61 protein-coding genes and 1 riboswitch (2 of these 62 only partly in view) are annotated in these 57022 nt (G+C 39.4%); of the genes, 30 read left to right on the top strand and 31 right to left on the bottom strand.

What is annotated here, in order from left to right; all coding sequences use genetic code 11:
• Positions 1-3279, bottom strand: partial view of a DNA polymerase III subunit alpha gene (gene dnaE, locus CH377_RS02015; protein WP_208859766.1) — the 5' portion only. The gene continues 243 nt to the left of window position 1, outside the view; the window shows 3279 of its 3522 coding nt (coding positions 1-3279); it begins with the start codon at positions 3277-3279; its stop codon lies beyond the left edge, outside the window.
• Positions 3280-3651: 372 nt separating this feature from the next.
• Here dnaE and CH377_RS02010 point away from each other — a divergent pair, with 372 nt between their 5' ends.
• Positions 3652-4122 (top strand): GNAT family N-acetyltransferase, encoded by a 471-nt coding sequence (locus tag CH377_RS02010; RefSeq protein ID WP_100722158.1) that lies wholly within the window; start codon positions 3652-3654, stop codon positions 4120-4122.
• A gap of 28 nt (positions 4123-4150) precedes the next feature.
• On the opposite strand, the gene gatB is transcribed toward CH377_RS02010, so the two are convergent.
• Positions 4151-5608: an Asp-tRNA(Asn)/Glu-tRNA(Gln) amidotransferase subunit GatB gene (gene gatB, locus CH377_RS02005; protein WP_100722157.1), complete on the bottom strand. Its 1458-nt coding sequence runs from the start codon at positions 5606-5608 to the stop codon at positions 4151-4153.
• Between the two features lie 116 nt (positions 5609-5724).
• Here gatB and CH377_RS02000 point away from each other — a divergent pair, with 116 nt between their 5' ends.
• From CH377_RS02000 to CH377_RS01985, 4 genes are read left to right on the top strand one after another with little or no spacing between them, the layout of a single operon-like run.
• A complete protein-coding gene (locus CH377_RS02000) occupies positions 5725-6483 on the top strand; it encodes a ParA family protein (protein WP_100722156.1) in 759 nt (252 codons plus the stop codon).
• Positions 6458-7078, top strand: a complete 621-nt coding sequence (locus CH377_RS01995) for a hypothetical protein (RefSeq protein WP_165780441.1) — start codon at positions 6458-6460, stop codon at positions 7076-7078. The genes CH377_RS02000 and CH377_RS01995 overlap by 26 nt, the downstream gene beginning before the upstream one ends.
• A complete protein-coding gene (locus tag CH377_RS01990; RefSeq protein WP_100722155.1) occupies positions 7079-7765 on the top strand; it encodes a toxin-antitoxin system YwqK family antitoxin in 687 nt (228 codons plus the stop codon). It abuts the gene before it with no gap.
• 6 nt (positions 7766-7771) lie between these two features.
• On the top strand, positions 7772-8053 hold the full coding sequence (locus tag CH377_RS01985) for a hypothetical protein (protein WP_100722154.1): 282 nt from the start codon (positions 7772-7774) through the stop codon (positions 8051-8053).
• Here the strand turns inward: CH377_RS01985 and CH377_RS01980 are convergent.
• Together CH377_RS01980 and CH377_RS01975 are read right to left on the bottom strand one after the other, a co-directional pair.
• On the bottom strand, positions 8009-9055 hold the full coding sequence (locus CH377_RS01980; RefSeq protein ID WP_100722153.1) for an LIC_10230 family protein: 1047 nt from the start codon (positions 9053-9055) through the stop codon (positions 8009-8011). The genes CH377_RS01985 and CH377_RS01980 overlap by 45 nt on opposite strands.
• 80 nt (positions 9056-9135) lie before the next feature.
• On the bottom strand, positions 9136-10146 hold the full coding sequence (locus tag CH377_RS01975) for a hypothetical protein (protein ID WP_100722152.1): 1011 nt from the start codon (positions 10144-10146) through the stop codon (positions 9136-9138).
• 135 nt (positions 10147-10281) lie between these two features.
• Between CH377_RS01975 and CH377_RS01970 the strand changes: the two genes are divergently transcribed.
• From CH377_RS01970 to CH377_RS01930, 9 genes are all read left to right on the top strand, one after another.
• Positions 10282-11655: an ABC transporter permease gene (locus CH377_RS01970; RefSeq protein ID WP_100722151.1), complete on the top strand. Its 1374-nt coding sequence runs from the start codon at positions 10282-10284 to the stop codon at positions 11653-11655.
• A 1-nt stretch (position 11656) separates the two neighbouring features.
• Positions 11657-12349: an ABC transporter ATP-binding protein gene (locus CH377_RS01965; RefSeq protein WP_100722150.1), complete on the top strand. Its 693-nt coding sequence runs from the start codon at positions 11657-11659 to the stop codon at positions 12347-12349.
• Between the two features lie 6 nt (positions 12350-12355).
• Entirely contained in the window at positions 12356-13180 is an 825-nt protein-coding gene (locus CH377_RS01960) for an ATP--guanido phosphotransferase (RefSeq protein WP_207797569.1), read from the top strand.
• Positions 13181-13294: 114 nt separating this feature from the next.
• Positions 13295-15835: an ATP-dependent Clp protease ATP-binding subunit gene (locus CH377_RS01955; protein ID WP_100722149.1), complete on the top strand. Its 2541-nt coding sequence runs from the start codon at positions 13295-13297 to the stop codon at positions 15833-15835.
• Between the two features lie 74 nt (positions 15836-15909).
• On the top strand, positions 15910-16335 hold the full coding sequence (locus CH377_RS01950; RefSeq protein WP_020769211.1) for a hypothetical protein: 426 nt from the start codon (positions 15910-15912) through the stop codon (positions 16333-16335).
• 32 nt (positions 16336-16367) lie between these two features.
• The gene (locus CH377_RS01945; RefSeq protein ID WP_100722148.1) at positions 16368-17156 is read left to right on the top strand and encodes a tetratricopeptide repeat protein; all 789 of its coding nucleotides are present in this window, start codon (positions 16368-16370) and stop codon (positions 17154-17156) included.
• Positions 17137-18456: a tRNA (N(6)-L-threonylcarbamoyladenosine(37)-C(2))-methylthiotransferase MtaB gene (mtaB, locus tag CH377_RS01940; protein WP_100722147.1), complete on the top strand. Its 1320-nt coding sequence runs from the start codon at positions 17137-17139 to the stop codon at positions 18454-18456. The genes CH377_RS01945 and mtaB overlap by 20 nt, the downstream gene beginning before the upstream one ends.
• A gap of 181 nt (positions 18457-18637) precedes the next feature.
• Positions 18638-19270 carry a hypothetical protein gene (locus CH377_RS01935; protein ID WP_100722146.1) on the top strand — a complete coding sequence of 211 codons (633 nt, stop codon included), beginning with the start codon at positions 18638-18640 and terminating at the stop codon, positions 19268-19270.
• On the top strand, positions 19257-19862 hold the full coding sequence (locus CH377_RS01930; protein ID WP_100722145.1) for a hypothetical protein: 606 nt from the start codon (positions 19257-19259) through the stop codon (positions 19860-19862). The genes CH377_RS01935 and CH377_RS01930 overlap by 14 nt, the downstream gene beginning before the upstream one ends.
• Before the next feature lie 43 nt (positions 19863-19905).
• On the opposite strand, the gene CH377_RS01925 is transcribed toward CH377_RS01930, so the two are convergent.
• Positions 19906-20568, bottom strand: coding sequence for a class I SAM-dependent methyltransferase (locus CH377_RS01925; protein WP_100722144.1), 663 nt, complete (start codon positions 20566-20568; stop codon positions 19906-19908).
• A 177-nt stretch (positions 20569-20745) separates the two neighbouring features.
• Here CH377_RS01925 and CH377_RS01920 point away from each other — a divergent pair, with 177 nt between their 5' ends.
• Positions 20746-22392, top strand: a complete 1647-nt coding sequence (locus CH377_RS01920; RefSeq protein ID WP_100722143.1) for a hypothetical protein — start codon at positions 20746-20748, stop codon at positions 22390-22392.
• Complete coding sequence (locus tag CH377_RS01915) at positions 22389-23540, top strand: tetratricopeptide repeat protein (RefSeq protein ID WP_100722142.1); 1152 nt, start codon at positions 22389-22391, stop codon at positions 23538-23540. The genes CH377_RS01920 and CH377_RS01915 overlap by 4 nt, the downstream gene beginning before the upstream one ends.
• A 6-nt stretch (positions 23541-23546) precedes the next feature.
• On the opposite strand, the gene CH377_RS01910 is transcribed toward CH377_RS01915, so the two are convergent.
• A complete protein-coding gene (locus CH377_RS01910; protein WP_100722141.1) occupies positions 23547-24512 on the bottom strand; it encodes a metalloenzyme in 966 nt (321 codons plus the stop codon).
• A gap of 77 nt (positions 24513-24589) precedes the next feature.
• Between CH377_RS01910 and CH377_RS01905 the strand changes: the two genes are divergently transcribed.
• Genes CH377_RS01905 through CH377_RS01885 form a run of 5 tightly spaced genes read left to right on the top strand, consistent with a single transcriptional unit; the run spans position 24590 to position 29063 of the window.
• Positions 24590-25588, top strand: a complete 999-nt coding sequence (locus CH377_RS01905) for a hypothetical protein (protein ID WP_243401932.1) — start codon at positions 24590-24592, stop codon at positions 25586-25588.
• Positions 25585-27822 carry a hypothetical protein gene (locus tag CH377_RS01900; RefSeq protein ID WP_100722139.1) on the top strand — a complete coding sequence of 746 codons (2238 nt, stop codon included), beginning with the start codon at positions 25585-25587 and terminating at the stop codon, positions 27820-27822. The genes CH377_RS01905 and CH377_RS01900 overlap by 4 nt, the downstream gene beginning before the upstream one ends.
• Before the next feature lie 31 nt (positions 27823-27853).
• The gene (locus CH377_RS01895; protein WP_100722138.1) at positions 27854-28447 is read left to right on the top strand and encodes a tetratricopeptide repeat protein; all 594 of its coding nucleotides are present in this window, start codon (positions 27854-27856) and stop codon (positions 28445-28447) included.
• Positions 28447-28650, top strand: coding sequence for a hypothetical protein (locus CH377_RS01890; RefSeq protein ID WP_010513917.1), 204 nt, complete (start codon positions 28447-28449; stop codon positions 28648-28650). Before CH377_RS01895 ends, CH377_RS01890 begins: the two co-directional genes overlap by 1 nt.
• Complete coding sequence (locus tag CH377_RS01885) at positions 28647-29063, top strand: hypothetical protein (protein ID WP_100722137.1); 417 nt, start codon at positions 28647-28649, stop codon at positions 29061-29063. Before CH377_RS01890 ends, CH377_RS01885 begins: the two co-directional genes overlap by 4 nt.
• Here CH377_RS01885 and CH377_RS01880 read toward each other — a convergent pair.
• From CH377_RS01880 to serC, 4 genes are all read right to left on the bottom strand, one after another.
• Positions 29025-30905, bottom strand: coding sequence for a hypothetical protein (locus tag CH377_RS01880; protein ID WP_100722136.1), 1881 nt, complete (start codon positions 30903-30905; stop codon positions 29025-29027). The genes CH377_RS01885 and CH377_RS01880 overlap by 39 nt on opposite strands.
• 23 nt (positions 30906-30928) lie before the next feature.
• Positions 30929-31363 (bottom strand): ribose 5-phosphate isomerase B, encoded by a 435-nt coding sequence (rpiB, locus tag CH377_RS01875; protein WP_100722135.1) that lies wholly within the window; start codon positions 31361-31363, stop codon positions 30929-30931.
• A gap of 79 nt (positions 31364-31442) precedes the next feature.
• Positions 31443-32018 carry a hypothetical protein gene (locus CH377_RS01870; protein WP_100722134.1) on the bottom strand — a complete coding sequence of 192 codons (576 nt, stop codon included), beginning with the start codon at positions 32016-32018 and terminating at the stop codon, positions 31443-31445.
• Between the two features lie 18 nt (positions 32019-32036).
• The gene (gene serC, locus CH377_RS01865; RefSeq protein WP_100722133.1) at positions 32037-33128 is read right to left on the bottom strand and encodes a 3-phosphoserine/phosphohydroxythreonine transaminase; all 1092 of its coding nucleotides are present in this window, start codon (positions 33126-33128) and stop codon (positions 32037-32039) included.
• 159 nt (positions 33129-33287) lie between these two features.
• Here serC and CH377_RS01860 point away from each other — a divergent pair, with 159 nt between their 5' ends.
• Entirely contained in the window at positions 33288-34961 is a 1674-nt protein-coding gene (locus CH377_RS01860; RefSeq protein ID WP_100722132.1) for a P83/100 family protein, read from the top strand.
• A 75-nt stretch (positions 34962-35036) separates the two neighbouring features.
• Here the strand turns inward: CH377_RS01860 and CH377_RS01855 are convergent, their stop codons facing one another.
• From CH377_RS01855 to flgB, 5 genes are all read right to left on the bottom strand, one after another.
• Entirely contained in the window at positions 35037-35453 is a 417-nt protein-coding gene (locus CH377_RS01855; protein WP_100722131.1) for a DUF4345 domain-containing protein, read from the bottom strand.
• A 66-nt stretch (positions 35454-35519) separates the two neighbouring features.
• Positions 35520-36593 (bottom strand): helix-turn-helix domain-containing protein, encoded by a 1074-nt coding sequence (locus tag CH377_RS01850; RefSeq protein WP_100722130.1) that lies wholly within the window; start codon positions 36591-36593, stop codon positions 35520-35522.
• Positions 36594-36648: 55 nt separating this feature from the next.
• Positions 36649-37029 carry a flagellar hook-basal body complex protein FliE gene (gene fliE, locus CH377_RS01845; protein WP_100722129.1) on the bottom strand — a complete coding sequence of 127 codons (381 nt, stop codon included), beginning with the start codon at positions 37027-37029 and terminating at the stop codon, positions 36649-36651.
• A 12-nt stretch (positions 37030-37041) separates the two neighbouring features.
• The gene (flgC, locus tag CH377_RS01840; protein WP_008594730.1) at positions 37042-37503 is read right to left on the bottom strand and encodes a flagellar basal body rod protein FlgC; all 462 of its coding nucleotides are present in this window, start codon (positions 37501-37503) and stop codon (positions 37042-37044) included.
• A 37-nt stretch (positions 37504-37540) separates the two neighbouring features.
• Positions 37541-37972 (bottom strand): flagellar basal body rod protein FlgB, encoded by a 432-nt coding sequence (gene flgB / locus CH377_RS01835; protein ID WP_100722128.1) that lies wholly within the window; start codon positions 37970-37972, stop codon positions 37541-37543.
• A 109-nt stretch (positions 37973-38081) separates the two neighbouring features.
• Here flgB and CH377_RS01830 point away from each other — a divergent pair, with 109 nt between their 5' ends.
• The 3 genes from CH377_RS01830 to CH377_RS01820 all read left to right on the top strand — a co-directional run bounded on the left by CH377_RS01830 (position 38082) and on the right by CH377_RS01820 (position 39969).
• Positions 38082-38372, top strand: coding sequence for an STAS domain-containing protein (locus CH377_RS01830; RefSeq protein ID WP_036089317.1), 291 nt, complete (start codon positions 38082-38084; stop codon positions 38370-38372).
• 95 nt (positions 38373-38467) lie between these two features.
• Positions 38468-38872 carry an LIC10301 family lipoprotein gene (locus CH377_RS01825; protein ID WP_243401931.1) on the top strand — a complete coding sequence of 135 codons (405 nt, stop codon included), beginning with the start codon at positions 38468-38470 and terminating at the stop codon, positions 38870-38872.
• Positions 38869-39969 (top strand): tetratricopeptide repeat protein, encoded by a 1101-nt coding sequence (locus tag CH377_RS01820; protein WP_100722125.1) that lies wholly within the window; start codon positions 38869-38871, stop codon positions 39967-39969. Before CH377_RS01825 ends, CH377_RS01820 begins: the two co-directional genes overlap by 4 nt.
• On the opposite strand, the gene CH377_RS01815 is transcribed toward CH377_RS01820, so the two are convergent.
• The 7 genes from CH377_RS01815 to CH377_RS01790 form a co-directional block, all read right to left on the bottom strand.
• Positions 39970-40395 carry a YbaN family protein gene (locus CH377_RS01815; protein ID WP_100722784.1) on the bottom strand — a complete coding sequence of 142 codons (426 nt, stop codon included), beginning with the start codon at positions 40393-40395 and terminating at the stop codon, positions 39970-39972.
• Positions 40396-40515: 120 nt separating this feature from the next.
• Entirely contained in the window at positions 40516-41925 is a 1410-nt protein-coding gene (locus tag CH377_RS01810) for an NAD(P)(+) transhydrogenase (Re/Si-specific) subunit beta (RefSeq protein WP_100722124.1), read from the bottom strand.
• 7 nt (positions 41926-41932) lie between these two features.
• Complete coding sequence (locus CH377_RS01805; protein ID WP_008594681.1) at positions 41933-42214, bottom strand: NAD(P) transhydrogenase subunit alpha part 2; 282 nt, start codon at positions 42212-42214, stop codon at positions 41933-41935.
• Between the two features lie 65 nt (positions 42215-42279).
• Positions 42280-42987, bottom strand: coding sequence for a 7-cyano-7-deazaguanine synthase QueC (gene queC / locus CH377_RS01800; protein ID WP_100722123.1), 708 nt, complete (start codon positions 42985-42987; stop codon positions 42280-42282).
• Between the two features lie 3 nt (positions 42988-42990).
• Positions 42991-43368 (bottom strand): 6-carboxytetrahydropterin synthase QueD, encoded by a 378-nt coding sequence (queD, locus tag CH377_RS01795; RefSeq protein ID WP_100722122.1) that lies wholly within the window; start codon positions 43366-43368, stop codon positions 42991-42993.
• A gap of 114 nt (positions 43369-43482) precedes the next feature.
• Positions 43483-43632: a hypothetical protein gene (locus CH377_RS19625; protein ID WP_008594055.1), complete on the bottom strand. Its 150-nt coding sequence runs from the start codon at positions 43630-43632 to the stop codon at positions 43483-43485.
• Between the two features lie 122 nt (positions 43633-43754).
• The gene (locus tag CH377_RS01790) at positions 43755-44696 is read right to left on the bottom strand and encodes a cation diffusion facilitator family transporter (RefSeq protein WP_100722121.1); all 942 of its coding nucleotides are present in this window, start codon (positions 44694-44696) and stop codon (positions 43755-43757) included.
• Positions 44697-44790: 94 nt separating this feature from the next.
• Between CH377_RS01790 and CH377_RS01785 the strand changes: the two genes are divergently transcribed.
• The 3 genes from CH377_RS01785 (at position 44791) to CH377_RS01775 (ending at position 47696) form a co-directional block, all read left to right on the top strand.
• On the top strand, positions 44791-45402 hold the full coding sequence (locus CH377_RS01785; RefSeq protein WP_100722783.1) for a uracil-DNA glycosylase: 612 nt from the start codon (positions 44791-44793) through the stop codon (positions 45400-45402).
• A 149-nt stretch (positions 45403-45551) separates the two neighbouring features.
• Positions 45552-46508 carry a YjgN family protein gene (locus tag CH377_RS01780; RefSeq protein WP_100722120.1) on the top strand — a complete coding sequence of 319 codons (957 nt, stop codon included), beginning with the start codon at positions 45552-45554 and terminating at the stop codon, positions 46506-46508.
• An 18-nt stretch (positions 46509-46526) separates the two neighbouring features.
• Positions 46527-47696, top strand: a complete 1170-nt coding sequence (locus CH377_RS01775; RefSeq protein ID WP_100722119.1) for a M48 family metallopeptidase — start codon at positions 46527-46529, stop codon at positions 47694-47696.
• Positions 47697-47774: 78 nt separating this feature from the next.
• On the opposite strand, the gene CH377_RS01770 is transcribed toward CH377_RS01775, so the two are convergent.
• The 3 genes from CH377_RS01770 to CH377_RS01760 all read right to left on the bottom strand — a co-directional run bounded on the left by CH377_RS01770 (position 47775) and on the right by CH377_RS01760 (position 50572).
• On the bottom strand, positions 47775-48701 hold the full coding sequence (locus CH377_RS01770) for an alpha/beta hydrolase (RefSeq protein ID WP_100722118.1): 927 nt from the start codon (positions 48699-48701) through the stop codon (positions 47775-47777).
• Positions 48702-48715: 14 nt separating this feature from the next.
• Complete coding sequence (locus tag CH377_RS01765) at positions 48716-49780, bottom strand: alpha/beta hydrolase (RefSeq protein ID WP_100722117.1); 1065 nt, start codon at positions 49778-49780, stop codon at positions 48716-48718.
• A gap of 78 nt (positions 49781-49858) precedes the next feature.
• A complete protein-coding gene (locus tag CH377_RS01760) occupies positions 49859-50572 on the bottom strand; it encodes a fatty acid desaturase CarF family protein (protein WP_100722116.1) in 714 nt (237 codons plus the stop codon).
• A 153-nt stretch (positions 50573-50725) separates the two neighbouring features.
• Between CH377_RS01760 and CH377_RS01755 the strand changes: the two genes are divergently transcribed.
• On the top strand, positions 50726-53107 hold the full coding sequence (locus CH377_RS01755; RefSeq protein WP_100722115.1) for a PAS domain-containing sensor histidine kinase: 2382 nt from the start codon (positions 50726-50728) through the stop codon (positions 53105-53107).
• Here the strand turns inward: CH377_RS01755 and msrA are convergent.
• Positions 53101-53631 (bottom strand): peptide-methionine (S)-S-oxide reductase MsrA, encoded by a 531-nt coding sequence (gene msrA, locus CH377_RS01750; RefSeq protein WP_100722114.1) that lies wholly within the window; start codon positions 53629-53631, stop codon positions 53101-53103. The two genes, CH377_RS01755 and msrA, sit on opposite strands and share 7 nt — an antisense overlap.
• Positions 53632-53749: 118 nt before the next feature.
• On the opposite strand from msrA, the gene CH377_RS01745 reads away from it, so the two are divergent.
• Positions 53750-54187, top strand: coding sequence for a DUF1564 family protein (locus CH377_RS01745; protein ID WP_100722113.1), 438 nt, complete (start codon positions 53750-53752; stop codon positions 54185-54187).
• A gap of 7 nt (positions 54188-54194) precedes the next feature.
• Here the strand turns inward: CH377_RS01745 and CH377_RS01740 are convergent, their stop codons facing one another.
• The 5 genes from CH377_RS01740 to CH377_RS01720 all read right to left on the bottom strand — a co-directional run.
• On the bottom strand, positions 54195-54620 hold the full coding sequence (locus CH377_RS01740; protein WP_100722112.1) for a cyclic nucleotide-binding domain-containing protein: 426 nt from the start codon (positions 54618-54620) through the stop codon (positions 54195-54197).
• Position 54621: 1 nt separating this feature from the next.
• Positions 54622-55140, bottom strand: coding sequence for a Crp/Fnr family transcriptional regulator (locus CH377_RS01735; RefSeq protein WP_100722111.1), 519 nt, complete (start codon positions 55138-55140; stop codon positions 54622-54624).
• 100 nt (positions 55141-55240) lie between these two features.
• Complete coding sequence (locus tag CH377_RS01730) at positions 55241-55765, bottom strand: hypothetical protein (RefSeq protein WP_100722110.1); 525 nt, start codon at positions 55763-55765, stop codon at positions 55241-55243.
• Positions 55766-55959: 194 nt separating this feature from the next.
• A complete protein-coding gene (locus CH377_RS01725) occupies positions 55960-56667 on the bottom strand; it encodes a universal stress protein (RefSeq protein ID WP_100722109.1) in 708 nt (235 codons plus the stop codon).
• A gap of 91 nt (positions 56668-56758) precedes the next feature.
• A riboswitch (cyclic di-AMP (ydaO/yuaA leader) is annotated at positions 56759-56887 on the bottom strand.
• A 35-nt stretch (positions 56888-56922) separates the two neighbouring features.
• On the bottom strand, positions 56923-57022 hold the 3' end of the coding sequence (locus tag CH377_RS01720) for a TMEM175 family protein (protein WP_100722108.1). Its footprint extends 593 nt past the window's final position; the window shows 100 of its 693 coding nt (coding positions 594-693); its start codon lies beyond the right edge, outside the window — the gene reads right to left on this strand; its stop codon occupies positions 56923-56925.

The following is a 57022-nucleotide window of genomic DNA, read 5'->3' as shown; positions in this document are numbered from 1 at the left end:
GATATCCGGCATTTTTCTATGTCGGTCTCCGAGTTTGATATGAAGTGCCTTTTCCATTTTGTCTTCAATGGTGGCATCGTTCAAGATCTCGAAACTATTTACTTTGATCTGTCCCCTTAGTTCAGATTCTCCTGCTTCTATCCTATCCAGATCTCCTTTTAGGAATACTGCCTGGTCTTCTTTGATGATTTCTTTGAATTTTTGATACACTTTAGGGAAAGCCACACATTCGATTTCTCCTGTGCGATCTTCCAATTTGAAGTTTACGAATTCTTCTTTTTTCTTGGTGAACTTAATCTTTAAGGAAGTAAGGATTCCGACTACTTCTACCTTATTTCCTGCTTTAATATTATCTAATGTTTCAATTGGGACCGAGTTTAGACTTTTTAAGTGCCCCTTGTATTTATCCAATGGGTGGCCGGAAAGGAAAAGTCCTGTGACAGATTTTTCTCTCTTAAGTCTGTCTTCCATTTCCCATTCGTCTGCGTCTTTAGGCAGTTTTAATTCGTAACTGAGTCCGCTTTCACCGAAAAGTGAGAATTGGCCTTCTCTGGATCTTTCCTGCTCTTTTTGTGCGAAAGAAACCAAACTATCCATGGACTCAAATAAACATTTTCGAGTGTATCCGAAAGAATCTAAGGCACCACCTTGCACCAAAGCTTCCAGGATTTTTTTGTTCAATACTCGAGTGTCTATATTTGTCATGAACTCGGTGATTTCTTTAAAACCTCCGAGGTTCTTTCTGGCTTTGATGATATTTTCTGCAGCGCCTTCTCCCACACCTTTCATTGCGGAAATGCCGAATCGAATTGTTTGGTCATCAATTACGGAAAAGGATACGTCGGACTCGTTTACGTCGGGAGTCAAAACGTTGATCCCCATTTCACGAGCATTATTAATATATTTTGTAATGTCGGTAGTTTTAGAATGATCTCCCGCAAGTAATGCAGCCATATACTCTGTTGGGTAATTGGCCTTCATATAAGCGGTTTGATAGGTGACTAACGCGTAAGCCACGGAGTGGGATTTGTTGAATCCATAACCTCCGAATTTTTCCAATTGATCGAAAAGTTCTTCTGCGAATTTTTTAGCGTGGCCTTGTGCTTGTGCACCGTCGATGAACTTGACCCGAAGTGGATCCATAAGTTCTTTTTTCTTCTTGGCCATAGCTTTTCGGAGCATATCCGATTCGCCCATGGTGTATCCACCCACAACTCGGGAGATACTCATTACTTGTTCTTGGTAAACTGTCAGACCGAATGTTTCTTTTAAGATGGATTCGGTGGAGGAATGCGGATAAGTAACGGGCTTTTTGCCGCTCTTACGTTCCAAGTATTCTTCTAACATCCCTGATTCCATTGGACCAGGGCGATAAAGTGCGATCAAGGCTACGATCTCATCAAAGTTGGAGACTTGGCTTCGAGCCACAAGATCAGTAATACCGGTGGATTCTAACTGGAAGATACCGAGTGTATTCGCTTTTCTTAATAATGCGTAAGTGTTTGCGTTATCCAGAGGAATTTTATCTAAATCTAATTCGATCCCTCTTCTTTCTCTTACAAGTTTGATTGCATAGTTCAGGGTCGTTAAGTTCTTAAGACCCAAGATATCCATCTTGATGAGACCGATGGCTTCTAAATTATTCTTTTCATATTGAGTTACGATAGAACGAAAGCCTGGTCTTTCCTTCTCAGCTACTGTAGAAAGAGGAACCACTTCTTCCAACGGAAAAGGAGAAATTACTACACCCGCGGCATGGCGGCCCGGCTGCCTATGGTTTCCCTCTAGACGTTTTGCGATCGCGAATATCTTTTTGTTTAAGTCGTCTTTTTCACTGGCTTGTTTTAAGTCACCGGACATAGCCAAAGCTTCGTCGATTGTGATACCAGGTTTACTTGGACAATAACTTGTGAGTTTATTAGATTCTTCGAATGGAAGATTCATCACTCGAGCAACGTCTTTGAGAGCTGCTTTTGCACCCAAAGATCCGAATGTGATGATCTGGCCGACTCTATCTTCTCCGTACTTTTGGCGGATATAATTGATTACTTCTTCTCGGCGTTCCACGCAGAAGTCCGTATCTATATCCGGCATGTCCTTCCTGTCAGGATTCAAAAATCTTTCGAAGAGTAGATTGAACTGCAAAGGTTCTACGTTCGTAATTCCAAGTGCATAAGCTACGATGGAACCGGCCGCGGATCCTCTTCCTGGACCTACAGGTATCCCGGTTTTTTTAGCAAAGTTAATATAATCCTGAACGATCAAGAAGTAACCTGCGAAGTGCATGCTCTTGATCGTGTTTAGCTCGAATTCTACCCTTTCTTTGATCTCAGAAGTAACCTGAGGGTAACGTTGCTGAATTCCTTCCCAAACCAGTTTTTCCATAAAACCGTATTCATCGAAACCATCCGGAACGTTAAATTCAGGTAGAAGATAATTCCCAAATTTTAATTTGAGATCTACTTTATCACGAACTTCTAAAGTAGAATAATATGCTTGAGGAAGTTCAGGGAACAGTGCCTTCATTTCTGCAGGACTTTTGACGTAGAAGTGCTGGTTGAACCCGAACTCCATTTCGTCTTCGATGTTTTTTCTCATTCCGATACGAAGAAGAATGTCTTGGGCTTCTTTATCGTCCTTTTTTAAGAAGTGAGAATCGTTCGTGACTACTAATTTAATCCCAGTTTTTTGGGCGAGATCGTACACACCTTTTGCAACGATATCTTGTTCAGGGATTCCGTGGTTTTGGATCTCTAAATAGAAGTCTTCTTTATTAAAAATTTCGTTTAGTTTGCCTGCAAGTTGGAAGGACTCAGGTGCTTTACCTTCTAAAATTTTGCGGTTCACTTCTCCTGCGAGACAAGCAGTCAAACAGACTAGGCCTTCGCTATGCCTATCTAAAAGATCGTAATCGATCCTTGCTTTTTTATAAAAACCTTCGGTATAGGATTTGCTAGCGAGCTTTATTAGGTTTTTGTAACCTACTTCGTTTTTAGCCAGAAGAATTAGATGGTATGCATTTCCGTCGGCAATCTTAAATTCTTCCGTTTCCGCTTTTCTGTTCGGAGAAACGTAAAATTCGCAGCCTATGATCGGTTTTACTCCGGCTTTGGTTGCTTCATTATAAAATTCAATGGCGCCGAACATGTTTCCATGGTCCGTCATTGCCACGGAGCTCATACCAAGCTCCTTAACATGCTGCATTAGCTCTTTGATCCGGATCGCCCCGTCGAGCATAGAGTAGGTTGTGTGGAGATGAAGGTGGGCGAAGTCTTCCATACCAAGGGACATAATAGAAATTGGGTCCTGCCTCCGTCAAGCGGAGTAGCCGGAAATCTCAAAAACCGATTCCAGATTTCCGTATCGAAATGCCAGAATTTCCCGAAGGGTTTCCTTGAGAATCATAATGGGAAAAAATAATAAAATCTATCTTTTCTAGACTGCTTCTCTATGGCAATTCACCCAAGTCTAATCCGACTTATTAAAAAGACCCGCTTGTAATGGTTTTTGCTACTTATGGATCTGAAAATATTTCAAAAATAAGAGAAAGCAGATGAAAGATTCCGAAATCTACAAACTAGAACGTATAATTTAGAAAATCGAAATAGACTTTAAAACGTTAAAATTGTTTTTATTCCCTTCAAAACAAATATGCAAAAAGAAAATTCAATCAACGTAAGAATCGCCAGCCGTTCCGATTTAGAAGAACTTTCGGAATTGTTCGACCTTTATCGTAAATTTTACGAACTCCCTTCAAATCTTGCAGGAGCTAAAAAGTTTTTAGAAGATAGACTCTTACACAAGGATTCCGTTTTGATCGTTGCAGAAGATGGAGGAAGATTACTCGGTTTCGCCCAACTTTACCCGATCTTTTCTTCTTTGTCCATGAGAAGGGATTATATACTCAACGATCTCTATATTAGAGAAACAGAACGTAGAAGAGGAACGGCAAAAAAGATCCTAGCTGGAGCGGCGAATCATGTAATGGAACATGGTGGAAAAGGAATGGGATTAGAAACTCATCCGGACAATCGCCACGCAAGACATCTATATGAACGTTTCGGATTTAAATTAAATGAGGAGTATTTGCACTATTATTGGGCAGTACCCAAGGAGAAGTAATCTTTCGAATACTTCTCCTTAAATATTCTTAACCTTTAGGAGGCAAGGGTCCTAATTTATCCAATAACATCTGGTTCACTAAATTCGGATCCGCTTTTCCTTTGGAAACCTTCATTACATAACCAACTATCGCTCCGAGGGCTCTGTCTTTCCCAGATTTGTATTTTTGGACAGCATCTTCGTTTGCAGCAATTGCTTCGTCTACGATCCTTTCGATCTCTTTATCGTCTCGAACAACGATCAGATTTTTTTCGGTTACGATTGTTTCCGGATCTTTGTCCGTTCCGAGCATTTCTTCGAAGACGGTTTTACCGATTTTACCTGAAATTTTTCCGTCAGCGATCAGTTTTACTAAGCCGCCTATTCTTTCAGGACTTACTTTGAACTCGGAGATGGTAATGCTCTCTTTATTAACGATTCCTAATACTTCGTCTTTTACCCAGTTGGAGGTCTTTTTTGCATCTCCTGAAACCTTAAGAGCGCTTTCATAATAGTCTGCGATCTCTCTTTCTGCAGTTAGAACTTCTGCATCATATTTAGGAAGTCCCAGTTTCTCCACAAATCTGTCTCTTCTTGCATCAGGAAGTTCCGGAAGAGTTTTGCGGATATCTTCGACAGTCTCTTTAGTAAGAATTACAGGAGGAAGGTCCGGATCCGGGAAATATCTATAGTCATGGCTCATCTCTTTGGTTCTCATTGTGAGAGTCACATTAGATGCTGAGTCCCAAAGTTTAGTTTGTTGAGGGAAAGTTTTTCCCTGAGTATACATATCTCTTTGCCATTCTACTTCGTAATCGATGGCTGCCTTAACTGCTTTAAATGAGTTTAGATTTTTGATCTCTACTCTTGTTCCGAATTTGTCAGAACCTTTTGGGCGAATAGAAACGTTCGCGTCACAGCGGAGTGAGCCTTCTTCCATATTACAGTCGGAAACTCTAATATATCTAAGAACTGATTTGAGAGCTAAAAGATAATAATATGCCTCGTCGGAAGAACGCATATCAGGCTCGGAAACAATCTCTATTAAAGGGGTTCCTGCACGGTTCAAGTCAACATAAGACTGAGGAATTTTAGGATCTGCAGAGTGTATTAATTTTCCGGCGTCTTCTTCTATATGAATACGTGTAAGGTTTACGAATCTAGGTTTATCTTCTCCCTTTACCGTAAAATGGATTTTTCCACCTTCGCAGATCGGTCTGTCGAATTGTGAAATTTGATAACCTTTTGGAAGATCAGGATAAAAATAATTTTTCCGATCGAACTTAGTATGAAGAGTGATATTGGAGCCGAATGCAAGGCCAGCCATGATTGCCTTGGTCAAAGCTTCTTCGTTTAATACAGGCAAAGAACCTGGAAGTCCCAAACAGACTGAGGAAACCTGGGAATTAGGAGCGGCTCCGAACTTGGAAGGGCTATCGGAGAAAACTTTGGAATCCGTATTTAATTGAGCATGCACTTCCAAACCGATGATTACTTCGTATTCCATTAGGGCTCCCTTGCCTCAGTTTCCGGAAGAACAGGAAATTTTTCCTTATTCTTGAAATTTTAGAGGCCTATGTAGTTATTCTTCTAAGAGGACCAGTACCGGCAACGGATTTTTGAATGAAACAAACTCTTTGTATAGCCAATCAAAAAGGGGGAGTGGGCAAAACCACTACTTCCGTCCATCTTGCTGTTGGTCTCGCCAGAAAGGGAGAAAGGGTTTTGCTCATAGACCTGGATGCCCAAAGTAATGCGAGCTCCGTGTTTACGGAGCCTTCTTCTAAAAATGGTAAGGACTCTTTTTTACTTTTTAGCGAGAAGGTCCCAATTCGTGAACTGATCACTCCTACCAGGATTCCCGGTTTAAGTTTACTGCCCGCATCTTCTAAACTTTCTCAAATTGATGTTTTACTTTCCGGGAAGATAGACGGCTTTTTTGTTCTGAAAGAGGCCCTGGAAACTGTCACAAATGATTTTGATTGGGTGGTGATCGATTGTCCCCCTAGTCTTTCTTTGATCACTATGAATGCGTTTGTGGCTGCAACTGGACTTATTGTTCCATTACAGATTTCTAAGTTTTCTTTGGATGGGATAGAGGCGATCCTCGAAGCCAAAAATCATACAGTAAAAAGGTTTAATCCTGATCTGAAAATTTTGGGAGCATTATTGACCTTATTCCAACAAAGGACCACGATGTCTCAAACGGTGGTTCCGATGATTGAAGAACATCTTCGTCTATTTGAATCAAAAATTCCTCCTTCTGTTGCTGTAGAAGAGGCTCATCTTTTGAATCAATCTTTGTACGAATACCAACCCAAAAACAAAACGACCAAGGCCTACCAACAATTCACAGATGAGGTCTATTCTTTTGGCGGGTAAGAAGGACTTATTAAAAAAAGCGGCAGGAGCAGCCGTCAAAAAAACATTGGGGGGAGAAGTTTCTCCGGAATCGAAAACGGATCCTAAAACCCAGGAAAAACAATTGCCCAAAAAAGAGCCCATTTTCAAGCTAAACAACGGTATGAGGATAGAAGAATACACACAAACGGGACTCCGTGATTCTAACGGAAATAAAAAATGGATCCGCATTCTCGGTGTCTTCTTGGTATTGATTTTTGTTTGGTGGATCTGGCCTTCTAAACACGAGATCTATATGGACGTGGATAAAATGACTCCGGATAAAGTTTCCGGAATGGGTTCGGAAAAAGAATACCATTTCACTCACGGACAGGACTTTTTCATTTATTATAAAAGAGGTGGTTGGTTCTCCCCTGATAAGATCAAACTTACTATCTATAAAGTGGATGAATCCAAGGAAGAGATCAGCGTTCAAGAAAAAGAATTCAAACGCAGATTCGATAAATTCCAAACCTATTATGATGATTCTTTCTTCGATGACGAAGGTTCATACGAAGCGGAGATCAAAGACGAGAATGGAGAAATTCTCGTATCTAAAAAGTTCACCATCGACTAGATGAAATTTTCAAAATTTATAATATTCTTCGTTTGCTCCTTTGTTTTCTTTTGCGAATCTGCGGAAAGACCTCAAGGTCTGCCTGCAGATGCAAAATACGACAAAAACATGAACGCTTATATCTTGAATGAGCCTGGTCTCGCTAGAATATATTACGATAATGGAAAGTTGTATTTTGAATGTCCTTTAGATGAGAATAAACTCTATCACGGGCAATGTAAATCCTATCTTAGAACGGAAGAGGGTCTCGCTTCCCAAGGAAAATATGAGCACGGTTCGAAGATCGGAGATTGGGTTTGGTATTTTTCAGACGGCAAACCTTATATCAAACAAAGATTCGGCAGCCAGGCCAAAGATGAATTTGCACAATTTAACGGAGACGAAGGAAACGAAGAAGGTCCGTACGAAAGATATTATCCGGAAGGTTCTCTGGAAGTAAAAGGTAATTATAAAAACGGGCAAAAGTCCGATTTCTGGCAGAAATACTTCAAAGACGGAGAACTGGAATATTCAGGTTATTATTCCAAGGGAAAAAAGATCCGCACTTGGTTCTATTATTTCCCTAACAGACAAACTGAATCTGTCGAAGTTTTTGATGAGGGTGGTAACTTCTTATCTAGAACTATCTTTTCCCCTAGTGGAAAAGTTCTCTGCGAAGTTCAGAAAAAAGAATCTAGTTGCGGATAATCCCTAATGGATCCTAGGCATCTCAAACTGGAGAAGTTTGCTGCCTACGGATTCTTCATCGTCACAGTCTACTTAAGTGTTTATCTCACGTTAAATCATTATGCTGGCGAAGGTTTTATACTTTCCTTGATTGTGACTCATCTTGGGATATTTATCGCGTTTAGAAGAGTGCTAGACAGATTAAGTTATTCCGGTCTAGCTTTTTCTCATATTGTTCTTTGTTATTGGTTAGGAAAGAACGCTTTAGAGATTCTGTCTGCTATCGATGGATGGAAACAGGGATTCTAAGATCCCGAAGTTGATTGTAAGTAGATTAAATAAGAAAAGAATAAATACAATCACCAAAACCAGGACCAATAAGATCATCAGAGCTATCCGTATAAATCGAACTTGCAGATAACTGATCCCTAAAGCTAAATTTTGGTAAGTGCTTAACTCAGGACTTCTTCCGAATTTAAGATAATTTCTGATATAAAATGCAGAAACAGCAATGACTGCACCTGCTATTAAGATCCCGAAAGGTTCAGAATAATTTTTTTGGAGAACAAATAGCGGTATATAAACTATATTTCCGATCAAGGTCCCCAATGCTACAATTCCTAAAAAGTGTAGAAGCGCAGTCGCAAAAGAATTATTCCGATTACTCTCAGATCTAAATTCTGATTCATCTTCTCTCAGATTTTTAAGAGAATGGAAACGATCAGCATCTTCTTTAGAGAAAAGTTTTCCAATTGTGATCATCAGATAAACCATACCTATGATCCAAGCAAATGCTAAGAACAGAGAAGGTATCACCCAAAAAAGATCTTCCGCTCTTCCTGAGCTTGCTCCTGCCAAAGCGATATTCGGCATACTGAAAAGCCCATGAATAAAACCGAAAAAGTACAGGATCCTATTTAAGAACGCGTAGAAGAATGCTCTGAAATAAAGAGAAAGAAAAGAAGTCAGAGAAAGAACCGCTAAAAATACGTAAAAGAAGATCTGCAGTCTCTGCCCTAGTAAAACTCTTCCTAATCTATTTTTGATCTCTTCCGGTTGAGAATCATTCGGAAGACTTGGATCTTCTATTTCTTTTAATATCTTTTGGGTCAGAAACATTTGAGAAATCGCACCACCCTGGAAATAAAATCCGGAGATTGGTTCTCTTGCTGTTCCATCTAACAAAGCTTCCATAGTAGAAGTGTCATTTGTATTCAGAAATGTAGGTTGTAGGAAAAGTTGAAACCCACTGACCAATAGAAGAACGAACGGGATAATGTAAGTAATGGTCAATTTAATGCGAGATTTCATATCGTAATCCGTCTACAGGAGCTATGATTTTACTAAGCTGGATTCTCTCCATCCAAAAAGTTGTGATAGAAAGAGCTGATTTAAAATAAGAATACAAAAATCGCGATCATTCCAATTCCTACAACTCCCAAAGCAATGAGTACAGTCAGAAGTAGACTGGATTCTCCCGCTTCTAAAGAAGCGTTGGAGGCTGTAGATGTGTTTGAGCCGCTCGATTTAGAAACTGGTTTTTCCCCGGTGTAAAGGCGAACCTTGATGGAATTTTCTTCTTCGTAAATTTTACCGAAGACATCATTGCCAATTTTGACTACGGTTTCATTCTCCACACCTTTGTTTTCTGTAGCTACAACCGTGGCTGGAATCGGTTTAATGCTTCCGTCTTCCGTTTTGAGTTTCATAGAATCTATGATGCCCATAGTAGTAGGATCACTTCCAATGAGTTGTACTACAATTTGATCACCAGGTTTGAGTTGGTTGACCGGAATTCCGGAAACCGGAGAAAGAATAAATTTGAACTGAACTCTTGCCGCAGTCGGCGGAATAGAGGCATCTATTCCAGTGGGAACTCCAATAGGAATTATAGGAGCTTCTTCCTGTGCGGAATTTTCCTGTGTTTCTTCAGAATCCAAAGATTCAAAGGAAGATTTTCCGGAACCTGCCTCATCAATTTTGTCACGATCGATCAAAGAATACCAAAGACTGATATCAGGTTTGGAATTTCCCATCGCTTGGTTTTGGATCTGATTGATCAGGTACTTGATCTTATCGTCTTCACGTTTATTGATATAATGAATGAGCTGCTCCATAAAATCGTCGGAGCGTCCGCTGTTTTGGAATAATTCCTGAAGTTTATTAGTGAGATTTTTAAGTTGTTTGCCTTCGTACTTGATCTTTTGGCAGACATTGGTGATGTCTTTGTAGGTGGTTCCGGATAACGGAATATTGATCAATTCGCTGTTTCCTACTGCGACTACTTCGAATCTATCGATCCGACTGGAAACCGGATCTACGATTCCCCCAAATAGGATGTAAAGAGAGGAAGCCCCGTCCCTAGACTGAAATAATAAGGAATATACTTGTTCGGCTGGCATAAAATTTCGAATGAAACACCGATACTACAATGAGGCCAAATCGGTATCGACTTTTTTTTGACATCCTGCATCGGAATCTGATAATTGTCAAACTAAGGAAATTTGCGGATTTGTTTAATTTCCACCGCCCAACTGATGAATTTCTTCTTTCATAGATCCCCCCTAATCCTACTTCTCACTTCCCGCTATATTCGAGGATCCAGAGTCACGGGATTACTTTCGATTAAGTCCAGGATTTCGTTTATCGTTATGGCTGTCGGAGTTGCCCTTCTGATTGTAGTACTTTCTATCTTTAATGGATTCCAAAGGCAACTTAAGGAATCCCTGTGGCAGGGTGGGGAACATATTACAATTGAAAGCAGTTCCAATGGCGGAGAGATCCGAGATTACCAAAAGATCATCAAATATATACAAAACGATCCGGATCTAAAGGATAGGATCATCTCTGTCGAAGGTGGTATCCAAAGTCACGGACTTATACAAAGATATAATGTATTTTATCCAGTTCTCATCAAGGCGGTCGCTGTTCCAAGTGTGGATGCATTGATAGAACACAAACTTCATAATTTCCCCAGAATCGTTCATTATGATAGAGAAGAGTTAGGCCATCTAAACCGAGAAAGTTATATCATTCTTGGAAAAGAAATGGAGGACCTTTACAATTTCAGTTTGGGAAAACAACTTACTTTGGCTGTTCCTGGAGGAAGGTTTTCCCTTGGCAAAGGTGTCGAAGTAAGCGTTCAAAATTTCAGAGTATCCGGATTTTTTAAAACAGGGAACTATAAGTTCGATTCCAGTTTTGTTTATATGTCCTTACCTGTTGCACAGAAATTTTTCAAAATGAAAGATTCTGTAAATCAGATCACAATCAAAGCAAAATCTTTGGATGATCTTTCGATCAGCAAACGTAAACTTTATAGATTATTTAATAGCCTGGAGTTTGAACAAGAAATAGATGCAGCTTCTTCTTTATCCGTTAGGACGATTGCAGAAGAGCAAGAAAATCTTTTAGCAGCATTGCAATTGGAAAAGACGATCATATCTATTATTGTTTTCTTATTTATCATCTTGGCAGCGCTTGGAATGGTCGCTTCCGTATATTCTCTTGTTAGAGCAAAACGTAAGTCGATCGGAGTACTAAAAGCTCTTGGGCTTCCTGCTTCCGATATTCTTCTCATCTTCACGTTGAACGCAATGCTTGTCGGGATTTTAGCTTCTTTGACTGGCGGAGTTGGAGGAGTATTCTTAGCAAACTCGCTAGATACCATTATTGGTTATATAGAAGAGATCATTAATCTTTTAGGGCCTTCTTTCACTGGTTCCGATTGGACACCTGTAGAATTGGTTCCAAAACGAATATATTATTTTGATAAACTGCCTGTGGATATCAATATACCTTTCATTTTTATGGTAACTACCGCAGCTACGATACTTTCCGGGATTGCAGGATATTTCCCAGCGAGATGGGCCGCAAGTTTGAATCCTGTCGATACCATAAGGAACGACTAACGTGAGTATTATTAAGATCCGAAATCTGGTTAAAAAGTATCATATCCTGGAAAAAGAATTTTCCGTGCTAGATGGATTGGATATGGATGTGGAAGAAGGTGAGATCTTCTCCATCGAAGGAAAATCCGGGATCGGAAAATCCACTCTTCTCAATATTCTAGGCGCAATGGATAGTTTCGATTCAGGTGAAGTTGAAATTTGCGGAATCAATCTAAACAATCTGGATGAGAAAGGAAAAGAAAATTTCCGCGCAGAAAAAATCGCATTCATCTTTCAGCACCATCTTCTTCTTCCGGATTTTTCCGCTCTGGAGAATGTGAGCATTCCACTTTTAATCAAAGGTTATTCTACCTATAAAGCGGAGAAGGAAGCTATCTCCATGTTGGAAAAAGTGGGACTGAAAGAAAGGATACATTCTCATCCTTCTCAATTGTCCGGAGGAGAAAGTGCAAGAGTAGGTGTGGCAAGAGCCTTAGTTGCCGGAAAAAAACTCATACTTGCAGACGAACCTACAGGGAACCTGGACAGAGAAAATTCCAGGAATCTAATGAACTTGATCCAAGAACTGCAAAAGGATCTAAGATTCAGTCTAATACTAGTGACCCACGATATGGAATTGGCAGCGCTCGCTCATAAAAGAAACCAGATCTTCCAAGGAAAACTCAAACCCGCAGTGGTCCCACAAACGGTATAAATATCTATGGATAGCTGTATTTATTGCGGCTTATCCCTTCTCGACTGGAAAAATCGGGGAAAGATAGGATGTGCTCATTGCATCCAATTTTTAGGCGAAGAATATACCAAGTTTATTCCAATCCAGGCTGCTTCCGATTGGGAACCTCCTTCTCATTTCCCTGCAATTGACACTTGGGAAAAATTCAGAAAAACAAACTGGGAAGAAGGTTTGTACTATATAGATTCCCATAGCTTGCCTTTCACCTATAGGTTCCGCATCGCTAGAAATCCGAAACATTCTACTTATTCCAAACGCACCGAAATGACGGACCAGTTCCTAAATTTGTTTTTAGAAGAGAATGATTCCCAAACCGAAGATCTAAATTCGGGAAAAAAACATCCGATCCTAGAATTAAAACAAAGAATTCCCTGGAATTCGGGGACATTAGTGATGGGAGACGAGGATCATATTCGTTGGGAATATGTGACTGATTCTCTACTTGAGTTAAACTCTGTCCTAAAATCCGATTTTTTAACGAAATTCGAGGCGGAAGACAAGTTTGATTTTCAAAAAGGGATCGGATTCATCAATTCCTGTCCTACTAACTCCGGTTTTGGAGACAAACTTTCTGTTTCCATACCGGCAAGACTTGCGGACTCGGGAGAGTTAAGGGATTTCAGGCTGCCTACAGACTGGGGCTTCTATCGGGAAGAATTGAAGGGTAGATTGGTCTTTTTCCGAAAAAATTTCGGCCCAAATAGAAAAAATTCCTTTTTCAATTTGGTTTCGTATTTAGCCTTACTGGTAATAAGCGGAAAAGAAGGGACAAAAGCCTCATTTGCCCCGTAATCCTTTTTGGTTAACTAGTCCGATATATTCTTTAAGGGAGATTCCGGCTCCCAGTTGGAAATTGGATGCGAATACAGTCTAACCTACAGAACCCATCAGGAAGGGCGTGCAATTATGTTGGAATTTACTAAAAGAGCAAAACGAGTAATCAACGAGATCGCGCAAGACGAAGCAAAACGTCTTGGTAGTGAATTTATCGGCCCTGAACATATCTTATTAGGATTGTTAAAGGAAGAAGATTCAGTCGCGATAAAAATACTGAATAACCTGAACATTAACCTGAACGAACTTCGTAAAGAAGTAGAGCGCAGGACCAGGGAGAACTCCGGCACATTGTTGATGGACATGGCCCAAGGACAGGATCGATACCAAAAAATTATCGAACTCTCCAAGGAAGAAGCCAAACGTCTTAAACACAATTATGTTGGAACTGAACATATTCTTCTAGCATTATTGCGGGATAATAATAATATCGCAGGCGGAGCGTTATACTCCTTTAGCGTGAATTATAATGTTATCAAAGGAGAGATCTTACGTCTATTAGGCGCTCCTCCTACAAGCACAGTCGGAGTATCCAGCCAGCCAACTGCTCAACCTGGAACTCCTCGCGCTGAAAAAACTAAAACTCCAATCTTGGATGAGTTCGCGAGAGATCTTACTCAACTAGCCAGAGATAAAAAACTGGATCCAGTTGTTGGTAGATCTAACGAGATCCAAAGGGTGATCCAAATCCTTTCTCGTAAGACCAAGAACAATCCAGTATTAGTTGGAGAGTCCGGAGTAGGTAAAACAGCCATCGTAGAGGGTCTCGCACTTGCGATCGTAGAGAAGAATGTTCCGGATCTTCTATTCGAAAAACGTGTACTTTCCCTGGATCTAGCAAGCCTGATCGCAGGAACCAAGTATCGCGGAGAATTCGAAGAAAGATTGAAGAAGATCATGAAAGAAATTTCTTCTTCTAATAATATCATCATCTTTATCGACGAGTTGCATACTCTGATCGGAGCAGGTGCTGCAGAAGGAGCGGTAGATGCCGCAAATATCCTGAAACCTGCACTTGCAAGGGGAGAATTGCAATGTATTGGAGCTACTACCAGCACAGAATATCGCAAGTATATCGAGCGTGATTCTGCGTTGGAAAGAAGGTTCCAAGTAGTAAAAGTTGCGGAACCTTCCGTAGACGATGCTATCCAAATCCTTACTGGACTCAAAAAAGCATACGAAGCTCACCACAAGGTGCGTTATTCGGATCGTGCTTTGGAACAATCAGTTAAGTTATCACATAGATATATCAATGATAGATATCTACCTGACAAGGCGATCGACATCATCGACGAAGCGGGCGCAAAAGCAAGACTTGCAAACTGTGCTCGCCCTCAAGCAGTAAAGGACTTGGAAGAAGAGATCAAATCACTTTCTCAAAAGAAAGAGGATCTAGTTCGTTCTCAAGAGTATGAAAAAGCTGCTGGAGTTCGCGACGAAGTAAATCGTAAGAAACAAGTTCTGGAAGAAAAGATCAGATCTTGGCAGGAGAAACTGGATGATTTTGCGGTTTCTATCGACGAAGACGATATTCTTTCAGTGGTTTCTCAGTGGACCGGAATTCCATTACAAAGAATGGAAGAGAACGAATCCTCTAGACTACTTCGTTTGGAAGAAGAACTTAAACTAAGAGTTGTCGGGCAGGACGAAGCGATCCAAAAAATCGCAAAATCCGTTCGTAGAGCACGCACAGGATTTAAAGCAGAGCGCAGACCTACTGGATCCTTCATTTTCTTAGGGCCTACTGGTGTGGGTAAAACCGAGCTTGCTAAAGCCTTGGCTGAGTTCTTATTCGGAGACCAAGACGCGATGCTTCGTGTGGACATGTCCGAGTATATGGAACCACATGCAGTCAGCAGATTGATCGGTGCTCCTCCAGGTTATGTTGGTTACGATGATGGCGGACAATTGACTGAGTTTGTTCGTAAAAAACCGTATTCAATCATTCTATTGGATGAGATCGAAAAAGCTCACCATGATATATTCAATGTTCTTCTCCAAGTAATGGAAGAGGGAAACCTGACAGACACTAAAGGTCGCAAGGTAAACTTCAGAGACGCGATTATCATCATGACTTCGAATATTGGAGCCAAAGAAATTTCGAGCAGTGTAAGGCTCGGATTCGAGGACCGTTCCGGAGAAGAGGATAAATACAAGTCAGACCAAGCTCGCGAGCAGTTGAAAAAACATTTCAACCCAGAGTTCTTAAACAGGGTGGATGAGGTTGTTTACTTCAAACCTCTCAGAAAAGAAGAGCTTATGGCGATTATGGATATCATGATCCGCGACACCAATAAGAGATTATTGGATAAGAAGATCAAGATCGACCTTACTCAAGAAGCGAAGGATCACTTCATGGATATCGGTTACGACGAGAAGTTCGGAGCACGTCCATTACGCAGAGTATTCCAACGCGAGTTAGAAGATTATATGGCTGTTCAAACCTTGAAAGGCGCTTACAAAGAGCCTACCAAGATCACAGTTGCTTTCAAAGAGGGTAAACTGGATTTCTTAGAAGAGGCTTGGACAGATTATAAACCTGCAGATCAAGGTTCAGACGGAGGAAGTTCTCCGAATAATCCGGAGCGTTCCGAAGAACCTGCGCTAGTGTAAAAGATTTTTGCCCCCTGAAGGAAACGGAAAGGGGGCTTTTGATCTAAAAAGGGAGACTTTATTGGAGAGGGTCTATGCCGTACCTGATTCCCATTATATTTGTGCTCCTTTACCTTCTGGTCCGTAAGGTATGGTTCCATTTACGTAAGATCAGAACCGTAGCAGGGATCGAAAAAATTTCCCTATGTGTTTTCCAGCCTGATTTATTTCTTCCCGAGGTACGCGTCCTCTACAAATACTACTTCCAAGGCGGGGTCTACTTCGGATCCGGTTATATGCTGTTGACTGATTTCCTTGACCAAGAGGAATACGAGATCTACAGAAACTTGGACGGTTTGCCTGTTTTGGAAACCGGGGATTTCCAGATCGTATCTGAGGAAAGAATAGAACATTTCCTTTCTATACGATATCCGAGTATAATCGTTTTCATCGACCCGGTGGAGCCATTTCATTCCTTAATTGATTGTCTAAATACAAAATCAATGGGGGTCCCCACCTAAAATTTTTCCCGCCAATAAAAAGTGACCAAAAGATGCACAAAGGAAAAATACTCCTACTTACACTGATACTATTTGTTTTTTCCGCGGGGAATAGTTTCGCTCAGAGCGAACCGGATTATCAAACAGCATTAGCAGAATTCCAAAAAGGAAATTCAGAAAAAGCTTTAGAGATCATTCGTGTGCTTCACGAACAAGGAAAAAGATCTTACGATACTCATTATTTAGCGGCCTTCTGTCATTATAATGCAGGAAGAAATAAATCCGCTGCTACTCATTGGTCCGAAGCATTAAAATTAAAACCTGGGGATCCCGCTGTAAGTGTGGATTTTGCCAGATATTTGATCCAAGCGGGTAGGAATTCCGACGCATTGGAGATCATCTACAATTCTTATCAAATTAATCCTAAAAATAGAGAAGTAAGATTATTATACGCTACCGCTCTATTATATAATAATAAAGCTAGAGAAGCGTTATATATCATAGAAAAACTAAAAGCGGAAGACGGAAACGATTACCGTCCTTTAGTTTTAGAAGCTCAGGTTTACTTTTATTTAGGAAGTGCTGAAAAAGCGGAAGTCAGTTTGAAATGGGCTCAATCCTTAGTTCCTAATAATCCGAATGTATTGAATAATCTAGGATTAGTTTACGAAAAAGTAGGAAACCAAGAAGCAAAAAGAGGGAATATTAAGAAGGCCCTCGAACAATTAAGAAATGCTAAAGAACAATTGGAATCCGCACTTAAGTTAAAACCTGATGACGAAAAAATAAAAGGTAATATCAGAAGAATAGAGGCAAGGATCAATGCCCTTTCCGCCGGGTGAAAAAAAGGTACTATTTCATACCTTAGGTTGTAGGCTCAATTTTTTTGAGTCGGACGGTTTATTCTCTTCTTTGAGTAAACATGGATATTCTGTGGCCGCTGGAGAAGATGTCCCGGATGTGGTCGTAGTTAATACCTGTACTGTCACCAACAAGGCAGATTCAAGAAATCGTAATATTATTCGAAACGCGATCAAAAGATATCCCGGGGCTCAAGTTTGGGTAACCGGATGTTACGCGCAAACCGATAAAGAATCTATAGAATCGATCCCTGGTATCGCAGGTGTGATCGGTAATGAAAACAAATCTGATCTTCCTAGGTTGATCCTAGAAAGAGAAGGCGCGGATTATTCTCATATCCAAACAGTTTCGGATAGATTTGCATATTCTGATGTTCTACCGAATGGACATACCAGGGCTTATCTGAAGATCCAAGACGGTTGCGATCGCCAATGTTCTTATTGTAAAATTCCTCAAGCAAGAGGTAAGGGTGTTTCCAGAAATTGGAAAGATGTGTTAGATCAGGTTTCCTTCTTACAGGACAATGGAGTAGGGGAGATTATACTTACAGGTGTAAACTTGGGATGGTATAGAGATGGTGAAGGCAGAAAAGCATTTCCTAAAATGCTCGAAGCCATTTTAAATAAGTTGGAATATTCCAGACTTAGACTTTCTTCCATCGAACCGCCTGATGTAGGTGTGGAACTCACAGAACTTCTTACTCATCCTAGATTTACTCCATTTTTACATGTTCCATTACAAAGTGGAAGTAAAGAGATCCTAAAAAGGATGAAACGCAGTTATAATCCTGAAACTTTCCGTAAAAGGATAGAACTTGCTAAATCTAAAATACCGGATCTATTCTTGGGAACGGACGTGATCGTAGGTTTTCCTGGCGAGACGGAACAAGATTTTCAAGATTCTTCTTCTATCCTGGAAGAATTAGGTTTTTCTAAAATACATGCGTTTCCTTTCTCCGTTAGGAAAAACACTTCTGCGGAGCAGTTCCCTGAAACAGTTTCTAAGGAAACTAAAAAAGAAAGAGTTCATTCTCTTATGGATCTCTCCCAAAGGTTGCATCGCAAATATGCAGAAAGCCAATTCTCTAAAAAGAGGGAAGCTGTTTTGGAAAGAGGCGGAATTGCAGTTACTGATAATTATCTAAAAGCGGTTATTCCTGAAAGCGACCTAAAAAGTTTAAGCCCAGGACAATTTTTGACCGTAGAGATCGGAGAGTATATCCCCGATGCTACCGATAAAGAAGGTAAGGTCTCTGCTCGGATCTTAGCTGCAATCGGTTGATTTTTATAAAATACATTTCGATTTTATAAAATTCTAAAATTTATATTTATAATGTGTCAAAATTCCCGATAATTGGGAATTTTTATTGCCTTAGCAGTCCGGTATAAAAACAATTCTCAAACGTTAGTTTGCCTTTTTCGGGCAGGTCTCTATCCCCTAAATGAGTTGGGTTTTTATTCGGATGAAATTAAAATTCTTAGCATTCCTTTTCTTTCTAACGCTGGTTTCCTGTATTACTATCCCAGTTCAGGTTTCTTTGAATGATCCGCCGGATCAGAAACAAGCTCTTCCTTTGGCAATTTTTATAGAAAGAGTAAGTCTACCTTCCGGGATTAATTCAGTACAAACTAAGGAAGATAATTTAACCCTCGCGGTTATAGAATATGCTCGAAAAGCTAATTACTTTCAAAAGGTATCTTATATTAATTTCAAAGAACCTTCTGATAAGAATTATAAAATTTTTAGTATTGCCTGTTCTAACTTCGAGGAAATTAGAAAACCTCATCCTGCATATTTCCCTTTAGCGATCTTGACTTTCACAATTTATATATGGGCTGGAGGTGCGATTGCTACGGATTCGGCTGCTTATGATTGTGATTTAACCGTTAAAAACCCTAACAATAAGGTTCTTTTTAGAAATGTTAAAAAATTATTCAATACTCGTGATGTGAATTTTTATAGCAAATATTATCTGTTCCCGAGCGGGATCGAAGACAGGACTGAGGTTTTGTCCTCGTTGATCGACTCATACTATAATGCCCATCGATTCATATTAAAACATTCTAATGGAGACAGAATACATGAAAAAAATTGAGTTAATTATAGCAACTTGTGCAGTAATCGGACTGTTCAATTGTGCTACTTTTACAAGTTACCCAGAAGGGTTTCAAGGCCCGACTTACCAAAAGCCTGAAAAAGTTTCTAATAAAACTATTTCAGTAACTTATACACAGAAGTCCTTTTCTCCAGGTGGGGAATCACTTGAGGTAAATGCTAACGCTCTTGAGGCAATGCAGAAAGAGTTTGAAAAGCATATTTCGGAATCAGGCTACTTTAAGGGTACCACAACTGCGTTACAACCTTCTGACTTGAAATTACAGATTGAAGGTGTTGACCAAGGCGGTGGCGGAGGACAAGCTCTTGCTTTTATTAGTGGTTTAACTTTAACCATTTTACCTGCTTGGGCAAAAGATGATTTTACGATTACTTATACCTTTAAAGATAAAAAGGATAAAGTAGTAAAACAGTACATTAGAAATGTTACCTACAATACTTGGATCCAACTTTTACTTATTTTTGCGCTTCCGTTTAAATCTCCTGCTTCGGAAATTCCAGCGGGCTTCAAAACTACTACTTATTCAGTATTAGAAGAAGCTGCTAAAGACGGAATTTATAATTTAAAATAAAGAATATGAGCGATTTTAAGGGATATCTCTTAAAATCGCTTCTTTAAGACCTGATCAATTCTTCAGAATAAGTTTCTTCTTCTCTTAGATCATAATAACCATATTCGAATTCAGGTCCGGATTGGATCTCTAAACCGTATACGTTTTCACTAATACGAACAGTTTTAACTATTTCTAATTTATATTGCTCTGCTAAGAATTTCATCTTATCTAAGGAGATCTTATCATTGATCCTAGGACCGACAGGGTATTCGTTTTTGACCCAATCTAAAACGATCAATTTACCACCCTTCTTCATGGAACGAACTAAACCGTCCATTGCTTGGCCTGGATCTGCAAAAGTAGAAAGTACTAAAGAAGCGAAGACGATTTCAGGGACAGGGATCCATTCCGGCAATAAAGGGCGATCCGCCTTTTCCATATAAAATGGAGTAAATCTTTGGATATCTTCCCTATTTTTCCAATGTAATACTTCGTCCAAGAAGTCTTGATTACATTCTGCGCCCCAAACCCATCCCTCTTTATGGATCGATTTTAGAAGAGTTTCCGTCCAGAAACCCAAGCCCATTCCGAAATCCACGATATTCTGCACATCCTTCAGGGAAAAATGTTTCAAAACGGTTTCCGGAGGAGTAAGCTCACGTCTCTTGCTAGAAAGGAGAAAATTCTGATATTCTGGGTCGTAATAATATTCTATATCGATCATTTATATGCCGGAAGTCGTATTATGTCTTATGAATGCGCCGATTAGTCAAGATCAAACCGAAAGGAGAAGTTTCCATATCTTGTGCATTTTATATTATTTTCCCCACATTCTCCTAAAAACCGAAGTAAAAATTTGCGTTGTAGCAACCGATAATCTAGTTCGGAACCTTATTTCCAGATGAAAATTCGACTCCGGATCCTATCTATATTCTTCCTGATGGCATTGGGAAATTCTATCTATGCCCAGGATACCTTTCGTCTGGACAATGACAATGCAAGTGTCGCAAATTCTATCAATGTAGAAGTCCTTAAAGACGGTAGATCCGTTCGTATCTCTTGGGAAGCTCCTAGAGAGACAGGTGAGATCATAGTTGCTCGATCTTCTTCCATTATTGATAACCCTGAAAAATGTTATATCTCTGATTCTTTAGGAAAATTCCCGAGCGGTGTTGCTAATGGAGTGAATCAGATCTACGATTATAACCTGAAACCTGGAACTTATTATTACGCAGTTGTATTAGCAAATCATGTAAGGAAAAAGGATGCAAGATTAGTAGCGAATCGTAACTATACTACGATCCCGATCGTGATCGAAAATAATCCGCCGCCTCAGACAAATAATCATCCTCCATCTAATACACAGAATAATTATCCTCCTTCTACAAATACAAATCAACCTCCTCCCGAAGAGCAGAAGTATCTTTCGGATAACGCTAGAGTTACTGATATATCCGTAAAAAGAGAAGGTCAATTCTTACGTGTTTCTTGGGAACCTTATCCGAAAGGGATCCAAGGTGAGACTATCTATACTATTTATAAATCCGCGGAACCGATGTCCAGTATGACACTGATGAGAAAAGCGGAGAAGTTAGCGGAAGTTTCTCATCCGGAAAATACTTTCTTAGATCAGGATCTGACCAAGTCTCAAACTCTTTATTATGGTGTTTCGGTAAAACAAGGTTTGAAAGAAGTTTTACCTTTAGTTCAGAACCAATCTTTCATTCGTCAGTTTTATGTTTACGATCAAGATAAAAGAAAACCTCCTAAAGAAGATGATGTAGTTACCAATCCTCAATTCGCGTACGACGAAATGCACGTGAAGGATCTAAAGGCGAATGTCGTTGATGGAGGAGTTCGTTTAGATTGGAAATCTCCTGATCGCGCAGACGAAAATACTGTCTACTCCATCTACCAAGCCGGCAAACCTTTGTCAGGCGGAGTTTCTACTTTTCTTGGTGGTAATGTTAGAAAGCTGGGGGAAGTTTCTCATCCGGATACTAACGTTATGGTTAAGATGAAGCCGTATTCCGGAACCATGTATTTTGGTATTACGGTAAAACGAGGGGATATAGAAGATTTCACTTTGACCCAAGATCAATCTTATGTTGCGATTGGTGGTCCAGGTGCTGCAGATAATACACAAACTGCTGAAAACGATAAGCCTAATAAAAACGAGCCAAAAGAAGAAGAGCAAGGTCCTCAGGATAATCAGAACAACCAAAATGTTCAGAATAATGAAAAACAACCTTTAATCGTTGAGCAAGAAGAACCTAGTGATGAAGAGGTCGATCGGGTTCTGAGAGCAACGTATTGGAAAAACGAATACGGAGAAGCGGTTAAACAATTGGCTCCTTATGCGGGTTCGAATGATATTGATATAAGAGGAAAGGCTAAGTTTTTCCTTGGAATGTCTTTTTATAAAAAGGGTGAATATAATAAAGCTCTAAAGTTCTTCGTACAAAAAGATACAAAGAACTATAATCCGGAACGAACCGAGTTCTGGACCAAACAATGTCTGGCCCGGATCGGCGGAGGAAGAAGATGAACCGTTCCATCATTTTAGTTACTGGATTTTTATTCGTATGTGCAGGTCTTCTTACAGGGATTTATACTGCGGTGATCCAAGATACGGATTCCACAAATAAAGGGATCATCGAAAAAGTTAGGGAAGGGGAGGAATTCCTAAAACATTCCAATCCTAAATCCTCAGAAAAGGCTCTGGATATTTTTGCGGAACTATCCTCCAAGGATGTGGGTTCTGATCTTTCTTTCCGGATCCAATACGATCTGGCAACTGCTCTGGATAAAACCGGAGATAAGATGAGAGCCCTTGGTATTTTCAGAGAGCTGAATCAGAAAGAAGGTTTAGCTCGTGAAGAAAAAGCTAAGGTCGCTTATGGCCTCGGGAACCTTCTTCTTTTATTAAATAGAGACGAAGAAGGAAAAGGGCATTTAGAGGAAGTTCTTAGAACTTCCGGTGATAATAAACTCAGATCTAATGCGTTATCCGCTATTGCCGATTACTACATGAAAAAAGGCAATTACGATCAGTCTAGAAAGAACTACGTATTGGCATTACAAGAAGATCCTGAAAACGTAAAAGCTAGAGTAAGATGGGGAAAATCTTTGCGCAGAATGGGCAAAGACTGGTCCGCTTACGATGTGTATGAAGATTACGTTCAATCGGATGCTTACTTCGATCCAGACAAAGTCGCTGTGGATAAGGAATTCCGCTCCGGACTCTTGGAGAAAGGAAGAGAATTATACGTACGTAAGGAATATTACTCGGCGATCGAAACTTTGAAAAAAGCTTTGGATATAGGCGTCAGCGAAAGAGCAAGGGAACAAGCTTGGTATTATATTGCAGAAAGTTACGATGCTCTTGGAAAATCAGAACAAGCAATCCAATATCTGAACAAAATGTTAGAGAACTCAGATGGAACTATGGATCAGGCTGCTATGTTTAGAAAGGGAACTATCTATTTCAGAGGTGGAAAGTATGAGAAAGCCGCCGCGGTTTTCCAAGAATCTGCTGATCGAAATCCAGACAGTCCTGTAGGTAAAAAATCCGCTACTTGGAAAAAGGAAGCTTTGGATCAGATCGAAGACGATCTTAGATACAAGGACGGAGAAGGTGGCGGAAAAGCGAAACCTTCCGACGATGATCGCCAAGACGACGACTGGAAATATTAAAATATCTTAATTAGAAGAAGTCTGAACAAATTCCTGTTCAGACATTTGGATCTGTATCCCTAAACAATCGTAAATTGCGTGTGGGATATCTTTCAAAGCGTGGATCTTGTCTTTCATTTGATCCGTGTATTTACCGTATAGAATGGTTGGTACCGGGTTTACGGTATGAACATCCACAGTCAGATCTTCTAGGTTTCCGTGGTCGGATGTTATGATGAGTTGGTCTTGTTCCGGATCCATTGCATCCAAAACTCCGAGTAAAAAGTTCTCCAAGTCGGAGATACATTTTTCGGCACCTTTCCAATTCATCTTATGACCTACCTTATCCGTGATAAAGTATTCATAGATGCATAATGTATGGCCCTTCATTGCAGGAATGATGTCTTTCCCGGTTTTGTACGGATCTTGAATCTCTAAAACCGGATCATCTTTATCTATAAAATCTCTTCCGAACTTTCTAAGAAAGTCGCGGCTGATATCCATATAAAGTCCCTTACCATCTCTCAGATCATCCATATCTTTTAAAGGTTTGTCCGCAGCCATTTGGATGAGAGTAGAAGCGGATACATGTCGTGGATTTTTTTTTATATGTTCCGCAAATCCAGGGGTATAACAGTTCAATAGATCAGCTTTAAATCCGTTCTCTTCTAGGATTCGAATGATAGAATACTTAGCGATAATACGTTTTAAGGTGAATGTAGGAAATCCGCTCATGTGGCGGTTTAGGACCTGACAAGCATTGATCCCAGTCCAAAGAGAGGTCTGCCCGGTAGCACTTTGGGGAAGTCCCTTGATTCCCATACTCGCGTCCGTTTTGAGATACGTGAGTTCTTGTAGGCGGGAAGGAGAATCTAACGGGATCGATTTGCCGCCCAAAGGTAGAAAAATCCCCTTTGAATACTTAGAAAACGGATTTTTATCCGGATCGTTTTCCCCAAAGCCTATCCCGTCTATAAAAACATAAAATATCATTTTATTGGTCCGAGAAGTATCGATTATCCTATTGAATTAGACTGATTCTTTATAATGGAATCGCCGATACTAGAAAGGTGAACCCGCGCAAACATAGCAAAAGATCTCGAATTCTAACTCTGATACTGCTATGTATCGTATTGATTTCCATCCCTTTTTTTCCGGGAGCTTGGAAGGATGCGGTTTTCTTCTCTCCTGTCCAAATTCTTAGTTTGTACCCTAAACTGAAAAAGGAATCTTTCCTAGACTCTATCCTAGAAAGATTTCAAAACAAGTACTATGATCTGGGCTATAGATTTGAATATTTGATGAGAGAGTTTCCTAAACCTGAAACCGACAAGGAGGCAGAAGTTTTAGGAAAACATTTCACCTCTTCTATCAAATTGAAACAAATTCGAATTTATGATTATAATTACAGGACAATGTATTCTTCCGATCCAAAGGGACCTGGGTTTCATAAAGGGCTTAGGCTACTCGGAATGCAGGTATCTAAAGCGAGTTGGATAGAAGATACGGATGGATTTTTATTATACAGAAATTCTTCCGGAGATCTATATTTTCAGATCTTAAAGGAAGACGGAGATAGGATCGTTCACGAAGCAAGTGATTCTAAAAAATCATTTTTACCTCGGGATTTTTCGGAAGGGATCTTATATTGGGTATATAAGAAGAAGGAAGAAGATTCAGAACTTTTAGAAACCAATTTGAATCCGGACAGTACATTACTTCCGGATGCTGAAGTTTTGAATTCGGAAGAATCCAAGGTAATGATACATGCGTTGCTAGATAAAAATTCCAAGTCCCAAAAAATTCTAGTTCGTCCCGTTTGGGAAAAAATAATCGCTAATGATCTAGAAATTTATCTATCACAGCCTAGAAAAACAAGAGCGGAAGAGTTATTATTGATCTTAAGTGCTTTTGGGATTTCGTTAATCGCTTTGATTTGTGGAATACTCGCTTCTAGAATTTTATTCACGATCCGAATGGAGCACCGTTTTTCAGAGAGAGAAGAAGTGGTCCAAATGAAAACCGAGCTGATTCGTTTACTCGGACAATTTAGGGAAAAGACAAAATGATCGGCTTTAAATTCAGACTTATACTCGCTTTATCTTTTATATTTTCCGTTTCAGTACTTCTTTTAGAACCGTATTTTCCTTCTGGAATTTTTTATAAATCCAGATTGGAGTCGGTATTTTCCTCGTTTAATAAAGAGATCCTAGAGTTAGAAAAAAAGATCCGTGAATCAGATCCGGAAGAATTGGATACAAATAATCTATTCCTTCCAGTTAGAAACTTCTTATTCTGGGATCCGAATGTGAAAAATACTCCGAACCTCGAATTTTCCGGAGATAAAGAAAGATATCTATTGTCCCAAGCTTGGGAAGGAAAGACTAGTCGCTTTCTTTCCTTAGAGAATGAGCCTGTATTATTCGTTCCATTATATTCGAAATCAGTAGCGGTTCTTGCAGTGTTGGATAAGGAAAAATTCAAAATTTCCTTGGACGATAAGATAGAATATTTTGTTCCCGAGCCAAGACTTGGGATCTTCCAAGATTGGGAAGAAAAAGGGGACAAGACCGATCCGCGAAAAATTTCAGAAGAAGTTTTGAAATCCATGAAGGATGGAGGAAATGACTTCAAAGAGATCCGGTTAGGAGATAAATTATACAGAGCTTATTACGCATTCTATCCGGAAGAAAAAATAGGTTTTATCCAAGGGATCTTGCTTTTAGTTCCTTTTGAACGTAATATTTTCTTAATATTGTTCCCTGTATTTTTCGGATTATTGTTTTTACTGGATGCGTGCATTTTACTTGTTAGAAAGAATAAATCCACTTCTGCCTATGCAAAATCGGATGTGTCCAAACTCATCCAAACTCTTTCTCAGCGAATAGAAGAAAGTAATTTTAAACAGGTAGAAGCGGCAAAATTGCCAGAATTAACCGATATTCCTGAGATTGTAACCGTTCCTCCTGTTTTAGAAACTAAACCGAATGCAAGTGGCACATTTTATGTTCTACCTTTTGATCTTCCTGGAGATTCATTCTTAACTCCGAAGTTTTTAAGAGAGAAGAAGGAGCCAATTCATGTAGAAAGAGAAGTAACATCTGCTCCTTCTACCGTATCCGTAGTAGAAATGCCGGAAGCTCTACAGAAAAAAAGAGATTCTATCTTTACGGATGAACTGGCAAGGCTTGTGGAGAAGGTAAAATCTACTTCGCCTGAAATCCCTGAGATCCAAATTTTAGATCGTCCTAAGGATTCAGGTCTTTTGGCGAAAGCGCTTAGAGTCACGGGACTCGCTGAGATCGGACTTAAGGCTGCGAGAGGGCTTGCTCCTCAACATAAATCCAGATTTTTCCTATGGGCAAGAGCATGGTGGGGAATTCGCAAAACAGATCCAAATGAAGAACTTCCTCTTTCTGAAAAATTCAGAGGTTGGTTGGATAAACAGCCTATCCGTGAAAAAAGAAAGATCCTAGAAGTTTTAGATGAGATCCACCAAGGTTTGGATACTCCTATATCTTCATTATTAAAATATTATCTTACAATTTTTTCTTCTCTTCACTTAAAATCTTTTAGTATTCATTTTTATGATAGAAGAAGAGGCGCTTATCTTCCTGTGGTATCCTACGGTTTACAACCTTATAGCCGTCAGAACATGATCTTCTTATATGGGGATCAATTCTTAGGAAAAGAAGTAGGAGATGTTTCTATCATAGACGTTACGGAAGAACGACGTAACGATCATTTCTTCCGTAAAAAATTCGATTCTGCGGATTTGGATGGAGTGATGAGGATAGTTTCCTTCCCACTTTTTAGATCCGGTCTAGATTTTAGGTTCTTTCTGATGTTCCCGGACCCACCTAATAATGATTTGGCGGAGCAAATAAGGGAAAATGTAGAAAATTCTATAGAACCAGTAGAAGATGCATTTTTACAATTAGAGATAGAACAGGCTTCTCATGCCATCCAGGACAAAAGGGATTTGGTTCAAATTCAATTCTTACTTCTTCGTTGGGCAACACATGGTGAAAGAAGCAGATGTAATTTATACAAGATCAAATGTACGGGTGACTTGGAGTATTCTTCCATAGACAAATGGAGAAAGGATGTTCTGGAGGAGATCCAACCTAGACTCGGATCGGAAGATTACGGATTTGGAGTTTCACCTTCGGAAATTTTTGTTTTATCCAGAGAAGAAAGAGAATCCGAATTAAAAATGATCTTGGATTCTATAGGCAAAGAGTATAAGATCACTCCATTACCTTATCCGGAAAACGGAAAAAACTTATACACTTATATTTGATATTTTCCTTTCGGTTAAGATCTAATCTAACATGCGCATTCTCTGTTGTATCATTTTGTTTTGTGCAAGTTTATCTTCTTCTTATCCTCAAGAAGAAAATAGAAGGGAATGGAATAAGGCAGCAAAACAAAAAGTTTTACTTCTTCACCAAAGCGGAAAAGAAGTGGAGAGTCTTCCCTTCTTAGAAGAATATGTTAAAAAAAATCCGAACGAGTTGATCTATAAACTCTATCTGGCTCGAGCACTTTTTTGGAGAGCTGACTTGGAATTGCCGGGTCATTCAGAAGATGTATTTTCTAGAATGGAGAAGGTCCGAAAAATCAGAGACAATTACCTCCGAGCTGCGAGTCTTTTCGAAGAAAATGTCGGTTATTTAGGAAAGGTAAGCCCAAGAGATCCAGATTTGGGAAAGTGGACCTTTTTATGGGCAATGTCGGAGTGGTATGCTGGCAGAGAAGATCGGGCCATTCAGCTATTTAAAAAGTCTTTTAAGCATGATTTTCGTCTGAATCAGGCAAATTATAATATAGCGGCTATTTACGAAAACTTGGGGCAGATCCTAGATTCTCAAATTTATTACGGAACCTACTTGAAAAACGAAAAGGAACTGAAAGAAGAGGAGTAATGGCCCGTGTCGAAAGAAGATTTCAAATGCTCCTCACAGAGGAAGAATTCGAATTATTAAGAACAGAGGCGGAAAAAAGAGACCTATCCGCTTCGGAATTGCTTCGCTCCTGTTTTAGGAACGAAATTTTTAAATCCGATTCTTACCAAAGATTAGAAGCTTTGAGAGAATTATCCAAAATTTATCCGGAAGCGAAAGTTTGAAATTATTAGTTTCTTCGGACTGTTTTAAGGAATTAATACTTGGAAATTCCTCTTCTCGTCGTTCCGTGTCGAACGCGATCGAATCACTTACGAAAAAAAATCATATTTTCGTTTTGGCTCTTCCTAGTTTGGATTCTGTCCTTGAAAAAGAATCCGATCCCTTAACAAGAGAGATCATTTGGACCCAATCTAAAAATCTGTTCTTGGATTTTTTACCTGTCAGAAAAGAAGAGATCTCACTTGCGATACGACTTTCTTCCTCTAAAAACTTGGAATGGAAAGAATGGTTGGAAATTGCTACAGCTTCTTTGGCGGATTTGGATGGGATTTTGTGTACGAATCCTAAATGGAAAGAACAGAATATAGTAAAGATACTACTCGCTCAGGAAGTAGACCTCGACGGAGTCGCTTAAAGGGCTGAGTTGGTCGGGTCCATTTTCCGGGTCGTAAACAGAATTATAAGCGGCAACTTTGAAATAATACGTTAGTCCCTTTTGGAAGAATAAAAGTTTTTTATCGTAAGGGTCTTTACGAGGTTTTGGTTTTTTCTTTTTGGGTTTTGGACTTTCGTCCTCATCATCATTCTCTTCCGGTTTTTCTGCGTTTAAAGAAATGAGTCGATTGTCTATACACTGACAAAGTTTAGGACCACTCATATCGTTACGTTTAGGGCAAGTAGAATCATCACCCAAGATCGGATCCAAATATTCGCTCATAGGATGTTTGAATTTTCCCTTGGTAGTTAGAACTGGCATCTTACCTTTTGCCAGCTCTTTGCTAGTACCTTTTAAGATCCCGACCATACGATTCGGACCGACTCCGTAGTGGATTACATAGCCGCCTTTTTGTTGCACATTCCTTTCCGGATTTTGGGTCCAACTTAAACAAACGCGAGGACCCTGGGCTTCAGGATCATAATCGTCAAAGTTCACTATTTTTAAACCGGCAGGCCTGACCGGAGGAATTGTTTCTCTATAAGAAAATGTTAATGCTTCTAATTCCGGGCTGGACTTCGATCCTGAATCAGTCTTAAATTTTACCTTTACTTGGTAATATTTGAAATAAGAAAGTTTGTTTCCCCAGGCTTTATCTAATGGAATACGATAACTGGAAGATTTTCCTTTAGTAGAACTTTCTTCTTCCGTTTCTCTATATGGATCATCTTCTTTGAATTCTTCTTCTATTTTTCTGAGATCAATCGATCTCCAGGCCGGATATTCTTCTGTTTTGGAAAAAATTTTAGGAGAAGATCTGAAATATAATTCTAATACCGAGGATTTAGGAACATTCGCTTTTAATAATACCGCTTCCGGGATAGAATTGGAAAATTTGGTTTTATAAACAGGAGAGACTGCAGTTCCGAATTTTGCGTCCGCAGTAAAGGAAGATGGATCATATTTTTGACCATCGTATTGAGTGGATAAGACTTCCGGATCGGGACTTCCTTTGGAGACCAGAAAATCATCTAACCATCCATAAAAACTTTCTCCAATCTTAAATGGAGTGCTGTCTTCCGGATGAAAACCAATTCGAATGATCGGTTCTTTAGAAGAAACAGAAGATCTGTCGGTTTCTTTTCCGTTGATATATAATACGACTTCTCTCTGAGCAGGTTTGAAATGAATGATAAAATGATTCCAGTCGGATCTGGAAAGTCTGGAATTACCCGCAAGCTTTAGAGATAGATGTGTTTTGTCGGCTTTTTGAAAAAAATTACGAAATTCTAATATCGGAATTTCATCTTTAATTCTGAGATCCCAACCGAATTTTTTTCCTCTGGTGTATAGATCTTTGGAAAGTAAGATAGCTTCCTTATCCAGGTTTCCAGGCAATAAGAAGAAGGAGATATAAAATTCTTCTTTAATATCCGGGCTTGTAAGAATTCCTTTTGTTTTTCCCGAAACTTTGATCCCGGATCTTTTACCCACAAAACCCGCGGATCTTTTTCCGGAATGTGCTTTAGCTGAATCAGGAAGATAAGAAGAAGTTAATATTCTATAACCGCCTGCCTTATCATTCAGGTCAGCTGCTTCTTTTTCTTCAAAATCTAAAAACAGATCTGAACCTTCTTTACGATCACGGGGACTTAATTCTAATTTAGGAGCGCCGTTTTCGGTACTTCCTAAACGGACATATTTAAGAACGAATGCGCTTAAGGAGAATGAATTAGATTCGGCAGAGATAGAGCCGGAGAAAAAGGAAACAAGACTGAGCAAACCTAAGAGATAGACCGGATAAAGGATCTTGTTTCGCATTCTTAAAGGTGTTTTTCCGTTTATTAAACGATGGTGTCTAACTGACCCACTCTTCTTTCATGACGGCCTGCCTCGAAAGAAGTATTTAGCCATTTTTGAACGATACGTGCTGCAAGGTCTTTGCCTAAAATTCTTCCGCCCAATACCAATACATTTGCATTGTTATGACGACGGGACATTTCCGCAGTAAATTCGTCATGGCAAAGAGCGGCTCTGATTCCTTTGTGACGATTGGCTGCGATAGAAGCTCCGATTCCTGTTCCACAAAGTGCAATCAGTCCATCTACTTCTTTAGAAAGTACTTTTGTGCAGGCCTCAGCGATTATTAAAGGGTAATCTACGGAGGACTCATCCTTTGTGCCGAAATCAAGGATCTCAATTGAGTCCGCTAATTCTTTGCGAAGGTATTCTTTTAGTTCGAATCCACCGTGATCGGAAGCGATGCCAATTTTTTTCATGTTCTAAAGGTACCGTACCTGCGTGAATTCTCTGATTCAAGCAATTTACAACAAGGATTGGAAAATAAGGAAAAGTTTCTTAATCGAAGAGTCCTTCTTTCAAGAAATCGGGAGCAGTCTGGTAGAATTCCCAATGTTGGAAGAAGAGGGCCATATAGGTGTTTTGGAAAGTGGATAAGGGTAGAAGTTTCTCCGATAAGGATTGAAACTCTGCCTGGTGTAATCTTGCTAAAAGTTCTTTTTTGGCCTCTAAAAAGTTACGTAGGTTTTTCTCTTCAAAAGCGGATAGACGGATAGTCTTCTCATCTGAAAGCAAAAAGTTTTCATAATAAGAAAACATAAGTTCTTTGGTTTCCCTATGATGAGAATGGTCAGCTAATAAAGTAACTTGTTCTTCTTTAGTTAATCCGGACATACGGATACATTCTAAACTTTGATAAGCGGATTTTGCTTCTTGTAAGGCAAGATTTTCTGCGATCTTGGTTCTTTCTTCCGGAGAAAGTTTAGAAGAATAAAATTCCTTTAATTCTTTGTTGCTGGGGCCTTGGGATAAACAATGACCTATTTTCAGTTTTGTAGGGAAAAATAAAGGAGAAGCGGATATTTTTGTGATACCCGCACATAGAAGAGTTAAGATCAGAAGAATGTGTTTCATTCTATTCTTCCAGAAGATTTAGGCCTTCTTCTCGAATTCCTTCATGTATTCCACTAGAGCAACTACACCTTCTTTAGGCATAGAATTATAGATAGAAGCTCTTAAACCTCCAACCAATCTATGGCCTTCTAATCCGTGAAGTCCTCTTTCTTCTGCTCCTACTAAAAACTTAGATTCTAAATTTTTGTCATGAATAGTGAATACAACATTCATTACTGATCTTGAATTCGGTTTTACTGGAGCATTATAGAAGGAAGTGGTTTCCAGATAATCGTATAGGATTTTGGCCTTCTCCTCATTAATCTTTTCGATCTTCTCCACTCCTCCTAGATCCTTTAACCATTCAAATACAAGTTTGGCCATATAAATTGAGTAAGTAGGGGGAGTATTATACATGGATTTGTTTTTTGCAGTCAGTGAATAATCCATCAATATAGGAATAGTTCTGCCGGAACGTCCGAGTAGATCTTTACGAATGATCAGAACGCTTAAGCCTGATGGTCCGATATTTTTTTGTGCTCCCGCAAAAATCGCACCGAACTTACTTACATCTATCTTTCTAGAAAGAATTTCAGAAGTCATGTCCGCAATCAAAGGTGCCTTAGTGATATTCGGGATCGTTGCATAACGAGTTCCTAATAAAGTATTATTAGAAGTGATATATACATAAGCTGCTCCAGGATTAACCATGGAATCATTTAGTTCAGGAGACTCAGTGTATTTATGATCTTCTCCGTCATAAATTTTTTTGACAGGGCTGAATCTAAGTGCTTCTTCCATAGCCTTCTTCGCCCAGATGCCTGTGACTGCAAAGTCAGCGGACTCTCCCTCTTTCAGAAGATTTAAGGGTAGGGCGGAGAAGTGGAGGCTAGCTCCTCCGGAAAGAAACATAATTTCGTAATTTTCCGGAACAGATAATAATTCTCTGAGCAAGGAAAGGGAAGTATCCAGGACTTCTTCAAAAAGTTTTCCTCTATGGCTATCTTCCATGATGGACATACCGGACCCGCGGTAGTTCAGAAACTCGGAAGCCGCCTTCTCCATGACTGGAGTAGGTAACATCGCAGGACCTGCGCAAAAATTGTAGATTCGGCGCTCAAATTTGCTCATGAGGTTAGGGTAAAAATCAGGTCTTGGGAGGCAACTTTCTTACTACTTCCATTTCCTAGAAGGATGGAAAAATCCTTGGCAGAGTCCTATCTAGAATCATAAGATAGCCATTCGTCTCTCCCAAGTTTGGGGGTATTCGTTTTTCAAAGGAGTTCCATAATGTCACGGATTCGACTGGCCGTATTTCTAATCTTCCTCGGAAGTTTTAGCTTTCCGATCTTCGCCCAAGAGGGGCCTAAACTTGGAGAAAAGGAAGTTCGTTCTTCCGGAAAAGTGAACTTCGTCAACAGATCTGCCGCAAGAGCGGATGAAGAGACAAAAGGAAGTAACGCGAGAACCGGTGCCGGATTATCCGAAGCGTTAAAGAAGGATCCTAAATCAGCAGCTTCTGCAGATGGGATCACTGCGATCCGTATTCTTCCAGATGAGAAGGAAAAAAAGTTCGGAGCAGATCTGATCAGCATCGGCAAAGACGCTGACTACGGACATATTAACTCCATCCAAAGGATTCTTTCCGGATATGTGAAAGCAAACTTCGGATATTCAGAAGCAAATTCTGATACGTTAGCAACTTATATACTTTATTATAATGCGATCCATCGTAAAGGTGCTGACTATGTTAAACGGAAGTACAATAGCGAAGTTGTAAAAAACGCACAAAATGACAAGATTGGTATCGGCAGACGTTATACGGAATGGCCTGGAAAAACTCAGATCGTTATTCCTATCGTAACCAATATTCTTTCAGCTGACGGAAAGGATCTGGATACGGATGAGCTGGAGAAAGAAGTCAATAAGGACCTAGATAAAAAGAAAGAAGGTCAAGACGATAAGAAAAAAATGAACGACCTTCAGAATGAGAAGGCAGAAGAAGAAAAACGTAAACTCCAGGATAAAAAAGAAGAGAATAGAAAAAAACAAGAAGATGCATCCAACAAAGAAAGAGATGCAGAAAGAGAGATCCAGGAACTGAATAAAGATCCTGTTAAGAACAAACAAAAGATCACTCAAAAACAAGAAGAACGTAAACAAGCACAACAAGAGCAACAAAAGGCTAAAAAAGAAGAGCAACAATTAAAGGAAAAAGAGAAAGAGATCGCTAAAAAAGAAGAATCTCGTAAATCAGATTCTAAGTCCTCTTCATCTTCTTCCGATTCCAAAAGTTCTTCTTCCGGAGATTCAAAAAAGTCCGAAGCTAAGTCCGACGACAATAAGTCCAAGGAAGAAATTAAACAAGAACTGAAAGAAACTAAAAAAGAGTTAGAAACAGTTAAAGAAGAACAGAAGAAAAAAGAAGAATTCGACAAGAACGTTGTCGGTGGGAAAATTCTATTCCTTAAAACCTTAAAATACACTTCTGATGGACATTATAGCAACGAACTTCATGCGTTAGATCCGGCTAAAGATGATACAATCTTTAAAGGTGACTTTAACAAGATTTGTGGACGTACTTTCGAAGTAGTGGATGGAAAAGCCCTCGTAGTAGGTTACGAGTCTGATCACTCAGCAGCTCACAAACTTATCTTGATCGATCAAGAAACACTGAAACCTGCAATTTGGTCCGGAGACTCAGTATTCTGGCGAACTCCAATGATCATCAAAGGTGAAGAGATCTACGCATTTGAAGAAAGAAACGGAAAATATTATTTAAGCCGTTACGACAAAGGTTTAAAGAAAACTGCCGGAACTGAAGAAGAGATCAGTCCGAACTCAAACGTAACTTTCTTCGGCGAGAAAATTTACGTTACCGGTAAAGAAGAAGGTTCCGGGAAAACTGAAATCGCAGTATTCAGCAAAGCGGATCTGAAATTAATCAAGAAGATCAAACCTTAAGATTAGCTGATCGTTCAGAAGAGAAGGCGGGTTTTGCACCCGCCTTTTTTTATTTCCGGAGAAGTTTCGTCGGCCTTAATTTTTTCTTAAAAGCCAAACACCTAAGAATACGGAAACAATTTCAGTAGCCATACTTAAGTAGATGTATTCATTTCCTGGCCCGTCCAAGAACAGGGTGTACAGTCTTGCTACAAACAATCCTGCAGCACTTGCAACGGAAAGAAGAATGGCCTGGGTTTTGAATTCTGGTTTTATTAAACCATAATATACTATCAGTCCAACTCCGAAACATAACCCTGAATACATCGCTCTGAAGTCCGCAAGCGCTGCACTTGAATGAATCGTATATCCGATTGTATTCGCCAAAGGAACCGGAAATAGAAGGAAGGCGACAGTAAAACCGGCATACACTGCCAAGTTTAAAACCAGAAAAATTTTAGTGATCCAACCTATAAGTGACCCGGTTTGATCTGAAATAGAGTGAGTTTGCATTTTTTGTCCTCTCCTCGTTTGGGATGAGAAGAAGATACACAGTTTCAGAGGACCGGTCGTCCGGCGTTATAAAGGTTTACACATTTTTCTATAAGAAATCGGGGTTTTTTGGGTAAGTTTTAAAAAGGCTTCATTAAAGGAAGAACGGTTATTAAAGCCAACTGTCATTGCGATTTCCAAAACGGTTTTATCCGTTTCATACAAAAGTTGTTTTGCGTCTTCTATCCTATAGTGATTGATCAAAGAAAAATATCCTTTTCCGATCCGATTATTGATTAGTTCCGAAAATTGGTGAGTGGTTAGGGATAGTTCTTTGGCAAGTTCCGATAAGGACAGGTCTTCTCTTCGATGGATTTTTTCGGATTCGAATAGAAAGTTCAGTTTTTCTAATATAGGATCGATTTCCATACCTTCTAATCTGGTCCTGGAATATTTTACCTTTGCTAGATCGGATTGAATAGTTTCCGGAAAATCGAAATATTTCCTACGGATATAATATACGAGCGAGACTGCAAGAGTCACGGTTAATAGTGCAAGTTTCAAAAAGATAGGATGGAAGATCAGTCCGACGATTCCAAAAATGGAAACGGTCAAACAATCTAACGCAAAAATTCCGAATAAGATCTTAAATTTCAGGTCTGAGATTTGGGTAAGTATCTTTAAAATCGGAAAAACAAAACCTAAAGAAAAAAGTCCTGCACCTAAGTACAAGACTCCAGTTCCGGAAATCGGATTTTGTATACTCCATTGGATTTGGGAAGAGGTGTTCGGATATTCTCCCAATCTGAAAAACAAAACTATTCCTAAACAAAGTAAGAATGGAACAAAGAAAAGTAGATGTGCCGACTTATATCTAAAATCTTCTTCCAAGAAGGCGAGAAGAGATAAAAAAGCAAAAGCGGGTGGAAGATAGAGAAGAGGAAGATTCCAAAGTTTTAGATTTAAATCCCGACCTGCATTCGGATTTAATACCAAGGAACCCGAAAGTTGCATAAATCCTAATGAGATTAGAGTAAGAGAAAGTAAAATCTGAAATTTATGTTTTCTGTCGGAAGGGAATTCTCCGATTGCAAGCAAGAACGAAAGAAATCCTCCGAAGAGAATCATCCCATCTGCAAACCATCCCAATAACTCAGGCATGGTCTTATTGTATTTTAGGAATAGATAAGTCGAATCGAAATTCGAATTAGAAAAATTATCTCATGGAAGTAAGATCTCTATAAGCTCTTACAACACCATCAGCTAAAGTTTTAGTGAACGTAAGTGCCACTCTTGCTTTTTCAGAAGCTACCATCACTTCGTGAGCATCTACACTATTCGGATCATATACCATTTTTTGGGTGAGTTCGTCTGCTTCTACCTGTAGATCGTTTACGGATTTGAATGCATTTCTTATTGCTTCTGAAAAACTTTCAGCAACATAGTCCGGAGCCACAGGCTCTTTCACATCTCCATAATGACGTTGGTCGTCTATCTTTACGGAAACTTTGTCACCTTTAGGAGAAAGAGGAAAACGAGAATCGGAATATCCTGAGTTATAGTTGTACCAAAGTTTGGAATTAAAATCTACGTTCATTCTTCTCTCCTATTAAGCTCTTCCGATCTCTAAGGCTTTGTTGAACATCGCCTTGGATCCGTTGATCATCTGGACGTTTGCTTCGTAGGATCTGGAAGCAGAGATCATGTCCGTCATTTCGGTGACTATATTTACGTTCGGCATTTCTACATAGCCTTTTTTAGGCCCGATCTGGATCGCATCGGGGTGGGTAGGATCATAAGTTAATCTTAAAGGACTCATATCCTTCTCGATTTTCATTACTTTCACACCTTTACCTTCGCCAGGAGAAAGACCAAAAGGATAAACAGGACTTTTCCATTTGGTTCTAAGATTTACGGGAGTCAGGATCACTCTGTCCCTGCGGAAAGGGCCGTCTCCATTCGTATTTCTAGTAGTAGTTGCGTTCGCGATATTGTTCCCGATCACATCCATCCGGAGTCTTTGAGCGGAAAGTCCAGTGGCGGAGATATTAACTGCGCTAAATAGTCCCATCTTCTTCCTCTAAATCTTAGCTATGTCTCTATTGAGATTAAGCCAACCTCATTACGTTCTTCAAATCACGGAAGTTCGCATTCATTCTTTCGACCATCATCATGTATTGCATTTGAGAATTGGAAGCTTCCATTACTTCTTTCTCTGGATCCACGTTATTTCCGTCTGCTCTGACTGTGGTCAGATAATCAATGTTTGCTTTAGGCTTTACGGATTTATAATCTAATGGAGTAAAAAAGGAGATATGACGTTCGTCTTCGATCCTAGTCGGGACCGCTTTAGAAGCTTCTATCTTTTCTGATTCCAATGCTCTTTTGATCATGGATTCAAAAAGTACTTCGCTTCTTTTAAAATGGGGAACATCCGCATTTGCGATATTGTCTGCGAGGACTTTTCTTTTCATAGAGGCGGCGTTCATTCCCTTCTCTAGTAAGTCCTGAGTCTTCATGAAATGTGTTTTTTGGAACATAAAGCTCTCCCGTATAAAATTTCGGTTGAATTTCAAAATTCCCAAAGATAAAAAAAGAAAACTGGCCAAAAATTTCTCAGAAAAGGCCAAAAAAGGACTCAAATCGAAAATGGGTGAAAATTCGGAGATTATCGAGATCAAGCCGGAGCTAACTGCCCTTTTTAATGACTATTACGCATTTCGAAACCAGTTGATGGATGCAATTGCCAAAAAACCGGTTAAAATCGTCTTGGATCTGGGCAAAATCCCTGTGATGAATTCCATATCCATCAGTTCCTTGGTTTGGTTCTGCAAAAATGCAAAGTTAGAAGGGATAGAGATCGATATAAGAGAGATACATCCTGATTTAATGAAAACATTCGAAGTTCTTAAGATCGACGAATACTTTCAACGAATCTAAATCGCAAGCTCTGAATTCACATCCCGGTTTCTTATAGGTTCAAGAGCTTCGGGAATTCCCTGGACATCCTTACTACGCGGTATAGCTTGGCTTCCATGAAAAAAATTCTTTTTTTCCTAGTGATCTTATCCTTACTCATAGGTTGTCAACCTCCTCTGCAGGAGAGAATCTTAGGTATATGGGAAAGAACTTCCGTTTGCGCGGCAGATGGACAGTGCAAAAATTCAGAGCCAGGTAAGGCTCCTAAACTTTCTATTTTCAGACCTGGACTTGCGATTTACGAAAATCCGGAAGATCCTGAAAACCAACGCAAGATAGAATATGAATTTTACGAAAAAGAAACTAAGTCCAGAGAACCTGAGCTTATATTTAGGTTTTTAAATCTAGGATTCGATATTCGTTACATCGTGAAAAAAGCGAATAAAGAAACTCTGGAACTATCCAATCCTGACCTGAACAATACCGAAATTTATAAAAAATTAGGTCCCGCTCCAGAATGATTATTTGTCGGAAGAATATTTCTGCAATACTCCTAGGCTCTATACTTTTAATAGGAGTCAGCCTAGGATCTAAGGAAACTGAAACTTCCGACGAAAACCAATCGATACTTGCCCCTTCTCCTGAAGGGGAATTACCACTTCCTCCTCAACCAGCCGACCAAAGCGAAGTTTCTAGAAGAAAATACCAGATCCTGGCTTTGAACACCGAGACGATCAATTTATTAAGATCCAATGCTCTTGCACGTGCCCAAGCAAATATAGAACGTCTGAAAAAGTTGGATCCGGATTGTTTGGAATATCATTATCTAAACGGTGCGTATTTATATGTGATAGGAAGATATCCCCAATCCAAAAAAGCTCTTTTAAAAGCTGTGGAGATCAATCCAAGTCATGATCCATCTTATTATCTTCTTGGAATGATTTTTGTAAGAAGAAGTAAATGGGAATCCTCTGTTCAATACTTCCAGAAAGCAGTGGAACTTGCGAATTATAATCCTTTTTACAGATTAAATATGGCTCTGGCTTATTTTGAAACAGGACAATATCTAAAAGCAAAAGCAGAAGGTGAGAAGGGAATAGAACTTAAACCAAATTATAGAAACTTAAAACTGATCTTACTAAAAGTGAATTTTCTTTTGGGGAATAAGGCAGATGCTTTGGCTCAGTGTAAGGAATTTGCGAAAGAGGGTTTTATCAATAGGGAATTTGCTTATATCTATGCAAGACTTGCGATGGATATAGATAAAAATTTCCGTAAGGCGATCAAACTTTATAATCAGTTTCCTGATCTTCCTTTTAATGAAAAAAGGTTTTTGGCTCATGCTTACTTTCATACTTCGAATTATAGGGCTTCTGCAAATATATATTCTATAGTTTCAGGTTCTAAAATATTTTCGGAAGAAGATAGGATCAATTATCTTAGATCTTTAGTGTATATTAAGGATTATAGAAGGTTAGAATCTTTTGTGGCTTCTTGGATGTTAGAGGAGCCCGAAAAAAAATTAAAGATACAAGAGGCTTTAGATACTGCGGAACTTCTGAGAGAGAACGATCCGAAAGTATATCATATGCTTCCTTCTCGTTCCCCTTATAACTGATTATTCGGTTATATCTTCCTTTTTGGTCGGAAAGCGAAGAATATAATAGATTACGCATATACCAATCACTGCCATTCCGATCCGAACTGGGAGAAGAGGTGCAAATATCGCACTGATCGTCATAGTGATCACTATCGTGGAAACTGAGATAATTTTTGCTTTTAAAGGGATCGCTTTGTGGATCCTCCAATCCCGGATAAAACTTCCGAAATATTTATTATTCATGAGCCAGTTATAGAACTTTTGAGAAGCCCTTGCGTAACAAGCTGCCGTTAGAAGTAAAAATGGAGTAGTAGGTAAAACAGGCGTAAAGATCCCAACAATTCCTAGAATTAATGATATGGTTCCTATTATAATCAATAAATAGCGAACGAATCCATATCTATGAAGTTTTACTTCGTGGCTATAATCCTTTTGTTCTGCCAATGGACACCTCTTAGTATTTACCGAGCTTGAACCTATTTCAAGAAAAGTAGATATAAAAAAAGGGAGGCCATAGCCTCCCTTTTGCAAGAATCATTTCCGTTAATTTTCGGAAAATTCTTATCAGGTATCCTTGAGTGCAGTCACGATTTCTTGGGTGGCTTTTTTACCATCTTGGAAAAACATGAGACAGTTTTCTTGGATGAAGAGCGGGTTAGGAACTCCTGCAAATCCTGGGCTCAAGGAACGTTTGATCACGATAATGGTTTTTGCTTTATCCACATCTAAGATCGGCATTCCTGCGATCGGGGAACCTGGATCTGTTTTTGCCAGAGGGTTTACCACGTCGTTTGCACCGTTGATGATCACTACGTCTACAGTATTGAAAGTAGGGTTGATCTCGTCCATTTCCTTCATTTTGTCATAAGGAATATCAGCTTCCGCCAATAGAACGTTCATGTGACCAGGCATCCTTCCTGCGACCGGGTGGATCGCGAATTCAACTTCGATATTCTTATCGGTAAGTTGGTTGTAAAGTTCGCGAACTGCGTGCTGAGCTTGAGCAACTGCCATTCCGTAACCAGGAACGATAACCACTCTTTGCGCCATATCCAGTAACATCGCAACTTCTTCTGCAGAAGTTGCTTTTGTTTTTCCAGTATAGATGTCTCCGGAATCAGTAGAAGAAGTAGCTGCTCCAATTCCTCCGAAAAGAACGTTCGGAAGGGAACGATTCATCGCCTTACACATGATTTGCGTAAGAAGGATACCGGAAGCTCCAACGAGTGATCCTGAGATGATTAGTACATTGTTTCCTAAAACGAATCCAGTTGCAGAAGCTGCAAGTCCTGAATAGGAGTTAAGAAGAGCGATTACCACCGGCATGTCCGCTCCACCGATCGGAATTACTAACAGAACCCCAAGGATAGAAGCTACTAGGACGATGTACCAGTACCAATCGATCTTAGTAGGCTCAGTTACATTCAAGTAACCTAGGTAAAGTGAACCGATTAAAAATAGAACTTTTACGATCTGGTCTCCGAAGTAACGAACCGCTTTTTCAGAGATCAAACCTTGCAGTTTTCCGAAAGCGATCAAACTTCCTGTAAGAGTTACTGCTCCGATAATACCGGTTGCCGCAGTAGAGATTGTAAACTGAAGATCAGCAAGTTGTTTCGTATCATGACCGGGTTGTAGGATTTCCATTAAGGAGTTTCCACCAACTAAGAAGGAAGCAAGTCCTCCGAGTCCGTTCAGAAGCGCCACTAGCTGTGGCATTCCTGTCATTTCCACTTTAAGAGCGATAAATGTTCCGATTGCAGTTCCAACTAAGAGTGCTGACCCGATAATGATGATATCACTTTGGTTGATAGTTCCGTATTCGAAGAATACACCTACAACCGCGAGAAACATACCAAGCGCTCCGGTAAAGTTTCCTCTTACCGCAGTTTTAGGATGAGAAAGTAGCTTTAATCCAATGATAAAAAGGATACTTGAAACTAGATAAATGAGGTTGATATACGCTTTTTCCATTTATGGTTTAATCCTTTTTCTTGAACATTCCCAACATACGGTGAGTTACTACGAACCCTCCGATTACGTTGACGGTTGCTGCAACGATTGCGATAAATCCCAATACTTGAATAATCCAATGATTTGTAGTATGAAGAGTTAAGATCGCTCCGATGACTGTAATCCCTGAAATGGCGTTAGAGCCTGACATAAGAGGGGTATGTAATAAAGGAGGAATACGGTTGATGACCTCGATTCCTACGAACACTGCGATTAAAAATATCGTCAGGTAGCTTACGAACTGTTCCATATTAGCTTCCTATGGACGGCGGCAGGGGAAAATTCCTCAAAACCGATGCCTTAAAATCTGTTCGTTCACTTTTCCGGGACGCCTGCTTCCTGAAAACCCTTTTTTCGAAGCAAGCAGGAGTCACATTTTCCGCAGGGTTTGCCTCCCGCGGGATCATAGCAAGAATGAGTCATAGAAAATGGAACACCTAGTTTAGAGCCCAATAACACGATCTCTTTTTTATCTAAGAACTGCAAAGGTGTGCAGATCTCAAGTGGATGACCCTCTGCTCCAGTTTTAGTCCCAATACGGATCGCATCTGAATACGCTTTTATAAATTCGGGTCTACAATCCGGGTAACCCGAATAATCCAAAGCATTCACACCTATATAGAGTCTTTGGGCTCCGATACCTTCTGCCAAAGAAACTCCAAAGGATAAAAACAAAATATTTCTTCCCGGAACATAAGTGTTTGGGATCTCAGAATGCCCCAAAGAATTTTTGGGTACCTTGATTTTCTTTTCAGTAAGAGAAGAACCTTGGAAAAATTCAGGATTCAATTTTTGGATCAGATGTGGTACTTCTAAAAGTTTTGTGATCTTTTTGGCAGATTTGAGTTCTTGTTTATGTTTTTGATTATAATCGAAGGAAAGAGCAATAGGAGAATAACCATCTTGGATTGCTTGGTACAAACAAGTGGTAGAATCTAATCCACCCGAGAAAAGAACAATGGCCTTCGGATTTTTAGAATGAGATTTCGTTCGAACACTGTTCGACTTGGAAGAAGAACTCATCTTTTATTTCTCAGAAGGTCCGTTATAAACACATGCACTAGTACAGGTTTCGTTTAAAGTGATCTTGTATAAAAGAGAAAGCTCGGGTTTCAGTTTTTTCCACAACCAGATGCTGATATTCTCACTGGTCGGATTTTCTAAACCTTCTATTTCGTTTAGAAGATAATGATCTAAATAGTTTTCGAGTAAAGGTTTAACAACCTTGCTGACTTCTGCGAAGTCCATCAACCAACCAGTTTTTTCGTCCACCCTACCTTTCAGATGTAATTTAAATCGAAAGCTGTGGCCATGCATCCTTCTACACTTATGACCTTCCGGAACGTTCGGTAAAAAGTGAGCGGCATCGAAACGAAATTCTTTGGTAAGTTCTATTTCTTCCATTTAGATGTTGGACGAATGGTTGATTCAGAAAAATGAAAGTCCGGTTTCGGAGTACCGATCCGGAAATACGCGGACCGACTTTATGAAATCGGTCTTAAAAAGATCAGGAGCGGATTATTTTTTAACCAGTTCTTTCAGGATTTCCTGTTTTTTCTGGTCCTTCTGAAATTCGTTTAATACCAGCCACTCACGTTTGATTTGTTTCTCGTTAATACCTTTTGCTTCCGCGTATTTTTTGAGAAGTTTAGCTGTTTTTTGGTTCATACCAACCAAAATCCGGGTAGTTTCCCCACTGTCAAGTATAGAAGGTCCGCTTGTGCCGGGCTTCCACCGCTGTTAGGGGTTTGGATATTTTTTAGGGAAATTCCCTATCTGATTATGTCACATCAACATTCTTGGTAAGGGCATTCTGCGCCTGCAGGTTCTACTTCTACAGTTGCATGAGGGATATGAAATTCTTTGGTAATATTACGAATCTTCTCTTTTAACTTCTGGGCCCCCGCAATAGAAGTTTCCTGAACACCTACATGAAGAGTTAGAACATGATAATCTCCATCCATGGACCAAAGATGAAGATCATGGACTGAACGAACTCCTTTCAGTTTTAAGATACGATTTTCTAATTCTTTTGTATCGATCCCTTCGGGAGAAGATTGAAGATGTAAGAGAAGTATCTTTCTTAAATTGCGGAAGGATTGGATCCCAACCCAAAGAGAGATGGCGATAGATAATACAGGGTCTACCCAAGACCATCCGAATACGATCAGAGCAATACTACCAAAGAATACCGCAACCCATCCTAGCACATCTTCCAAAAGATGAAGGAATGCAGTTTTTGCATTCAAACCGGAACTATTCTTTAATTTGAATAATGCGGCTCCGTTTACAATTACACCTAATATGGAGAGACCTAACATTCCCCAACCATTCGGAGAGCCAGGTTCGTTTAATTTGGTAATAGCAAAGAATAAGATCCCGAAAGATCCTAAAAATAGAACAAAAGAATTTACTAATGCAGCAGAAAGACTGAGTCTTCTGTAACCGAATGTGAAGGTTTGGGTCCTTGGTTTTGCCGCTATCTTTTGAAAAATCCAAGCGAGAGCCAAGAAACCACTATCTCCCAGATCATGAAGAGAATCAGAAAGAATTGCTAAGCTATTAAAAAAATACCCACCTACAAATTCTATCCCTGCAAATCCGAAGTTTAAAAGAAATGCAAATAAGAATGCACGGGAGTTCTCAGGCATAGAACTAGAATGAGGATCTCCTGAGTGGGAATGAGAGTGTCCATGATGATCATCGTGAGAATGATGATGATGCCCGTGCATGGATCTAAAATAAAGAACATATCTAAATTCTTCCAGTCACTTTTTGGGAAATTGGTTGCAGGATAACGGGTTCTCTTTATCGATAAGAGCAGGTATGAGTGAAACTTCAAAAGAGAAAGAGTTGGAGATCATCGCAAAGGAAGTGGCTCCTTGCGTTCGATGTAAATTGAGCACTACTCGGACCCAAACAGTTTTCGGAGAAGGAAATCCGAACGCAGATATTATGTTCATCGGAGAAGGTCCAGGAAAACAAGAGGACCTGACAGGCAGACCTTTCGTTGGAAAAGCAGGAGAATTATTAACTAGGATTATAGAAAGAGGGATTGGAGTTCCGAGAGATAGTGTCTATATCGCGAACGTTACTAAATGTAGACCAACTGTAGATCTAAAATTCGAAAAAGACAGGCCTCCCGAAGACGACGAAGTAATCGCATGTTCTCCGTTTTTACTCAGACAAATTTCAATCATACAGCCAAAAGTGATTATTACCTTAGGGAATCCTTCTACTAGATTTATTCTGAGAACAAAAGAAGGGATCACCAAACTTAGAGGGCATTGGGGAGATTTTCATGGGATCCCTGTTATGCCAACTTACCATCCCAGTTACGTAATCCGCAACGGTGGGGAGAATAGTCCCTTAAAAAGAGATGTCTGGGAAGATATAAAAAAGGTCTTGGACAGACTGGATTGGAAACGTCCGGGATAGTATAAATTGATCCGGTCCCAAGTAAAAAGAAGTCTCTTGTAAATTTGTTTCTTGCAGATGGGAAAACTCGGATCTAATCTGACCCTCTATTTGTAATGTTTGGTATAACTACCTGATCTTCGAATAGGGAATTCTTTCAGGAGAATCGAATGGAAAATTCAACGACTCGCGCCAAGTTTGACGGGGCCGGATGGGACCTATTTAAATTATATCTTTTTAATGCTTTGGCTACGATCAGTACATTAGGCATTTATTCTTTTTGGGCAAGAGTAAGAGTAGAAAGATATCTAAGACAACATACAGTCTTTTTAGGACAAAGATTCGATTTCCATGCTACCGGTCTGGAAAGGTTTTTAGGATTTTTGAAAGCGGCTCCGATCGCGATTATACTATTCTGTGCAATTAAATTCCCTCTACAATGGTGGGTCTTTAGCGCCGAGCTTGAGCCTCTTTCCAATTTAATTCCGATCTTTCTTCTTCTGTATATTTTAGGACCTTTTATCTTTGTAGGAAGATTAAGATTCCATCTAAGTAGGACTTCCTATAATAATATCAGATTTCATTTTGCGGGAAGAGTTCTGGAACTTGTTAAAATTTTTTTAGTAGGACTTCCGCTTACGATTATTACCTTTGGATTTTATTCTCCTTGGTTCACGATCCGACTGAAAAGATTTCAGATAGAGAATACATATTACGGAAATGCAGGATTTAAATTCGATGGAAAAGGAGGTTCTTTATTCTGGATCCATCTGAAAGGTTTCCTTCTACTTTTACCTACATTAGGATTTTATGCTTCTTGGTGGCAGGCAAATGTTTACAATTATTTTTGGAATCAAACAACGGTAAATGGGATCAGATTTAAGTCCAATTTAAAGGGAGAAGATATACTTGTTTATACCATTCTTTCTTATATGGCGATCTTATTCTCCCTAGGTTTGGCATTTCCTTGGATTGCAGTAATTTGGTATAAATTATTCTACGAAGCGATTTCTTTAGAAGTGGAACCGGATCTGAGCCAGATCCAGCCGGAATTTGATAAAGGAGCCTCCGCGTTGGCAGAAGGATTCGAAAGTTCCTTGGAAGCTCTGGCAGATATATTCGATTAATTCCAGTCCAATATACACATGAAAGATAAACTATACGATGGAAAAACCGCAATTCCTTTTGAAGGGGATCTTGTCCCGGAAAAAGACAGGCTAGTCTTTCTTTCGGAGCAGAAATCCTTTAGTTTCCAATATTCCGATATTCTAAACTTAGATCCTGTAGGTAGAGAATTCAGATTAGAGATCAGGAATCCGGAAAATCCTACGTATAGTTTCGTTGTAGTATTCTATTCTAAAGAAAGTTACGGTTCTGTCCTTGCGGGCAGAAAGTCTCAGAATAAATTCCCTCTTTTAGATCTATGGCAGAATGCTCATTTTGCTCTTAAACTTGGCGCATTGGCTTTAACTGCATTTTTAGCTTTTTCAGTATATAATGCAGGTCTTTCTTATGCTTACTTTTTTGTCCCGACTAGTTACGATAAAAAACAATCAGAAGTAATGTCCGGATGGGTCAGAGATTATTTTTCTGAATGTTCGTCTCCTGCTTTAAAATCTACAATGAAGAAGATCAGTAAAAAGCTGAAGGATACTGATGATCCATTTGATTATGATATTATCGTAATCGATGACGAGGTGTTTAATGCATTCGCAATGCCTGGCGGTACCATAGTAGTTTTTACCGAGTTATTGAAGAAGACCGAAACTCCGGAAGAACTTGCGGGAGTATTGGCTCACGAGATGGCACATATTCATAAAAGGCATGGGGTTCGCAGACAAATCCGTTCTGCCGGGAATGTTGTGTTATTGTCTTTAGGAATTGGTTCTGGATTCGAGGGAGTGGACATGTTGGAAAACATGGATTCTCTTTACGAGGTCTTAAGCGTCACGATCTACGACCAAAAATTTTCCAGAGAATATGAATCGGAAGCAGATGAGATTGCTTTGGAAAAATTAAAAAAATCGAATCTAACAGGAGAAGGATTCCTAACCTTCTTTAAAAGGATCCAAGAAGAATACGAGGTTCCTCAAGAGGGAGAAGAAGTCTCCAAAGATGGAGCTGTAAAAATCCCGGATTTTTTAAGTTCTCATCCCGCCACAGAGGACAGGATAGAATATGTTAAGAATATCATCTCGCATCCGAATTACCCAAAAGGAAAATTAGGAATTTCGAGTAAAGAATGGAATCGTATTCGAGGACTTTGTTCTCCTGTAAAACCGAAGAAAGAAATTAAGAATCCTTTGGGTTTATAGGAACTCCTACAAACAAAGGATTTTATAGTTTATGCGATGTTGGAATTCCAACATCGCGTATCCATAAAAAACTTCGGATTATTCTCCCTTCTTCTTAGCTAACCAATCTGCTATCTTTTGATAAATATCAGAAGGAGCGGACTCGTGTGCGAATAAAGAAAGATGATCGTAATCTATTTTTCCGCCATTGTCTCGTCCTGCTTCGAAAAATTGAGTGAAACCTCTTTTTCTACGATAAACCGGATGAATGGATTCAGAAGTAGCGATATTATCTAACTTGCCTGAAACAAATAGGGTCGGAAAATCCATTAACTCGAAGTCGGCCCAAACTTTCGGGTTTTCTTCTAAGGAAGGAAGATAATTCCATAATGTTTGGTAAAGATATAAAGTAGTAGGATTGTCTTCGTCTAAAGAGATAAATCTAGAACAAAAACTATCTTTGTTTTTACAAGAATTGGAAAGATCAGTTCCGAATCGTTTCTCTTTTTTCATATCATCTATGAAACTATCGTTATATTTGTAATCCATTCCGGTTCCTAAAAAGAAAACCTTGGAGATCGCAGGATCTTTTTTGGATCGGATATAATGTAGAATTGCTTGGCCTCCTACTGAGACTCCACCTAAAATATAATCTTTACGATTGCTTAAGCCTTGGACTTGAGAAACTGCTTGAGGGATCAGCTTTTCTCCCACTTCTTTCAGATCTAATCCGGGGTATACTTCGAAATGTAAAAGGAAAACTGAGAAACCGTTTCCGCTTAACACTCCGATCAGTCCGTTATAATCTCCAAGATATAAAGACTTTTTATTCACTAAGATCGGATCTAAAAGTAGAACAGGTGGATAATCCGAGCTGTGTTTTAGGAAATTGGTCAGATATACATTAGACGCTATGTTTGCTGTCTGATTTTTAAATGCTTCTTCCGTAATTACTGCATATCTTGTGCAGGAGAAAAATAGTAGAATGGCAAATAAGAAGAATATGATTTTATTTTTGAATTTCATTTTATGATCCGGAATTAATTTCTTTTGTTCAACCAGTGGATGATAGTCGGAAACACTTCGTCATCCGCCTTCTTTCCTACGACTAGGTCAGTGTGACCATAGTCTTCTGAAAAACCTTTTCCTTTAGAAAGTACGAATAAGGTTTTATCCGTAGAACCTAATTGGTCGTAAACATATCGGAGAGAATATGTGAATCCTAGTTTGTCCCTTCTGCCTGCAACTAATAGTACAGGGATCTTGATATTTCCGAAAGCTTGAGAATAGATAAGTTTGCCGTCTTCCGAACGGAATTGGCCCGTCTCTACGATTTTATCCATCTGTCTTGCTTCTCTTTTGGAAACTGTTGCTATGGAATCGGTAAAGATCCCGGAAACAATTTTAGGATCTATATTCGGTGCATGCCAAAATACTTCTTCGAAACTTCTTTTAGGAAAGATAGGAAGCCCTGTTCCTCCTCTGACTCCGGACCAAGTTTCAGTTGGAACTGCAGGCCATAAATTTAATGCCCAGGTAAAGCTGGACCATAATTTTAAAGCGTCAGATGGCGGATCCATAACCGCAGGAGAGCCGATCGCCACGAAGTTAGCCACTCTGTTCTCGCCCAAACTTCCGAGTCTTGCGTATTGGAGCATACCTCCCATACTATGACCGATCCAATTTACCTTTTCTTTACCGGTGTTTTTGAGAACATATTGGATCGCAGCATCCGCATCTTGTTTTATATAATCATCGATAGAATAATCAAAAGTTTTATCTCCCCAGAATAAAGAAGGAGATCCTGCTTCTTGTTTTCCTCTTAACTCTAAAAGCCAAACATCGTAACCTTCTTTTTGAAGATGTGCTACTATAGAGGACTTTTCATTTATCTTAAGATAAATACGATTCGCTATGAATCCGTGACAGAGTATCACAGGATATTTTTTATTAGCGGTTCCTTGTAGAGGAGGAAAATGTTCCAGGGTAATATCCCAACCATCTGCGGTTTTAGGATGAAGGATCTCTCCTTTTAGCGCGATATTCGCGGAACAAGAAACGATTAGAGATACGCAAACGAAGGATGCGAAAAGAAAACGAAGCATACCCGCGATCCTCCTCCTTGCCGAAATGGAATCAAGGAAAATTCAAAACTAAATTTGAAGTAAAGAACGATGTTCGTACTAACCGATGTGCAGAAAATTTAGAAAGTAGTCCACCGACTTCTTCACAGTTGGAAAGAATCGGATCTTATGAAGTAGCGGATTCCACCAACCTGTCGTAATACAAAAATACGTATCGTATGGAGCAGTATGGTGTATTTTATGATGCTCTGGAGAAAGTATCCAACGCTTTTTTTGCATATATTTGATGAGTTTATTCGGCTCATCTTGGTGGGCCCATTTATGGATCTGATTGGTGAAAAAGATCCCGACCAGAACAAGTATCCAAAATGTTCTGGCCCAAGGAAAGTTTCCGCTCTCCAACGGAGCAAAAAAGCAATACAAAAGAATGGGAAGTGACACTAGACAATTATTCCCGTTAGTCTCCACAAAATCGTGTCGAGTGATACCTTTAGGATCTACATGATGATCCCTAAAAGGAAAAATAAAAGCGGGTCCGATATATGGAGTAAATTCGTTCCCGAAACTATCCCCTAAAAAATGAACAAAACCGGAAAGAAAGTCAGCAGTAATATAAGCTAAGAATAAGAGAGCTACAAGTTCTGATAAAAAAATCCAAGGGGTATCTTGGAAAGCCGACCAGGATAGTGTTCCGAACTCATACAGACATAGTCCGGAAAAAACTAAGAATAGAAGTATACTTAGAACTTCCACTAGCCTATGGATCTTAAAAGGAGAAGGGAATAAAATTTTCAGCAAGTTCATGGTTCTCATTTAAAACCGATACATAAGAGATAAATCGATCAAAAATTTAGATATTTCGGATTAACGAAATGTTCTTGCACACTTGAATTTTATTCGGATTTTTAAATCCCGCTTTTCAATCCCGCGTAAGAAATTCTTATTTGAAAGTCCACGGCATTAAGAATGAATCTACAACGTCTTAAAAGATCGATTTATCCTCCATTATCCGCCGACCCTGAAAAAGACGTTTCGATCAAACTTCTTTATGGTCTGATGTATATTACCTTCACAGTTGCGGTTTTATATAGGATTATTCATCCCCTTATTTCCGAAAAACCTAAGAACGTTTATTATTCCTTCTATATTATTCCAACTGCCGTGATCATTTGCCACCTTCTCGCTAAATCAGGAAGGGTTAAACTCGGCTCAAATATCATGATCTTCCTGCAATGGTTGGCCCTTTGTATCGTATCAATGAGAGAAGGTGGGGTCTACGCCACATCATTCTCCCAGTTTATGATCATTATAGTGCTAGCTTCTTTAATTTTAGGACAAGGCGGAGCTTTATTCTACGCACTTCTTTCCTTCTTCACTGGACTCTTAAGTATTTATTTAAAATCCAAAGGGATGATTCCAGCTCCAAGTTTTCCAACTGGAGAATGGTCCGCATTCATCGGAAATTCGGTCGGCTTCTTCATGTCCTGGATCCTAATGAAATTCGGTTTATCAGGATTATTTAAAATACGAGAAGAATTATCCAGAGCACAGATCCACGCCAAATTAGGTGGGATCACTCTGAATTTGGAGACTAAGGAAGTAACCTTAACTAAAGAATATCGTATCATGCTTGGGGATAAAACCGCAAAAGGATCCGTTACTATATTAATGGATCGGTTTTTAGAAAAATATGTAGAAGGGGATGATAAGGAGAGAATCGTATCTATCCTTGCGGAAGGAGCAAAACATTTTAATGATCCTTCTTACTCCACTGAATTTATTTTTAAGGCCAAGGGAGATGATGGAAAAACCAGATATATTTTGGCTAAAGGGAAATATAAGGATTCCATAATTGGTTATGGGACCGGGCAGGATATTACCGAAAAACATATCGCGGGCGAAGAGATCAAAGCTAGCCAGGAATTATTCTCTAAAGTATTCAAATTAAGTCCTTATGCCACATCTATTTCTAATTTTGAAGATGGAACATACGTAGATATTAACGATGGTTTTATCGAATTACTTGGGTTCACAAGAGACGAAGCGATCGGTCGCACAAGTGTGGAGCTTGGTATCTGGTTGAGTTCTACCGAGAGAGAGTTTTTTAAAGAAAAGATCATAAAAGACGGATTTTTACATAACGAAGAAGTAACATTCAGAACTAAGGATGGACGTTATCTCCAGGTGGAATTTTCCACACGATTCACTGTGATCGATGGAGAAAGGCGAATGATCAATATGGTAAAAGATGTTTCTTCCAAAAAGGAAGCGGAAAAATTAAAGATCTTAAATAATGAGATTTCCGCTCAGAACGAATTGATCGAAAAACAAAAAACGGAATTAGAATCCGCACTTGCACATCTTCAAAAAACCCAAAACCAACTGATACTTTCAGAGAAAATGGCTTCTCTTGGACAGTTGGTCGCAGGGATTGCTCATGAGATCAATAATCCGATCGGTGTGATCAGGGCTGCAAACGAATCTGTCAAAAGCCATTTTGATCGTGTATTAGATAGAATGCAAGAAGCGGCTTCCGTTTTGGAAAATCTGGGTAACGAAGCCAAGATCGAATTCCAAACTTTATTAAAGAAAGGAAGAGCCTACCAAGAAATTATTCCTCCTAAGGTAGTAAGAGCTAAAACTAAAATTTTAGAATCTAGATTAAAAGAACTCGGTATTTTAGAATCCAGAAATTTAGCGGAAGGTTTGATTGAAGCCGGATTAGAAGCAGCGTTAGAAGATTTCCCGAAATTATTCACCGGAGAAAAAATCCAACAAGTGATCCAATATGCCTTGGATGAGATCCAAGCAAGTAGAAGTTCCAAATTAGTGGATATGTCGGTAGACAGGACTTCTAAAATTGTATACGCACTTAAAAACTTCTCTCATTTCAGCAATGGTGGACCTAAAGCTCCTGTAGATATTAGAGAAAGTATAGATACTGTTCTTACAATCTACCAAAACCAATTGAAGTCCGGTATTGAGATCATAAAAGAATATGAAGCGGGGATTCCGATTGTTCCAGGATATTCGGATGATCTATTGCATGTATGGACCAACCTCATCTATAATGCGGCACAAGCGATGGGCTTTAAAGGAATTCTAAAAATAAACGTTGGTAATAGAGAAAAAGACAAGATTTGCATTAAGATTTCGGATACAGGGCCTGGTATTCCGGAATCGATACAAGAAAGAATTTTCGAACCATTCTTCACAACCAAAGCTCCTGGAGAAGGTTCCGGACTCGGATTGGATATAGTAAAACGTATTGTGGAAAACCACGGTGGAACTATAGGATTCGAAACTTCTTCTAATGGTACTGCGTTTTTAGTGATTTTACCTCAGTGAGTTTTACTTTTTAGGAATTTTTCTATCTTAGGCCTGATCACATAATGACAGTAAGGCTGTCCTGAGTTTAGTCTGAAATAGTTTTGGTGATAATTTTCCGCAGGGAAAAACTTTTCTAAAGCAACAATTTCGGTCACAATAGGAGAAGCAAACTTAGATCCTGCTTCTGTTCTAGAAGTTTCTGCAAATTCCTTTTGTGTTTGGTTTTCGTATAAGATGATACTTCTATATTGAGGGCCTTCGTCGTTACCTTGTTTATTTCTGGTAGTAGGATCGTGAGCTTCCCAGAAAATTTCTAGAATATTTTTGTAGGAGATCTTACTTGGATCGAATCCAACTCGGATCACTTCTGCATGACCTGTAAGCCCTGTACAGATTGATTTATAATTTGGTGCAGGATCATGTCCTCCTGCATATCCAGAGACAATGGATTCTACTCCATCCACCAATTGGTAGATCGCTTCTACACACCAAAAACAGCCTCCACCTAAAACTGCGTATTCCAGACCTTTTTGTTCCGACATTCCATCCTCCTTTCTTATTAGATTTGATTCAGACCGGAAAGTCGGATCACGGAAACATTTTTCCGAATTTCTAGCGAAAAAACGTAAGCGGTAAGCCAGGGCTAAGACCGGGACGAATATGAAGTTGAAACTAATATTAAACCCTAAACCGATTAAAAGTAAATCTTGGAAGGCAAAGTCTCCCAGAGAATCCATGCCAGTTTGCACCTTGATATTACCGGATAAGTTGTATAAAAATTATCTCAGGAACTGGAACGGATCCCGACCGGGAGCAACATGCCTAAAGGATCTATTGGAATTATATGGACCTGATTTGCAGTTCCAAGAGAAACTAAATCCTGACTCCGCTTTGATGATGTATCAAAAAAAGGAAGATGGTAGGCAGAAAGATTGGAATCGCCTGAATTTTAGGCCGGACCTGGAAGATTGGAATCTTTTAGGCAATTACGCGAGAAAACACGGAGTTTCTAAATGTTACTTGTTTACGTTTTTGTTAAGTAGATACTTTTCGGATACTCCTTCGCCAGAGGTTTCCAAAAAGAAGAAGGTAGCCTGATCGGAAATTAATCCCTGTTTCGGATCGGATGGATAGGTTGTCCTGAACTTAATTTTGCAATCTCATCTTCTACAGAAACCAATCTTTGGATTGTAGTATTTAGAAGGAGCGAGAAAAATTTAGGATTTGTTTGTCCGATCCTATAGAACATTTCCTGGTCCAAGATACCTATCTTTGCTTTTTCAGTGATCACCCTTGCGGTTGCTGCCCTAGGTACGTTATTGATCAATGCGATCTCTCCAAAAAAGGATCCAGGTTCTAAATTTCGGATCACTCTTTCTTCTCCGTCATAAGACTTTCTGATTTCCAGAGCGCCCGTGAATACGAAATACATCATTCCGTTGGAAGGATCTTTTTCCTTAAAAACATCTTCTCCGGCAAGATAGGTTTTAACGGATACGTTATTGATGAATTCTAAAATATTAATTCCCATCTTATGATTCCTTGTTTACTGCAGCTTCTTCGGTAGCTTGGTCTTGGGTTGTTTCAGTGTCTGCTTCTACTTCTTTTTCAGTTACCGGAGATTCTGTAGTTTTGGATTCTTCTTCTTTTTTATGGATCTCAGTATAAAGAGCTTCGAGTTTCAGCTCGGCTCGATTCAGTTTTTCGAAAGTGTTTTTGAGAAGTAAAAGTAAGAATTGAGGACTTGTTTTTTCTAGTTTTTCGAAAACGCCCTTGTTCAGAACTCCAAGCTTTGCAGAAGGAGAAAGAACCTGGACCGACATCGCTCTCGCTCTTCCCGAAATCAAAGCGATCTCACCGAAAAATTCTCCAGGAAAAACTTCCTTGATGGATTTGTCTCCAGCCTCCGGGCGATTCTTGCTGACCATCAAATGCCCTTGGAAAAGGAAATACATATTTCCGTCGGATTCTTCTCCCTCTTTGAATATGAAGGAATCTTTGGGATAAACCCGGGTAAAAACGCTATGAACGAAATCCAAAATGGTCGGCATTTAATTTAAGACGGTAAAAAGTCTTTAGATCCGACGGGGTCCGATTTTTTTCAAAAATCGATTTTAATGATCCGTTCTAAAATACAGTTCGGATTATGTTTCAGTCGAATCCGTCCAAACTCGCCAGCGTAAGAAATGAGAGCATAAAACTAATATAAACTATAATTTGAAATATTGCCGTAACGATCAGATAGACGGATCTAAATTTTAAACCTATCGTTTTAGTCAGAAAATTTTCCCAGGTTGCTACGAAGATAATTGGAACTGACATTAGAAGTTCCGGAGTGCTAATATCCGTCTTGAATAAACTTCCTAGTTTGGAGCCGATCAGGAACAACGCAAGGCTTACGACGCTAAAGAACAAAGCTTTGAGACTTCCTAAACCTTCTTGTGCTTCTGAAAATTTTTCCAAAAACAGATTTCGAAAGGAGGCAATCCCTGCATTATATAAAACTAATACAGTAATTACTAACCAGATTAAGCCGATGATTTCGGTATTCGTCGCTGATGATTGGCTTCTGACCGTGGGAGAAGAATAAGTCATCACAAAAATGAATATCGATATGGCGGAAATTATTGATAGAACAAAAAGGATTAGAACAGGATTTAAAATTTTAGACTTCAAGGGCGCCTTCCGGTTTCGGAAAGGATCTAAGCCTCCGTATTTTCAGGCAAGGAAAAGATAATATTTTAAAGAAAGACCGCCTATTGTTAGTAAGGCGGCCATAATATTCGAATAACGTTATTGAGAAATTGAATTCTTATTCTTATAAAAACATTATACTCGGAGTATAGTTTTTCCAATATTAGATTATAATCTCAAGTCCCCTTTCTCAAAATCAGGAATGAGAGTCCTTGTCTATCCAATAGAACAGAGTGAAAGGATTTATAAGTATTATAATCCAAAATTGCCAAATTCTTGGTTTGGTCCGCAGCAGCGTTTAAAGAAAATGGGATCCAAGGTTTGAACTGATTTGTTTGGCTGATTCCAAACTCCGATTGATTGACTCCTGAAAGAACCGGGATCGGTTTTTCTATAAAAGTAGAAAGACCGGAAGAAAATGGGAAGAGGGGAGCAGAGTCCAAACCTGGAGAATAGATAATCGGCTCGATTGGAGAAACTAATCCATTATCTGCAAGAACTGCTACGTCCAATTCTGACAAATGTCTAAGCACATCTCCTACTTTCCCTCCAAGTAAATTATCAGAGAACAAAGAACGTGCAGCACCTAACAACAGTAAATCGATCTCTTTACTTTTTGCAATTTCTACAATCCCGGGTACAATCCAGTCGGAAGGAAATCCTACGGTTTCAAAACTGAAATCTGAACCGGAAGCTTCTTCTCTAACTGCTTGGAAAATTTCATCTTCTTCTAATATTGGAAATCCTTCTGATTGAGATTCTACCGAAACGACGTGTAACGCTACTATGGAAAGATTCTCTTGGGATTTAGAGAATAGGGCCCTTGTTAGCCCAAAAAGTTTTGCTCCCATCTTGGGATTGGCAAACGAAATTAGAACTTTCATTTTCGCCTCCTAGGTTATAATTTCCCCGGAACTATTTCAATGGATGAAAAAATCCCAGGGTCAGAATGAGCCGGGAAGATTGGAAGGATTCCTGTCTTCTCTCCATGCTTACGAAGTTAGCTGACGGGCTAGGAAAGAGAGATTTCCCCCGTAAGAAACGGTTAGCCCCAAAATTTGGTTCCTCCGCTCCGACTTTTGTCGGATTAAGCAGACTCTGAGCGAAGTGTAGCTAGAAAAATGGATTTGTCAAGTAGTTCAAACTGGTTTCTTTTTTCGAAAGAGCCAAGTTGTCGGGACTAAATACATCAGAATTAAAATCACAAATCCAGCGATACTCAGCCAAACATTTATGAAT

The sequence above is a fragment of the Leptospira haakeii genome (genome assembly GCF_002812045.1).
Taxonomy (GTDB): Bacteria; Spirochaetota; Leptospiria; order Leptospirales; family Leptospiraceae; genus Leptospira_B; species Leptospira_B haakeii.
The sequence above is the reverse complement of the archived record's forward strand: the minus strand, read 5'-3'. Positions and strand labels throughout refer to the sequence as shown.

Excerpts from the sequence above, each read along its gene's own strand:
- CH377_RS01925 (WP_100722144.1), bottom strand. The coding sequence starts at position 20,568 with ATGATCGATATAGAATATTATTACGACCCAGAATATCAGAATTTTCTC.
- CH377_RS19625 (WP_008594055.1), bottom strand. The coding sequence starts at position 43,632 with ATGAACCAAAAAACAGCTAAACTTCTCAAAAAATACGCGGAAGCAAAA.
- CH377_RS01880 (WP_100722136.1), bottom strand. The coding sequence starts at position 30,905 with ATGCGAAACAAGATCCTTTATCCGGTCTATCTCTTAGGTTTGCTCAGT.
- CH377_RS01760 (WP_100722116.1), bottom strand. The coding sequence starts at position 50,572 with ATGAGAACCATGAACTTGCTGAAAATTTTATTCCCTTCTCCTTTTAAG.
- CH377_RS01970 (WP_100722151.1), top strand. The coding sequence starts at position 10,282 with ATGAATTTCTTCTTTCATAGATCCCCCCTAATCCTACTTCTCACTTCC.
- gatB (WP_100722157.1), bottom strand. The coding sequence starts at position 5,608 with ATGGAATACGAAGTAATCATCGGTTTGGAAGTGCATGCTCAATTAAAT.
- CH377_RS01775 (WP_100722119.1), top strand. The coding sequence starts at position 46,527 with ATGAAAGATAAACTATACGATGGAAAAACCGCAATTCCTTTTGAAGGG.
- CH377_RS01985 (WP_100722154.1), top strand. The coding sequence starts at position 7,772 with ATGGATCCTAGGCATCTCAAACTGGAGAAGTTTGCTGCCTACGGATTC.
- serC (WP_100722133.1), bottom strand. The coding sequence starts at position 33,128 with ATGAGCAAATTTGAGCGCCGAATCTACAATTTTTGCGCAGGTCCTGCG.
- CH377_RS01805 (WP_008594681.1), bottom strand. The coding sequence starts at position 42,214 with ATGGAACAGTTCGTAAGCTACCTGACGATATTTTTAATCGCAGTGTTC.
- CH377_RS01890 (WP_010513917.1), top strand. The coding sequence starts at position 28,447 with ATGGCCCGTGTCGAAAGAAGATTTCAAATGCTCCTCACAGAGGAAGAA.
- CH377_RS01860 (WP_100722132.1), top strand. The coding sequence starts at position 33,288 with ATGTCACGGATTCGACTGGCCGTATTTCTAATCTTCCTCGGAAGTTTT.
- CH377_RS01915 (WP_100722142.1), top strand. The coding sequence starts at position 22,389 with ATGAACCGTTCCATCATTTTAGTTACTGGATTTTTATTCGTATGTGCA.
- flgC (WP_008594730.1), bottom strand. The coding sequence starts at position 37,503 with ATGGGACTATTTAGCGCAGTTAATATCTCCGCCACTGGACTTTCCGCT.
- CH377_RS01850 (WP_100722130.1), bottom strand. The coding sequence starts at position 36,593 with ATGCCTGAGTTATTGGGATGGTTTGCAGATGGGATGATTCTCTTCGGA.
- CH377_RS01745 (WP_100722113.1), top strand. The coding sequence starts at position 53,750 with ATGAAGTTGAAACTAATATTAAACCCTAAACCGATTAAAAGTAAATCT.
- CH377_RS01900 (WP_100722139.1), top strand. The coding sequence starts at position 25,585 with ATGATCGGCTTTAAATTCAGACTTATACTCGCTTTATCTTTTATATTT.
- CH377_RS01830 (WP_036089317.1), top strand. The coding sequence starts at position 38,082 with ATGGGTGAAAATTCGGAGATTATCGAGATCAAGCCGGAGCTAACTGCC.
- CH377_RS01820 (WP_100722125.1), top strand. The coding sequence starts at position 38,869 with ATGATTATTTGTCGGAAGAATATTTCTGCAATACTCCTAGGCTCTATA.
- CH377_RS01740 (WP_100722112.1), bottom strand. The coding sequence starts at position 54,620 with ATGGGAATTAATATTTTAGAATTCATCAATAACGTATCCGTTAAAACC.
- CH377_RS02010 (WP_100722158.1), top strand. The coding sequence starts at position 3,652 with ATGCAAAAAGAAAATTCAATCAACGTAAGAATCGCCAGCCGTTCCGAT.
- CH377_RS01910 (WP_100722141.1), bottom strand. The coding sequence starts at position 24,512 with ATGATATTTTATGTTTTTATAGACGGGATAGGCTTTGGGGAAAACGAT.
- CH377_RS01785 (WP_100722783.1), top strand. The coding sequence starts at position 44,791 with ATGAGTGAAACTTCAAAAGAGAAAGAGTTGGAGATCATCGCAAAGGAA.
- CH377_RS01780 (WP_100722120.1), top strand. The coding sequence starts at position 45,552 with ATGGAAAATTCAACGACTCGCGCCAAGTTTGACGGGGCCGGATGGGAC.
- CH377_RS01975 (WP_100722152.1), bottom strand. The coding sequence starts at position 10,146 with ATGCCAGCCGAACAAGTATATTCCTTATTATTTCAGTCTAGGGACGGG.
- CH377_RS01920 (WP_100722143.1), top strand. The coding sequence starts at position 20,746 with ATGAAAATTCGACTCCGGATCCTATCTATATTCTTCCTGATGGCATTG.
- CH377_RS01765 (WP_100722117.1), bottom strand. The coding sequence starts at position 49,780 with ATGCTTCGTTTTCTTTTCGCATCCTTCGTTTGCGTATCTCTAATCGTT.
- queC (WP_100722123.1), bottom strand. The coding sequence starts at position 42,987 with ATGAGTTCTTCTTCCAAGTCGAACAGTGTTCGAACGAAATCTCATTCT.
- CH377_RS01980 (WP_100722153.1), bottom strand. The coding sequence starts at position 9,055 with ATGAAATCTCGCATTAAATTGACCATTACTTACATTATCCCGTTCGTT.
- queD (WP_100722122.1), bottom strand. The coding sequence starts at position 43,368 with ATGGAAGAAATAGAACTTACCAAAGAATTTCGTTTCGATGCCGCTCAC.
- msrA (WP_100722114.1), bottom strand. The coding sequence starts at position 53,631 with ATGTCGGAACAAAAAGGTCTGGAATACGCAGTTTTAGGTGGAGGCTGT.
- CH377_RS01735 (WP_100722111.1), bottom strand. The coding sequence starts at position 55,140 with ATGCCGACCATTTTGGATTTCGTTCATAGCGTTTTTACCCGGGTTTAT.
- CH377_RS01935 (WP_100722146.1), top strand. The coding sequence starts at position 18,638 with ATGAAATTAAAATTCTTAGCATTCCTTTTCTTTCTAACGCTGGTTTCC.
- CH377_RS01990 (WP_100722155.1), top strand. The coding sequence starts at position 7,079 with ATGAAATTTTCAAAATTTATAATATTCTTCGTTTGCTCCTTTGTTTTC.
- CH377_RS01855 (WP_100722131.1), bottom strand. The coding sequence starts at position 35,453 with ATGCAAACTCACTCTATTTCAGATCAAACCGGGTCACTTATAGGTTGG.
- CH377_RS02000 (WP_100722156.1), top strand. The coding sequence starts at position 5,725 with ATGAAACAAACTCTTTGTATAGCCAATCAAAAAGGGGGAGTGGGCAAA.
- rpiB (WP_100722135.1), bottom strand. The coding sequence starts at position 31,363 with ATGAAAAAAATTGGCATCGCTTCCGATCACGGTGGATTCGAACTAAAA.
- CH377_RS01810 (WP_100722124.1), bottom strand. The coding sequence starts at position 41,925 with ATGGAAAAAGCGTATATCAACCTCATTTATCTAGTTTCAAGTATCCTT.
- CH377_RS01725 (WP_100722109.1), bottom strand. The coding sequence starts at position 56,667 with ATGAAAGTTCTAATTTCGTTTGCCAATCCCAAGATGGGAGCAAAACTT.
- CH377_RS01945 (WP_100722148.1), top strand. The coding sequence starts at position 16,368 with ATGCACAAAGGAAAAATACTCCTACTTACACTGATACTATTTGTTTTT.
- CH377_RS01960 (WP_207797569.1), top strand. The coding sequence starts at position 12,356 with ATGGATAGCTGTATTTATTGCGGCTTATCCCTTCTCGACTGGAAAAAT.
- CH377_RS01755 (WP_100722115.1), top strand. The coding sequence starts at position 50,726 with ATGAATCTACAACGTCTTAAAAGATCGATTTATCCTCCATTATCCGCC.
- fliE (WP_100722129.1), bottom strand. The coding sequence starts at position 37,029 with ATGAACGTAGATTTTAATTCCAAACTTTGGTACAACTATAACTCAGGA.
- CH377_RS01895 (WP_100722138.1), top strand. The coding sequence starts at position 27,854 with ATGCGCATTCTCTGTTGTATCATTTTGTTTTGTGCAAGTTTATCTTCT.
- CH377_RS01825 (WP_243401931.1), top strand. The coding sequence starts at position 38,468 with ATGAAAAAAATTCTTTTTTTCCTAGTGATCTTATCCTTACTCATAGGT.
- CH377_RS01955 (WP_100722149.1), top strand. The coding sequence starts at position 13,295 with ATGTTGGAATTTACTAAAAGAGCAAAACGAGTAATCAACGAGATCGCG.
- CH377_RS01995 (WP_165780441.1), top strand. The coding sequence starts at position 6,458 with ATGAGGTCTATTCTTTTGGCGGGTAAGAAGGACTTATTAAAAAAAGCG.
- CH377_RS01930 (WP_100722145.1), top strand. The coding sequence starts at position 19,257 with ATGAAAAAAATTGAGTTAATTATAGCAACTTGTGCAGTAATCGGACTG.
- CH377_RS01950 (WP_020769211.1), top strand. The coding sequence starts at position 15,910 with ATGCCGTACCTGATTCCCATTATATTTGTGCTCCTTTACCTTCTGGTC.
- CH377_RS01870 (WP_100722134.1), bottom strand. The coding sequence starts at position 32,018 with ATGAAACACATTCTTCTGATCTTAACTCTTCTATGTGCGGGTATCACA.
- CH377_RS01770 (WP_100722118.1), bottom strand. The coding sequence starts at position 48,701 with ATGAAATTCAAAAATAAAATCATATTCTTCTTATTTGCCATTCTACTA.
- CH377_RS01790 (WP_100722121.1), bottom strand. The coding sequence starts at position 44,696 with ATGCACGGGCATCATCATCATTCTCACGATGATCATCATGGACACTCT.
- mtaB (WP_100722147.1), top strand. The coding sequence starts at position 17,137 with ATGCCCTTTCCGCCGGGTGAAAAAAAGGTACTATTTCATACCTTAGGT.
- flgB (WP_100722128.1), bottom strand. The coding sequence starts at position 37,972 with ATGTTCCAAAAAACACATTTCATGAAGACTCAGGACTTACTAGAGAAG.